Source organism: bacterium (assembly GCA_035529855.1).
GTDB lineage: Bacteria > RBG-13-66-14 > B26-G2 > WVWN01 > WVWN01 > WVWN01.
This window is the reverse complement of the sequence record DATKVX010000079.1, coordinates 1-57671: the sequence shown is the minus strand read 5'-3', so window position 1 is coordinate 57671 and position 57671 is coordinate 1. Positions and strand designations below refer to the sequence as shown.

58 protein-coding genes (1 of these 58 running past the window's edge) are annotated in these 57671 nt (G+C 62.2%); 28 read left to right on the top strand and 30 right to left on the bottom strand.

Features of this window, described 5'->3' with window-relative positions:
• From VMX79_08595 to VMX79_08540, 12 genes are all read right to left on the bottom strand, one after another.
• Positions 1-280, bottom strand: partial view of a hypothetical protein gene (locus tag VMX79_08595; GenBank protein HUV87157.1) — the start only. The gene continues 281 nt to the left of window position 1, outside the view; the window shows 280 of its 561 coding nt (coding positions 1-280); its start codon is at positions 278-280; its stop codon lies off the left edge, out of view.
• Between the two features lie 9 nt (positions 281-289).
• Entirely contained in the window at positions 290-2218 is a 1929-nt protein-coding gene (gene nuoL, locus VMX79_08590) for an NADH-quinone oxidoreductase subunit L (GenBank protein ID HUV87156.1), read from the bottom strand.
• 9 nt (positions 2219-2227) lie between these two features.
• On the bottom strand, positions 2228-2830 hold the full coding sequence (locus VMX79_08585; GenBank protein HUV87155.1) for a hypothetical protein: 603 nt from the start codon (positions 2828-2830) through the stop codon (positions 2228-2230).
• 6 nt (positions 2831-2836) lie between these two features.
• Complete coding sequence (gene nuoK / locus VMX79_08580; GenBank protein ID HUV87154.1) at positions 2837-3145, bottom strand: NADH-quinone oxidoreductase subunit NuoK; 309 nt, start codon at positions 3143-3145, stop codon at positions 2837-2839.
• Entirely contained in the window at positions 3145-3651 is a 507-nt protein-coding gene (locus VMX79_08575; protein ID HUV87153.1) for an NADH-quinone oxidoreductase subunit J, read from the bottom strand. The genes nuoK and VMX79_08575 overlap by 1 nt, the downstream gene beginning before the upstream one ends.
• A 23-nt stretch (positions 3652-3674) precedes the next feature.
• The gene (locus VMX79_08570) at positions 3675-4196 is read right to left on the bottom strand and encodes a DUF2378 family protein (protein ID HUV87152.1); all 522 of its coding nucleotides are present in this window, start codon (positions 4194-4196) and stop codon (positions 3675-3677) included.
• An 80-nt stretch (positions 4197-4276) separates the two neighbouring features.
• Positions 4277-4738, bottom strand: a complete 462-nt coding sequence (locus VMX79_08565; GenBank protein HUV87151.1) for an NADH-quinone oxidoreductase subunit I — start codon at positions 4736-4738, stop codon at positions 4277-4279.
• A gap of 3 nt (positions 4739-4741) precedes the next feature.
• On the bottom strand, positions 4742-5770 hold the full coding sequence (gene nuoH, locus VMX79_08560) for an NADH-quinone oxidoreductase subunit NuoH (protein HUV87150.1): 1029 nt from the start codon (positions 5768-5770) through the stop codon (positions 4742-4744).
• A gap of 16 nt (positions 5771-5786) precedes the next feature.
• Entirely contained in the window at positions 5787-6902 is a 1116-nt protein-coding gene (locus tag VMX79_08555) for an NADH-quinone oxidoreductase subunit D (GenBank protein HUV87149.1), read from the bottom strand.
• A 23-nt stretch (positions 6903-6925) separates the two neighbouring features.
• Entirely contained in the window at positions 6926-7420 is a 495-nt protein-coding gene (locus VMX79_08550; GenBank protein ID HUV87148.1) for an NADH-quinone oxidoreductase subunit C, read from the bottom strand.
• Positions 7421-7480: 60 nt separating this feature from the next.
• Complete coding sequence (locus VMX79_08545) at positions 7481-8050, bottom strand: NADH-quinone oxidoreductase subunit B family protein (protein ID HUV87147.1); 570 nt, start codon at positions 8048-8050, stop codon at positions 7481-7483.
• Positions 8041-8397 carry an NADH-quinone oxidoreductase subunit A gene (locus tag VMX79_08540; protein HUV87146.1) on the bottom strand — a complete coding sequence of 119 codons (357 nt, stop codon included), beginning with the start codon at positions 8395-8397 and terminating at the stop codon, positions 8041-8043. Before VMX79_08540 ends, VMX79_08545 begins: the two co-directional genes overlap by 10 nt.
• Positions 8398-8813: 416 nt before the next feature.
• Here VMX79_08540 and VMX79_08535 point away from each other — a divergent pair, with 416 nt between their 5' ends.
• Both VMX79_08535 and VMX79_08530 read left to right on the top strand, forming a co-directional pair.
• Positions 8814-10433 carry a glycosyltransferase family 39 protein gene (locus tag VMX79_08535; GenBank protein HUV87145.1) on the top strand — a complete coding sequence of 540 codons (1620 nt, stop codon included), beginning with the start codon at positions 8814-8816 and terminating at the stop codon, positions 10431-10433.
• Between the two features lie 87 nt (positions 10434-10520).
• Complete coding sequence (locus VMX79_08530; GenBank protein ID HUV87144.1) at positions 10521-12095, top strand: glycosyltransferase family 39 protein; 1575 nt, start codon at positions 10521-10523, stop codon at positions 12093-12095.
• Positions 12096-12222: 127 nt separating this feature from the next.
• Here VMX79_08530 and VMX79_08525 read toward each other — a convergent pair whose 3' ends face one another.
• Positions 12223-12969: a DUF4388 domain-containing protein gene (locus tag VMX79_08525; protein ID HUV87143.1), complete on the bottom strand. Its 747-nt coding sequence runs from the start codon at positions 12967-12969 to the stop codon at positions 12223-12225.
• A 185-nt stretch (positions 12970-13154) separates the two neighbouring features.
• Here VMX79_08525 and VMX79_08520 point away from each other — a divergent pair, with 185 nt between their 5' ends.
• Genes VMX79_08520 through argS form a run of 3 tightly spaced genes read left to right on the top strand, consistent with a single transcriptional unit; the run spans position 13155 to position 16406 of the window.
• Positions 13155-14369 carry a pyridoxal phosphate-dependent aminotransferase gene (locus VMX79_08520; GenBank protein HUV87142.1) on the top strand — a complete coding sequence of 405 codons (1215 nt, stop codon included), beginning with the start codon at positions 13155-13157 and terminating at the stop codon, positions 14367-14369.
• Positions 14370-14777 (top strand): ribosome silencing factor, encoded by a 408-nt coding sequence (gene rsfS, locus VMX79_08515; protein ID HUV87141.1) that lies wholly within the window; start codon positions 14370-14372, stop codon positions 14775-14777. It begins immediately after the preceding gene.
• Complete coding sequence (argS, locus tag VMX79_08510; GenBank protein HUV87140.1) at positions 14778-16406, top strand: arginine--tRNA ligase; 1629 nt, start codon at positions 14778-14780, stop codon at positions 16404-16406.
• A gap of 32 nt (positions 16407-16438) precedes the next feature.
• Here argS and VMX79_08505 read toward each other — a convergent pair whose 3' ends face one another.
• The gene (locus VMX79_08505) at positions 16439-18046 is read right to left on the bottom strand and encodes an NFACT RNA binding domain-containing protein (GenBank protein HUV87139.1); all 1608 of its coding nucleotides are present in this window, start codon (positions 18044-18046) and stop codon (positions 16439-16441) included.
• A 69-nt stretch (positions 18047-18115) separates the two neighbouring features.
• On the opposite strand from VMX79_08505, the gene VMX79_08500 reads away from it, so the two are divergent.
• Both VMX79_08500 and VMX79_08495 read left to right on the top strand, forming a co-directional pair.
• Entirely contained in the window at positions 18116-18478 is a 363-nt protein-coding gene (locus tag VMX79_08500; GenBank protein ID HUV87138.1) for a hypothetical protein, read from the top strand.
• A 4-nt stretch (positions 18479-18482) separates the two neighbouring features.
• Positions 18483-19385 (top strand): thioredoxin fold domain-containing protein, encoded by a 903-nt coding sequence (locus VMX79_08495; protein ID HUV87137.1) that lies wholly within the window; start codon positions 18483-18485, stop codon positions 19383-19385.
• Positions 19386-19430: 45 nt separating this feature from the next.
• Here VMX79_08495 and VMX79_08490 read toward each other — a convergent pair whose 3' ends face one another.
• The 3 genes from VMX79_08490 to VMX79_08480 form a co-directional block, all read right to left on the bottom strand.
• Complete coding sequence (locus tag VMX79_08490; protein ID HUV87136.1) at positions 19431-20300, bottom strand: M23 family metallopeptidase; 870 nt, start codon at positions 20298-20300, stop codon at positions 19431-19433.
• A 95-nt stretch (positions 20301-20395) separates the two neighbouring features.
• On the bottom strand, positions 20396-21133 hold the full coding sequence (locus VMX79_08485; protein ID HUV87135.1) for a polyprenol monophosphomannose synthase: 738 nt from the start codon (positions 21131-21133) through the stop codon (positions 20396-20398).
• A 53-nt stretch (positions 21134-21186) separates the two neighbouring features.
• Positions 21187-22413 (bottom strand): DegT/DnrJ/EryC1/StrS family aminotransferase, encoded by a 1227-nt coding sequence (locus VMX79_08480; protein ID HUV87134.1) that lies wholly within the window; start codon positions 22411-22413, stop codon positions 21187-21189.
• Positions 22414-22590: 177 nt separating this feature from the next.
• Here VMX79_08480 and folK point away from each other — a divergent pair, with 177 nt between their 5' ends.
• The 13 genes from folK (at position 22591) to VMX79_08415 (ending at position 36936) form a co-directional block, all read left to right on the top strand.
• A complete protein-coding gene (folK, locus tag VMX79_08475; protein ID HUV87133.1) occupies positions 22591-23094 on the top strand; it encodes a 2-amino-4-hydroxy-6-hydroxymethyldihydropteridine diphosphokinase in 504 nt (167 codons plus the stop codon).
• Positions 23095-23100: 6 nt separating this feature from the next.
• Entirely contained in the window at positions 23101-23958 is an 858-nt protein-coding gene (gene panB, locus VMX79_08470; GenBank protein HUV87132.1) for a 3-methyl-2-oxobutanoate hydroxymethyltransferase, read from the top strand.
• Positions 23959-23961: 3 nt separating this feature from the next.
• Positions 23962-24837 (top strand): pantoate--beta-alanine ligase, encoded by an 876-nt coding sequence (gene panC, locus VMX79_08465; protein ID HUV87131.1) that lies wholly within the window; start codon positions 23962-23964, stop codon positions 24835-24837.
• Entirely contained in the window at positions 24831-25178 is a 348-nt protein-coding gene (panD, locus tag VMX79_08460) for an aspartate 1-decarboxylase (GenBank protein HUV87130.1), read from the top strand. The genes panC and panD overlap by 7 nt, the downstream gene beginning before the upstream one ends.
• Before the next feature lie 100 nt (positions 25179-25278).
• Entirely contained in the window at positions 25279-27747 is a 2469-nt protein-coding gene (locus tag VMX79_08455; protein HUV87129.1) for a tetratricopeptide repeat protein, read from the top strand.
• Between the two features lie 35 nt (positions 27748-27782).
• Positions 27783-29333, top strand: a complete 1551-nt coding sequence (locus VMX79_08450; protein ID HUV87128.1) for a hypothetical protein — start codon at positions 27783-27785, stop codon at positions 29331-29333.
• Between the two features lie 6 nt (positions 29334-29339).
• Positions 29340-30782, top strand: a complete 1443-nt coding sequence (gene hslU / locus VMX79_08445) for an ATP-dependent protease ATPase subunit HslU (protein HUV87127.1) — start codon at positions 29340-29342, stop codon at positions 30780-30782.
• 47 nt (positions 30783-30829) lie between these two features.
• The gene (locus VMX79_08440) at positions 30830-31330 is read left to right on the top strand and encodes a hypothetical protein (GenBank protein ID HUV87126.1); all 501 of its coding nucleotides are present in this window, start codon (positions 30830-30832) and stop codon (positions 31328-31330) included.
• Positions 31327-32331 (top strand): AmmeMemoRadiSam system radical SAM enzyme, encoded by a 1005-nt coding sequence (gene amrS, locus VMX79_08435; GenBank protein ID HUV87125.1) that lies wholly within the window; start codon positions 31327-31329, stop codon positions 32329-32331. Before VMX79_08440 ends, amrS (VMX79_08435) begins: the two co-directional genes overlap by 4 nt.
• Positions 32332-32359: 28 nt before the next feature.
• On the top strand, positions 32360-32740 hold the full coding sequence (locus tag VMX79_08430) for a tetratricopeptide repeat protein (protein HUV87124.1): 381 nt from the start codon (positions 32360-32362) through the stop codon (positions 32738-32740).
• A gap of 6 nt (positions 32741-32746) precedes the next feature.
• Complete coding sequence (locus VMX79_08425) at positions 32747-34108, top strand: TldD/PmbA family protein (protein ID HUV87123.1); 1362 nt, start codon at positions 32747-32749, stop codon at positions 34106-34108.
• Positions 34109-34110: 2 nt separating this feature from the next.
• Positions 34111-35424: a TldD/PmbA family protein gene (locus tag VMX79_08420; GenBank protein HUV87122.1), complete on the top strand. Its 1314-nt coding sequence runs from the start codon at positions 34111-34113 to the stop codon at positions 35422-35424.
• 57 nt (positions 35425-35481) lie between these two features.
• A complete protein-coding gene (locus VMX79_08415) occupies positions 35482-36936 on the top strand; it encodes a flippase (protein ID HUV87121.1) in 1455 nt (484 codons plus the stop codon).
• Between the two features lie 3 nt (positions 36937-36939).
• On the opposite strand, the gene VMX79_08410 is transcribed toward VMX79_08415, so the two are convergent.
• The 10 genes from VMX79_08410 to VMX79_08365 form a co-directional block, all read right to left on the bottom strand.
• Positions 36940-37581: an HD domain-containing protein gene (locus VMX79_08410; GenBank protein ID HUV87120.1), complete on the bottom strand. Its 642-nt coding sequence runs from the start codon at positions 37579-37581 to the stop codon at positions 36940-36942.
• On the bottom strand, positions 37578-38186 hold the full coding sequence (gene nadD, locus VMX79_08405) for a nicotinate-nucleotide adenylyltransferase (protein HUV87119.1): 609 nt from the start codon (positions 38184-38186) through the stop codon (positions 37578-37580). Before nadD ends, VMX79_08410 begins: the two co-directional genes overlap by 4 nt.
• A gap of 22 nt (positions 38187-38208) precedes the next feature.
• Positions 38209-38952 (bottom strand): outer membrane protein assembly factor BamD, encoded by a 744-nt coding sequence (gene bamD, locus VMX79_08400; protein HUV87118.1) that lies wholly within the window; start codon positions 38950-38952, stop codon positions 38209-38211.
• A gap of 6 nt (positions 38953-38958) precedes the next feature.
• Positions 38959-39606, bottom strand: coding sequence for a hypothetical protein (locus VMX79_08395; protein ID HUV87117.1), 648 nt, complete (start codon positions 39604-39606; stop codon positions 38959-38961).
• Between the two features lie 51 nt (positions 39607-39657).
• Positions 39658-41049: a GWxTD domain-containing protein gene (locus tag VMX79_08390; protein HUV87116.1), complete on the bottom strand. Its 1392-nt coding sequence runs from the start codon at positions 41047-41049 to the stop codon at positions 39658-39660.
• Positions 41050-41178: 129 nt separating this feature from the next.
• Positions 41179-42138 carry a PorV/PorQ family protein gene (locus VMX79_08385; protein ID HUV87115.1) on the bottom strand — a complete coding sequence of 320 codons (960 nt, stop codon included), beginning with the start codon at positions 42136-42138 and terminating at the stop codon, positions 41179-41181.
• Between the two features lie 14 nt (positions 42139-42152).
• Positions 42153-44252: a hypothetical protein gene (locus VMX79_08380; GenBank protein ID HUV87114.1), complete on the bottom strand. Its 2100-nt coding sequence runs from the start codon at positions 44250-44252 to the stop codon at positions 42153-42155.
• Positions 44253-44419: 167 nt separating this feature from the next.
• Positions 44420-47080 carry a TonB-dependent receptor gene (locus tag VMX79_08375; GenBank protein HUV87113.1) on the bottom strand — a complete coding sequence of 887 codons (2661 nt, stop codon included), beginning with the start codon at positions 47078-47080 and terminating at the stop codon, positions 44420-44422.
• A gap of 435 nt (positions 47081-47515) precedes the next feature.
• The gene (locus VMX79_08370) at positions 47516-48340 is read right to left on the bottom strand and encodes a hypothetical protein (protein HUV87112.1); all 825 of its coding nucleotides are present in this window, start codon (positions 48338-48340) and stop codon (positions 47516-47518) included.
• 226 nt (positions 48341-48566) lie between these two features.
• Complete coding sequence (locus tag VMX79_08365) at positions 48567-49529, bottom strand: 6-bladed beta-propeller (protein HUV87111.1); 963 nt, start codon at positions 49527-49529, stop codon at positions 48567-48569.
• A 229-nt stretch (positions 49530-49758) separates the two neighbouring features.
• Between VMX79_08365 and VMX79_08360 the strand changes: the two genes are divergently transcribed.
• Genes VMX79_08360 through holA form a run of 3 tightly spaced genes read left to right on the top strand, consistent with a single transcriptional unit; the run spans position 49759 to position 51799 of the window.
• Positions 49759-50277, top strand: coding sequence for an HNH endonuclease (locus tag VMX79_08360; protein ID HUV87110.1), 519 nt, complete (start codon positions 49759-49761; stop codon positions 50275-50277).
• A gap of 13 nt (positions 50278-50290) precedes the next feature.
• Positions 50291-50800: an LptE family protein gene (locus tag VMX79_08355; protein ID HUV87109.1), complete on the top strand. Its 510-nt coding sequence runs from the start codon at positions 50291-50293 to the stop codon at positions 50798-50800.
• A gap of 6 nt (positions 50801-50806) precedes the next feature.
• Positions 50807-51799 carry a DNA polymerase III subunit delta gene (gene holA / locus VMX79_08350; protein ID HUV87108.1) on the top strand — a complete coding sequence of 331 codons (993 nt, stop codon included), beginning with the start codon at positions 50807-50809 and terminating at the stop codon, positions 51797-51799.
• Positions 51800-51850: 51 nt separating this feature from the next.
• Here the strand turns inward: holA and rpsT are convergent, their stop codons facing one another.
• The 3 genes from rpsT to VMX79_08335 form a co-directional block, all read right to left on the bottom strand.
• On the bottom strand, positions 51851-52126 hold the full coding sequence (gene rpsT / locus VMX79_08345) for a 30S ribosomal protein S20 (protein ID HUV87107.1): 276 nt from the start codon (positions 52124-52126) through the stop codon (positions 51851-51853).
• A gap of 170 nt (positions 52127-52296) precedes the next feature.
• Positions 52297-52758 carry a hypothetical protein gene (locus tag VMX79_08340; GenBank protein HUV87106.1) on the bottom strand — a complete coding sequence of 154 codons (462 nt, stop codon included), beginning with the start codon at positions 52756-52758 and terminating at the stop codon, positions 52297-52299.
• Positions 52745-53599, bottom strand: coding sequence for a hypothetical protein (locus tag VMX79_08335; GenBank protein ID HUV87105.1), 855 nt, complete (start codon positions 53597-53599; stop codon positions 52745-52747). The genes VMX79_08340 and VMX79_08335 overlap by 14 nt, the downstream gene beginning before the upstream one ends.
• A 141-nt stretch (positions 53600-53740) precedes the next feature.
• On the opposite strand from VMX79_08335, the gene VMX79_08330 reads away from it, so the two are divergent.
• From VMX79_08330 to VMX79_08310, 5 genes are all read left to right on the top strand, one after another.
• Positions 53741-54550, top strand: coding sequence for a purine-nucleoside phosphorylase (locus tag VMX79_08330; GenBank protein ID HUV87104.1), 810 nt, complete (start codon positions 53741-53743; stop codon positions 54548-54550).
• Positions 54551-54562: 12 nt separating this feature from the next.
• Positions 54563-55258: an HAD-IA family hydrolase gene (locus VMX79_08325; GenBank protein ID HUV87103.1), complete on the top strand. Its 696-nt coding sequence runs from the start codon at positions 54563-54565 to the stop codon at positions 55256-55258.
• Positions 55236-55472 carry a hypothetical protein gene (locus VMX79_08320; GenBank protein ID HUV87102.1) on the top strand — a complete coding sequence of 79 codons (237 nt, stop codon included), beginning with the start codon at positions 55236-55238 and terminating at the stop codon, positions 55470-55472. Before VMX79_08325 ends, VMX79_08320 begins: the two co-directional genes overlap by 23 nt.
• A complete protein-coding gene (gene amrS / locus VMX79_08315; GenBank protein ID HUV87101.1) occupies positions 55469-56479 on the top strand; it encodes an AmmeMemoRadiSam system radical SAM enzyme in 1011 nt (336 codons plus the stop codon). The genes VMX79_08320 and amrS (VMX79_08315) overlap by 4 nt, the downstream gene beginning before the upstream one ends.
• A 61-nt stretch (positions 56480-56540) precedes the next feature.
• Positions 56541-57545, top strand: a complete 1005-nt coding sequence (locus VMX79_08310; protein ID HUV87100.1) for a hypothetical protein — start codon at positions 56541-56543, stop codon at positions 57543-57545.
• Positions 57546-57671 lie beyond the last annotated feature (126 nt).

Genomic DNA, 57671 nt, shown 5'->3' with positions numbered 1-57671 from the left:
CGGCGCCGCCCACGAGCCGAGGCCGGAGAGAACGCCACCGCCTCCTCCGCCGCAGCCACCGCGCCGGCCCCGCCGGGTCCGTCGCGCCGCACATAACGCCCGCTACGCCCTCTTCTTCCAACGCCACCGTCCCGACGGTGAAGTCGCGGTTGGCGTACGCGTCGTAGAACGCGCGCAGCACGCTTCGGGCGGTTTTGCCCCGGTAGCACCAGGGCCGCGTCGCCCGGTGGAGCGCGACGGCCCCCTTCACGTGCGCCCGGTTCAACGGCAACGTCTTCAACCCGCCCCCCTAAAGAATAACGATTACCGCGACCAGTATCGCGACGACGCCGCACGCCAGGACGATTAAATATTCCTGGACGTAGCCCGTCTGGACGCGGCGGAAAATTTTACCGAAGGCCTGCGTAATCCAGCCCGTGAAGTTAACCGCGCCGTCGACGACGGCGAGGTCGAACCAACCCTTGAACTTCGACCACAGGACCGTGAGCCAGGCGGTGCCGTTAACGGCGCCGTCGATCACGTAATTGTCGAACAGGCCCCACAGCCGCGCGACGAACACGGTCCCCTTGACGAACAAAAAGCCGTACACGTCGTCGAAGAAGTATTTACGCTCGAGCACGAACGCTACCGGCCGGAAGGCCCGGTAGATCTTTTCGACCGGGTACACCTTCAACCTGTACAAAGCCCAAGCGAGCGCGATGCCGCCCGCCGCCAGCGCGAGCGACGCACCCGCGGCGCCGACGTTGACGCCGTGGTGCCCGCCGTACACGTGGAAGCCGGCCAACCAGGCGAAGCCCTTCGTTACCCCCGGTATCCCGACCCATCCGGCCGCCACCGAGAATATGCAGAGGAACACCATCGGCCCCAGCATATTCCAGGGCGCTTCGTGGGCGCGCTCCGCCTTTTCGCCCGCCTTGCCACCGAAGGTTATGAATATGGCGCGGAACATGTAGAACGCCGTCAGGAAGACGGTGAAGAAGGCGGCGAAGGCCAGGTACCAGCCGCCGTGGTCGACGACCGCCGCCAGGATCTCATCCTTGGAGAAGAAGCCCGAGAACGGCGGCACGCCCGCCAGCGCGAGCGCCGCCAGCACGAACGTGGCCGCGGTCCACTTCATCCGGCGGCCCAGGCCGCCCATCTCGCGCATGTCGTTGGTGTGACACGCGTGGATGACGGCGCCGGCGCCCAAAAACAGCAGCGCCTTGAAGAACGCGTGCGTGTAGAGGTGGAATATACCCGCGGCCTGGCTGCCGCACCCCAGCGCGAGCATCATATAGCCGAGTTGGCTTATGGTGGAATACGCCAGCACGCGCTTGATGTCGATCTGGACTACGGCTATGGTCGCGGCCATGAGGGCCGTGGTCGCCCCCACGTACGCCACGACCTCCGAGGCGCCCGCGGCGGCGACGAATATCGGGAACGAGCGCGCGACGAGGTAGACGCCCGCGGCCACCATCGTCGCGGCGTGGATCAGGGCGCTGACCGGCGTCGGGCCCTCCATCGCGTCCGGGAGCCAGACGTGCAGCGGAATCTGCGCCGACTTACCCACCGCGCCCGCGAAGATGAGGAGCGCGATGGCGGTTACCATCGCCGGCGCCAGCGCGCCGTACTCGAGGAGGCCGAAGACGGTCCCGAAGTGGAACGTCCCGGTCAGCGTGAAGATGAGTATAATGCCCACCAACAGGCCGACGTCTCCCAGCCTCGTCGTTATGAACGCCTTCATTCCGGCGTTGGCCGCTTCCGGCTTCTCGAACCAGAAACCGATTAAGAGGTAAGACGTAAGGCCGACCAGTTCCCAGAAGATGAACGCCTGCAGGAAGTTGTTGGCCAAAACCAACCCGAGCATCGCCGCCGAGAAGAGGTTCAGGTACGCGAAGTAGCGGCCGTAGAGCTTGTCGCCGGCCATGTAGCCGGTCGAGTAAATGTGGATCATGAACGAGACGGTCGCGACGACGAGGGCCATTACGCCGCCGAAGCGGTCGAGCTGGAAGCCGACGTGCAGCGTGAAGTCGCCCACCTGGAACCAGGTATAGGAGAAGTCGCCGCCGTGGCCCAGCAGGATGCGGACGAATAGCGCTATCGCGGCGGCGAACGAGACGCCCAGCGCCGCGACCGGCGCGATCGCGGCCTTGGGCTCGCCCATCCGCCTACCCCACAGGACGGCGATGAGGAAGCCCAGCAGAGGCGCGAAATTAATTATCGACGCTAACCAGACCATAGCTCGAGTCTACTCCGGGGGCGGCTCCATCCCGGCGTCGCGGCTGTCGCGTACCTCGGGCGGTTCGTCTTCCACCGGCGGTAATATCTCAATAGAACTTAGCATTTCCCGCGCCGCGGCCGCGAGGCGATTTTCGACGACTTCCGGGTGCGAGAGCTCTACCACGTATAAATTATTCCCCGAAGTTAAAAATAGCACCTCGAGGCGGCGCCTCCCCTCTTGCTCCCCTACTACGTAAGAGTTTCTTAAACCGTCGTCCGCGCCCGCCGCCGCGAGTTCGGCTTCTCCTAAAATCTCGCCGTCCACTTCGAACGAGCTCGACGCCCCCAGCCGGCGCTGGTAAAAGCCGGCCCAGATTACGACGTTCGCGTACGCGGCCTCGCGGCGCGTTATTAATGCCTCCAAGCCGGCGTGCGGGCCCTCGGGCCAACTCAAGCGAACCGCGGTAACCGTGGTTCCTTCGGCCGGCGCGGCCTCCTCCGCCTCGTACCCGGGCGGGACGTTAAGCGTTACGCCGAGCGCGTCGTGCGTAAACGGCTCGTACTCGCCCGCGACGGCGCTCGCCGCAAGGCAAGACGCCCCCAAGACCGCCGCTGCGATTATCCGCCCCACGTAAACTCAGCCGCGTAGCTCGTGCAGGTCGTCGACGGCGACGGTCCCGCGCGAGCGGTAGATAGCCAGGATCAACGCCAGGCCCACGACGGCCTCGGCCGCCGCGACCGTTATCACGAACAACGAAAAGAGTTGGCCGTCGAGGCGCTCGGGCCCGTAAACGCGGTCGAACGTCACCAGCGCCACGTTGACGGCGTTGAGCATGAGCTCGATGCCCATAAGGATACCGATGGCGTTGCGCCGGGTCAGGACGACGAGCAGGCCAACGCCGAAGAGGAGCACCGACACGCCGACGAAGTGGAGGGGCGTTATCATCATCGCCGCTCCTCCTTCCGCGCCAGCACGATGGCGCCGACGAGCGCCCCCAGGAGAAGCAGCGATATAACCTCGAACGGCAACAGGTACGTCGAGAGCAGCAGGTCGGCGAGCTCGTCGAGGGCGCCGGCCTCGGGTATGGGCGCCATCGGCGGCAGCTCGACCCTAACCATCACGAGCGCCGTTACCGCCGCCAAGCCGAGTATTACCAACGCCGCTGGTACGAGGGCGCGGGTATACCGCCTGACGCGCCGGGCCGTAATGCGCTGCGTCAACATAACCGCGAAGAGTATAAGCACCGCCACCGCGCCCACGTAGATGAGGACCTGCACGCCCGCCAGGAACTCCGCGCCCAAGAGGACGAACAGCGACGCCACCGCGAAGAGCGACAGAATCAAGCTCAGGCCGGCGTGGAAGAGGTTTCGGAAGAAGAGCACGCCCAGGCCGCCGAGCAACGCCACGCCGGCGACGCCGTAAAAAGCCATTATGTATATCCAATCCGTCATATTTTAACGCGGCCCCGCGGTATTTAATCCGCGTCGGGCTCGAGCCATTCCACCAGGTAGCGGTTGGCGTCGGCACCCTCTGCGCGATCGTCGATGACGGCTACCCGGACGTTATACGCGCCGACCGCCTCGAGGCTGCTCTTAATAACGCCTACGCTAAAATCCACGCTCCCGGTGATGCCCGTTTCGCGGATTACGGCCCGGCCGGCCGCGAACTCCTCGACGTGCCAGTCTCCCGTCCCTTCCCCGCGTACGAAATTACGGTACAACTCCGGTAGCTTTTCGGCCAACTCCGCAGGCGAATCGACGTCGAAATCCGGCATATACTCCCTAATGGTTTCCACCAGTTGGTTTCCTATTAAAACCATGACTTGCGGCGAAATGCGGTCGCGAAGGTACTCCACCGTCGCGAGATACGGAGCGGCTTCGTACCAACCCGCGCCGTCGATATCCTCGAAATATTTACCTAGTCCCTCCCCCACGATCTCGCCGATATGCGGGAACACTTGCTTTAAAGCCCGGTAGAATATTCCCCGTACTTCCATCGCGATACCTGTGCCGACCTCTTCCCCTAACTTTTGACCCCGTAACCTTTTACTTTTTATCTCCGGGCGAACGCCGCGACCTATTTCTTAAACTCCGGCTCGAGCTGGCGCGACAACAACTTAGTAATGTCGTATACCAACTCCGATTTATCGTAAACCGACATCTCGTACTCGGGTATCATCGCCAGCGCGCCGAAGTTGCAAGCCTCGACGCACAAGCCGCAGTATATGCACAGGCCGAGGTTTATAAAGTAACCGTCGACGACGAACCCTTTGACGCCCTCCTCTTTGTGGCGCTCGAGCGTGATGCAAGCCGCCGGGCAAACGCGAATGCACTGGGCACACGCCGTGCATTTATGACCGCCTTCGTCGTCCGGGACCATCGCGACGCGGCCCCGGAACCGCGGCCACTGCTCGAACCGCTCCTTGGGGTACTGGACCGTTATGGCGCGGCGCAGCAAGTGCTTGGTCGTCGTGGCCAAGCCGACGAGCAGCCACCACGTACCCTTTACCAACCTCGCGATAGCCCGGAAAATCACCATACTCTATATCAGAACGATTATAAGGCCGGTTATTATTATGTTCAGGAACGCGAGCGGCAGTAGGAACTTCCAAGCGAACGACATCAGCTGGTCGACGCGCAGCCGGGGATAGGTCCACCTGAAGAACATCAACAACAATACGATCGCGAAAGACTTGATGAGGAACCAGAACTCGCCCGGCAGCCAAGGGCCCCGCCAGCCGCCCAGGAAGAGCGTCGCCGCGATAGCCGAGACCAGGAACATGTTCGCGAACTCCGCCAGGAAGAACATCGCGAACTTCATACCGGAGTACTCGACGTTGAACCCCGCCACCAGCTCCTGCTCGGCCTCGGGGATGTCGAACGGCGTACGGTTCACCTCCGCCGTGGCGGCGATGACGTAGATCGCGAACGCCAGCGGTTGATACACCACGAACCAGATTCCGCTCTGCGCGTCGACGATGGCCCCCATCTTCATCGAGCCGGCGAGCATGATGACGCCCAGCGCCGAGAGCACCAGCGGAACCTCGTACGAGACGAGCTGCGCCGCGGAGCGAAACCCGCCCAACAACGAGTACTTCGAGCCCGACGCCCAGCCGCCCGAAATGACGGCGATAACGTTTATGGTCGTAATGGCGAAAAGGAACAGTACGCCGATGTTCAGGTCGCGGATGATGGCGCCGTCGCCGAACGGGATAACGACGAAGGCCACGACGGTGGGCGCGAAGGCCAGGAACGGCGCTATATTGAAGACCGGCCGGTCGCAGCTGCGCGGCGTCGTATCCTCCTTCTGCACCAGCTTCAGCGCGTCGGCGACGGTCTGGACCGCGCCGTGCCACCCCACGCGCATGGGCCCGAAGCGCTGCTGGATGTGTGCCGAAACCTTGCGCGTGAGCCAGATGAGGAACAGGACCAATACCGCGATGAAGCCGGCTATTAATATTGCGTGGACGACCATTTGGGCCGCGGGGACGAACCACGACGGCAGGCCGTAGCTCGCTACGACGCCCTTCCACCATTCATTAAGCCAAGAGAGTACGGGGTGAATTATCATACGCTTCGCGCGGTATTTACCTGTCGACGTCCGGCAAGATGACGTCCAGCGAGCCGAATATCGGCACGATGTCCGCCAGGTATACGCCCCGGAGCATCTCCCGTATCATGGAGAGGTTGTTGAACGACGGCGTCCGCAGCTTGTAGCGGTACGGCTTGTCGGCACCGTCCGAGACGAGGTATAGGCCGTAGTCGCCCCGCGGCGACTCGACGCGCGCGTAGACCTCGCCCGCCGGGACTTTGGGGAACTTGGGCACTTTCTCTTTCACGGTCGGCCCGTCGGGCAATCCCTCCAGGCACTTCTTTATCAACGCGTGCGAGGCGCGCATCTCGAGGATGCGGGCCAGGTAGCGGTCGTAGCAATCTCCCCTCGTGAGCACCACCGGCTCGTACCCCAGCTCGCCGTACGCCTCGTACGGCATGTTCCGGCGAAGGTCAAAGTCCACGCCCGAGGCGCGGAGGTTGGGGCCGCTCCAGCCGTAGTTGACGGCCCGGGCGCCTTCCACTACGCCCACGCCCTTCGTGCGCGCCAGGAAGATCTCGTTCTCGTTCAGGATGCGCTCGTAGTCGGTAATTCTGCCCGGAAAAACTTTCAGGAACTTCTCCGCCGCCGGGAAAAACGAATCCGGCAGGTCCGCGGCCACGCCGCCGAAGCGTAGGTAGTTGAACGTCATCCGCTGGCCCGTCGTCATCTCCAACAGGTCCATAGTGAGCTCGCGCTCGCGGAAGCCGTAGAGGAAGGGCGTCACCGCGCCCAGGTCGAGCGCGAAGACGCCGAAGAAGATGCAGTGCGAGGCGATGCGGTTGAGCTCCATGAACATCGTGCGGAGGTACTTGGCCCGCGGCGGCACCTCTATCTCCATCAGTTGCTCGACCGCTTCGCAGTGCGCCGCGGCGCAGAACAACGAGCTCAGGTAGTCGATGCGGTCCGCCATCGGCAGGAACTGGATGTAGAGGCGGTTCTCGGCCATCTTCTCCATCGAGCGATGGAGGAAGCCGACGTGCGGCTCGCTGTCGACGACGCGCTCGCCGTCCATCGTCAGCACCATACGGAAGACGCCGTGCGTCGACGGGTGCTGCGGCCCCATGTTGACCTGGAACTCCTGGGTATGTATCGCGGTATCGGTGGGCATAAGACCGGCTTGGCAGCCTTGGGCTATTTCCCCGGCATCTTGTCCGGGAACGGCACGTAGTCCTCGCTCGCGAAATCCTTGAGGAGCGGGTGGCCCTCGAAGCCCTCCGGCGTCAGGATGCGCGTGAGGTTGGGGTGGCCCTCGAAGGTCACGCCGAAGAGGTCGTAGACCTCGCGCTCGAGCCAATCCGCGGCGGCGTAGATGTGGGCTATCGACCGCGCCGCGCCGCCCCGGCGCGGCACGTCGGCCTTCACCATCAACGACTGCTGGTTCCGGTAGGAGAAGTAATGATATACGAGCGTGAGCTTGTCCTCGTCCGGGAAGTCGACCGCGGTTATGTACATCAAGAAATCGAAGGCCAGCTCGGCGTCGTCGCGGAGGAAGCGCGCCAGCCGGGCGACGGCGCCCGCCTCCACCCGCAGGAACGGGACCCGGTCGCCCTCGTTCACGTCGACGACGACGTCGCCTACCGCGTCCTTGACCTTGTCTGCTATCTGCTCGAGAGGTAATCCGGCCATGTGCGGTCCGAATCTCAACCAGCCGAAAGAACGGTGAGAAAGAGGATTAAGCCGACTTGGTTACTTCGCCAGAATCCACCGGCCGTCGAGGCGCTCGCGAGGCGCGTGCTCTTCGTCGAAGCTGCCGAAGGCTTGTACCAGGCTCTCGCGCTTTATCTTCTCTTGCAACTTCAGGCAGCCGTGCATAAGGGCTTCGGGCCGGGGCGGGCAGCCGGGGACGTAGACGTCCACCGGGATTATTTTGTCTATGCCTTTGAGGACGCTGTACGCGTCGTAGTAGAAGCCGCCGCCGGAGATGGCGCAGGAGCCCATCGCGACGACGTAACGCGGCTCCGCCAGCTGCTCCCACAGGCGGCGGATGCGCGGCGCCATCTTGAGCGTGATGGTCCCGGAGATGAACATCAAATCGGACTGGCGCGGCGTCGCCCGGAACATCATGCCGAAGCGGTCGAAGTCGTAGCGCGACGCGCCCGCGGCCATCATCTCGATGGCGCAACAGGCGAGGCCGAATATCATGTACCAGATGCTCGAGGCCCGCGACCAGTTGAGGAGCTTCTCGAGGTTCGTCGTGACGATGCCGCCGCCGGGCAGCTTCTCCCAGTAAACCGGCAGCCTGGCTATTACACCCACTTCAGGCCCCCCCTACGCCACGCGTACGCCAACGCCACGAGTAGGATGCCGATGAATATCATCATCTCGACGAAAGCGTACAACCCCAGCTTCTTCGCGGCGACGGCCCAGGGTAAAAGAAAAGCCGCTTCGACGTCGAAGACAACGAACGCCAAAGCGACGAGGTAAAACCGGACGTTGTATTGAACCCACGCGGTGCCGCGGGTGGTCTCGCCGCACTCGTAAATGTCGGCCTTTATGCGGCTGGGCCGCTGCGGACGGATAAACCACGCGCCGATAAGGGCCGCGGCGACGAAGAAAATACCGAAGAAAATGAAGAACGCAACGAACGCGTAATCGGTTAGCAAAACCCGTACCTCGCTGAAATTTTCCTCTCGATAACACACTTGACCGTCGAAGTCAAGCGTTTTGTGATAATTGGCACAAATTAACGTTAGCGGGGCGGCCGCCGCGCGCCACGCGGAAATACCGGTATAAACCGCCCGGCGTACGCGGCGTACGCGAAGGACCCCGCGTAAGTCGCGAGGGCCCCGCGCGCCAACCCCCTCTTGCCGAGCTCGCCTCCCGCGGCCTATACCCCGCGCCGCCGTTAAAGCGGTTTATGAAACGAACGAGCCCGGAAAGTCAGGCTTGAGTAGGAGATTACGTCGTGATAGAATCGCCGGACGTCCTTCGCCCGAGCTTCCGCGGTTTAATAAACCCAAAGAGGAGCGCGCGCCGGCGGCGCAAGGCCGCGCCGGACCGGACTCGCTAAAGCGATTAAATGGCGGTTACGAACAAAGACTATTCCGGTTACTGGGTTACGGCCCGAGTATGGCTCGAGCGGCTGGCGCCGTTCGGCTTCGCGGCGCTGAAAATCGCGGTGAGCGCCGGCTTCGTCTACTACTACGTCGAACGCTTCGTGCGTATAATGTACATCGCCGACGGCCCGGCCCGCGGCATCGAGGCCTACCGCCTGGCGTACGCCGGTTTCGAGCTCTTCCCCACGCACCAGTTCGCGCCGTTGCCGCTTTGGATCTGGGCCGGCCTGCTTAAGATTTGGCCGGATATCTACTTCACCGGAACCGCGCTTAACGTAGTCGCGGGCGCAGGCGTCGCCGCGTTCTTATATCTCTTGGGGAAAAGACTGGCCGGGCCCTCGGCGGGCGTCGTAGCCGCCCTCATCTTCACTTTCTCGCCCGTGCACCACAACGTAACCGTCTCGATGGGTATGGCGGAGAGCGTATTTTATCTCGGCCTTGTCGCCGGCGTTTTCTTCGCCGCGCGGGCCGAAACCGGCCTGCACGGCTCGCGGGCCGCGGCCTTCTGTTTCGCGGCCGCGGCGCTGTCCCGCTACGAGGGGATGCTGTTCCTACTGTTATACTCGGGTTATCGCGTCTTTAGCCACCGGCCGCGGGGCTTGGGGGGATGGCTCCTGTGGGCCGCGCCGCTGGCCGTAGCAGGCGTGTTCGTCGGCCACAAGGCGTTCCAGCCCGCGGGTGCCGGCCTTTGGCCCTTAATGCCGGCCTTGAAAGCCGACATGGCGCGCATACTTACCAACGCCCAATGGTACCGCCGCTTAGGCTACGGTTTCTACCGGATGTTGTTCGACGGCCGGGCCGCCGCGGCCTTGGGGTTGGCGGGCGCGGCGCTCGTCTTCCGCCAACGGTGGCGTACGGCCGACCGCCTCCTGATTTGGAGCAGCTGGGCGATAATTTTCGGGGCGCTAACGGTGGTCGCGGTCGCCATAGGGTTGGGGTTCTGCCCGGAGCGCTACTTCGCGACGCCGCTTCTGCTCCTCTTCCCCTTCGCCGGCCTGGCCGTGGCCGAACTCGTCGCTTTCGCGACGTCAACCGCCAGGACGGTCGTCGTCGGCGTAGTGTTGACGACGGCGGCCGTCATAACCGCCGGATGGGACGCCGTTATCTTAACGCCGGGTTACGGCTTCCACGGGCCCTGCAATACGGGGGTCGTATACGCCGCGGAAACCGCCGTGGTTTTAAGGGACCTCTGGCGGGAAGGCGAGCTCGGCCCTCAGGAACAAGTCCTCATAGAAATCGGCGGAGAGGGCTCGGAGGGCAAATGGCGCTTCGAACAATACCCGTTGCGGGCGTTTAGCGACCACCCCTTAAATTTCACGCTCGCCCCGCAGAAGAAAATCCGCAAAAAATTAAAATCCTTCGTCCCCTTTATGCGTAATAATCACGTTCGGGTCGCGATAATCCTAAGCGATGAAAACCGCGAACGGGCCCGTCGGTACTACGGCGAAATCGGTAAGGGAGCGGTAATCTACGAAAACCCCAATCAAACGGTAGTCGTACTACGCGAGGGGTGGCGAGATATCCCCGATTTCTCGTCCGAGGTGTGTCGACACTTGGCAAAAGTCTACGACCTCCGGCCTTAGAAGTCGTCGGCTCCCGGAATTCGGCGCGTACGTTTCGACGACTCAGGGAACGGCGCCCCATTTCGGGAAGGATTACTAATTGCTAAAATGAGCTCGCGACGCACAAAGACGACGTGGTTCGGCGCCTTCGCGCCCTGGGGTTTCTTCGCGCTAAAGGTACTGGTCTCGATATACGCCCTCCACGCTTACATCCCGCGCTACATAAGGCTCACGTACATCGCCGACGGCCCCGCGCGCGGTATAGAGGCCTATAACTTGGCGTTCGGCGACTTCGGCGTTTTCCAAACCTATCAATTCCTACCTCTTCAGCTTTGGCTTTGGGCCGGCCTGCTTAAAATCTATCCGGATATATACTGGACCGGGACGGCGTTGAACATAGCGGCCGCGGCCGGCACGACGGCCCTTTTGTATCTCCTCGGCCGCGAGCTAGCGGGGCCGGTAGCCGGGAGCTTTGCCGCCGTCCTCTTCATCTTTTCGCCTGTTCACCACAACGTAACGCTCTCCGAGGGGATGGCGGACAGCCTGTTCTTTTTCTGGACGGCGGCGGGCGTATACGCCGCGAGCCGGGCCGCGGCGGGCCGACGCGGCGCCGCGGCTGCGGGGTTCCTCTTCGCCGCGGCCGCCCTCACCCGTTACGAAGGCGCGCTGCCGTTAATACTCTACGCCGCGTACCGTCCATTCAGGTCGCGCCCGCGCGGCGTCGCCGGATGGCTACTATGGGGGGCGCCACCCGCTTTGGCGGGCGTCCTATTGGGCCATAAAGCATTCGCTGTGGGGGGCGGCGGCATTTGGCCGTTAATGCCGGCGTTAAAAGCGGATATGGCTAACGTACTCACCAACCTACACTGGTACCGGCGTACTTACTACGGCCTCGAGCGCCTGTGGCTTGACGGTCGGGTGGCCGCGGCCTTCGGCGTGCTCGGCGCGGTTTTGGTATGGCGCCGTCACATCCGCAACGAAAGCCGCCTCCTTATTTGGGGCGGCGCCGTAACCCTATTCGTCGGCCTTACGGTTCTCGTCGTCGCCGTCGGTTGCGGCCTATGTCCCGAACGTTACTTTTCGATCGTCCTATTACTTCTTTTCCCCTTCGCCGGGCTGGCCGCGGTAGAGATATGGCGGCGGGCGAGCGGGCGTGCGTTAAAAATAACCGTATCAATATTGTTCGCGGCCGCGGCCGCCTATACCGCATACTTCGACGCCGCCATCAAGGACTACGGTTACGGTTATCCGGGGCCGTGCTATACGTGCCACACCTTAGAAGCCGAGCTTGCGTTAAAATTGCGCGATTTGTGGCGCCGGGGCGAGTTGGGCCCGGACGACATAATCTATATGGAGGAAAATACCGATAACTACAGCAACTACTCCGTTCGGGCGTACAGCAACCACCCGCTCAATTTTTATGTGTGCCCGGCCGGGGAAATAGAGGATGACCTGTGGTACCTGAAGTACATACTACAAAGGAATAAAATCCGGGTAGCCATCTTCGTAAACGGCAAGACCCGTCGCCATATTAAACCGTTTTACCGTGCCTATAAGAAATTCGCCGTAATATACGAGAACCCCGGCCATACCATTGTCGTACGCCGCGCGCCCTGGAGCGAAGGCGTCCCGGACTTTTCGTCGGCGATAGTCCCGGAAGAATGCAGAGTCATACGTAAGTAAAGGCCGAATCGCGGGCTCGAGCCGAACCGAGGGACGGTCGAGGTTTTTCCGGCGCCGCCACGGCGAAGAGCACCGACGATGAAAAAGGGCGCTCCCCGGGAGCGCCCTGCGCGCGTCGACGTTTCCCTCAATCGAAGGCCGGCTCCGGCATCCCTAGCCGAACGAGGCCGAGGTTTAAAAAGCCGTTCACGATCTTCAATAGATGCAGCTGGTCGTCGATGTTGAGGGCCTTCGCCATTTCCCGGATGGTCAAGCCTTTGTCCGCGATCCCCAATATCTCTTTCTCGACGCCGGAAAATTCGTAGTCGCCCCGTAAAAGCTCGGCCAAGGGCCTGGTCTCCTTCCGGACGACGAGGTCCACCGACGGTATCCTCTTGCCCAACCGCTTGTAGTCGTCTATCCGTTTGGTAGATTCCATTACGATCTCGGTTACGGATATCGAGACCGTAATGTCCTCGTCCAAGCGGTAGGGCGCGAGCTCGTAGGTGAACGTCCCGTCTTCGATGAGGAACATATCGAACAGCTTTATCTTAATCTTGCGTTGAATAAACTCCACCAGCGTCTCGCGGTCGATGGCGCCCCGATACAGGAGGAACGTGCCGAACCGCGGGCGGTCGGTGCCCATAGCTTCGTACTCCGCTAACGCCGCCTCGAGTTGCCGGCGCGTAATCGCGCCGGCATTTACGAGGTCTTCGCCCAACGGCGCGTACCGTTTGTTGGAATCGGCGTAGATGACGAAGCCGTCGGCGAAGTAGGTGCGATACCAAACGCCGTGCTCGTCGTCCACCGTCAAAACGCACGTGCGCCTCCCCAATTGCACTATCTGGAAGAGGTCGACCAGCGTCAGGTCTCTTATGTTCCCTATGACCGCCATAGAATTCGGACCGCCTTAGTTGGTATAAATACGACCGTTATTTTGGATTATAGCAGCCCGCCCATCAGCGGTCAAGGACGTCGCGGCCCCGCGCCTCGCCGGTAAGGCTTGACCGGCGTGCCGATATCGGTTATATTCTCACGGTAAACGCTCCTTTCTCAAGCTCCCCGAGCGGAGGACAAGAGATGCCAAAAACAAAACCGGCTCTTTCGGCCCGGGCCGGCGCGTTGCCCGCGTCACCCATCCGTAAATTAATACCGCTGGCGGACGGCGCCAAAAAACGGGGCGTCCACGTCTACCACCTCAACATCGGCCAACCGGACCTGCCGTCGCCGGAGGCGTTCCTGAAAGCCCTCGGCGAGTATCCGGCCAAGGTCGTCGCGTACGGCCGCTCGGAGGGCGAGGTGGCGCTCCGCGAAGCCTACCGCGAATATTACGGCCGCTTCGGCCTCGGGCTGTCGCGGGACGAGATCCTGGTTACGACCGGCGGCTCCGAAGCGCTGCTTTTCGCTTTCTTCTGCGTGGCCGGCGTCGACGAAGAGATTCTGGTCCTCGAGCCGTTCTACACCAACTACAAAGGCTTCGCCGCCGTCGTCGACGTCACGCTCAAGCCGCTGGCGACGGAACCGCTCGCCGGTTACCGCCTGCCGCCGCGCGAGGTCGTCGAGGCCGCCGTCGGCCCGAAGACCCGCGCCATAGCCATCTGCAACCCCAACAACCCCACCGGGACCGTTTACGGCGAAGACGAGCTAAGCATGGTCGCCGAGCTGGCCGAAAAACACGACCTCTTTATAATCGCCGACGAGGTCTACCGCGAGTTCGTCTACGACGGCCTGACCCATACGTCGATGTTGAGCATGCCCGCCGTCGCCGACAGGGTAATAGTTACGGACAGCCTCTCCAAGCGGTTCAACGTATGCGGCGCGCGCATCGGCTGCCTGGTTTCGCGCAACGCCGACGTCGTCGCGGCCGCGCTCAAGCTGGGCCAGGCGCGGCTGTCGCCGCCGGTGGTGGAAGAATTCGCCGCCGTCGCCGCGCTCAAACTAGCACCCGAGGATTACGTCCAACCCATGATAGAGCACTTCAGGCGACGGCGCGACATCGTCCACGACGCGGTGACGAAGATGCCGGGAGTAGTGGGTTACAAACCCGCGGGGGCTTTCTACATGGCGCCTGAGTTCCCGGTGGACGACGCCGAGAAGTTCGTCTCGTGGATGTTGACCGATTTCGACCTCGACGGCGCGACGACGATGTTGGCCCCGGCCGCCGGCTTCTACTCGACGCCGGGGCTGGGCCTGCGCGAGGCCCGCATCGCGTACGTCCTCAACGAGGACGAGCTGGCCCTCGCTATGGTTTGCCTGGCCGAAGGGTTGAACCAGTACCCCGGGCGGATTTCGTAAGTGGCCCAACGTAGACAACGCACGATGGAGGGGACTACTTTCGGCGGCGAAAAACTAAACTCCCGTCAAAAAGCCGTTCTGGCCGCTCGGGAAGCGTACGGATTGAAAGCCCGCGACGTCGTAATATTGGACGTTCGGGCTTTTCCGGCGTTGGCGGAATATTTCGTAATATGCACCGGCGAAACGAAACGGCATCTCCGGGGCATCGCGGACCGCTTGGAGGAAGCGGCCGGCGAACACGGCTGCGGCGTACACCACGCCGAAGGGTACGCGCTGGGGCGGTGGGTCCTGATGGACCTCAATAACATCGTCGTCCACATCTTCGACCCTGAGACGCGCGAATTCTACGAACTGGAGCGCCTGTGGGGCGACGCGCCTCAAGTGCCGTACGAGCCGGAAGCGCCGTAGATGGAAGAAGAACTCCGAACACACCTACGTAAGGCCCTCGCCAAGCTCGGCGCCCAGGCCGCCGACGAGGCGGCCGACTTCACGGTCCCCCCCGACCCGAAGCACGGCGACTTGACGACGAACGCCGCATTGGCGCTCGCCAAAGAGCTGGGCGGCGACCCGCGTACGTTGGCCCAGGACTTGGCCGAAGAGCTGCGTAAAGCGCCCGGGGCGGCCGTCGTAGACGTCGCCGGGCCGGGTTTCGTCAACGTCCGCCTGGCCGACGCCGTGATATTCGATTCGCTGCGCGAGGCGCTGGCGCGGGGGGACGATTACGGCCGCGGCGACGAAGGCCGCGGCGCCCGGGTACAAGTCGAGTTCGTCTCCGCTAATCCCACCGGCCCGCTGAACGCCGTTAACGCGCGCGCCGCCGCTTACGGCGACGCCCTCGCCCGCCTCCTGGAGTTTACGGGGTACGACGTCAAACGCGAGTTCTACGTCTGCAACGTCGGTACCCAAATGGACCTGCTGGGGCAATCGGTGCGCGCCCGCCTCGCCGAACTACGCGGCGAAGAAGCGGAAATCCCGGAAGGCGGGTATCGCGGCGAATACGTCGTCGACCTCGCCCGGCGGCTGCACGAAGAAACTGGAATATCGGACGGCGACGACGCGGGTAAAATCGCCGCCGCCGCGGCCGACGAAATCGTCGCCCGGCAGAAGGCGGACCTGGCCGACTTCGGCGTTTCCTTCGACCGCTGGTTCCGCGAGGATTCGCTGTACCCCGCCGACGTCGACGCCGCGCGGCGCCTGCTCGAGGAACGCGGGGCGGTATACGAGAAAGACGGCGCACTGTGGCTCAAGACCACGGCCGCGGGCGACGACGAAGACCGCGTTATCGTCCGCGCCGGCGGCCGGCCTACGTACTTCATGGCCGACATAGCCTATCACCTCAATAAACACGAACGCGGTTTCACGAAGGCGATAGACGTGCTGGGCCCGGACCACCACGGCCACGTTAAAAAGTTATACGCCATGGCGGAATTGCTGGGGATGCCCGCCGGCTGGCTCGAGGTCATCATATCGCAACAGGTCAACCTGCTCGAGCGCGGCGAAAAGGTCAAGATGTCCAAGCGCGCCGGCAGCCTCGTCACGATGCGCGAAGTCATGGATAACATCGGCGTCGACGCGGCCCGGTTCTTCTTTTTGATGAGGACGCCGGCCGCCCACCTCGACTTCGACCTCGAGCTGGCGCGTACCCAGACGCCGGAGAACCCCGTATACTACGCGCAGTATTGCCACGCCCGCGTCGAGAGTATCAAGCGGGAGGCCGGCGCCGAAGCGGCGGCGGCCCCGCCCCAGGAGGCCGACCTGGCGGCGCTGGACCAGGCCGAAGAGAGGTTGCTGGCCCGGGCGATATGGGAATTTCCCAAAGTCGTCGCGGCCGCGGCGGCGCGGCGTGAGCCCCACCGCCTTACGGCCTACGCCACCGCCCTTGCTGCCTTGTTTCATAATTATTATCAACACCACCGCATTCTACAGGCGCCGAGCGAGGCCGCCGTACGCGCCCGCCTCGTCCTCACGCGCGCCGTAGGCCGGACGACGAAAAACGCGCTCCGCCTGTTGGGCGTGAGCGCGCCGTCGCAGATGTAGCCGCGGAATTCGATTAGCGCCCCCGACCCGCGTTAAGACGCGGGTTTTAAATTCGCCCGCGGCTCGGCGAAGACGACGTCGCCGCCGCGGTGGGTAACGCGGCCCGCCGGCCCTTTGGCGCGCCGCACGTGGCGTCGCTCCACGACGACCACCGGGACCACGCCGGCGTGCTTGTCCGACGAGTAAAACGCCGCGAGCGCCGCGGCCTCCTCGAGCGTGCGCCGCGGTACCGCCTTATTCTTATCCGGCCGGCGTACTATAACGTGAGAGCCGTGGGCCTGCTGGGCGTGGAGCCAGAGGTCGTGCGGCCGGGCGTACTCGAACGTCAGCTCGTCGTTTTCGGCCGCGCTCCTGCCGACCAAAATCAGCAGGCCTTCGGAAGATAAAAACCGGCGGCCCGGGCCGGCCTTGGCTGCGGGTTCGCGCTTCGACTTATCCCCCTCATTCGTCGCACCCAACCACGGCTCGAGCTCGACCATACCCATTGCGACCCGCACCCTTTCCAGGTCGTCTCGTACGCGGGCGAGTTCCTCGTCGACGGCCTTTAGGCGCCTAGCCACCGCCGTGACGCCCCGTTTGGCCTTTTTATAACGGGTAAAGAGCCGTTCCGCGTTAACCGCCGGCGAAAGCTCCGGCCTCAACTCGATTTCGATATCCCCTTCGCCGTACGGGTCCGGCAGCGTCGCCGTCGTCGCGCCCTTTCGCACCGCGGCCAGGTTGTACTTGAGCGCTTCCCCCATACGCCGGTACTCGTCGTATTCGGCGTATTCGTCGCGGTTGCGCTCGAGCGCTTTCCGCTGTCGCTCGAGCCTCTTGGCGCCGGCGAGCAAACGGCGCTCCAACCCGTTACGCGCGGCGACGAGTTCCCCGGCGCGTTCGTTCTCGGCGTACGCGAACGCCGCCGCGGCGTTCGTGCTCTCGAAAGGCCGCACGTCGTCGACGCCGACGCCGTCGAAGATATCACAGGTAAAAGGGCGCCATACGCCGTCCGCCAACGCGGCCACCGGCCGAACGTCGTCGCCCGCCGCGGCTCGGGCAAACACGCCCAGCCGCCGCGCCGCGGCCTCGGCGTCGCCGTCGCCTACTATCGCCCGCGCCGCCCACGGCGACATGAACGCGACTTCCCGCGTGAGCGCCCGGGCGTCGCGAGCCGCGGCGTACCGCGATATATCGTCGGCCGAAAGGCTCCCGGACGGCGCCCGCTGCCTACCCTCCGGCCAGGGGTATTTCTCGGCGGTCGCGAGGGGTCGGCCGGATAAAACGGCGGCCACGGCGTCGCCCTCCAAGACGAACAGGCCGCCGGCCCGCCCGAAGAACTCGGCCACTAACCGCCGCCGGCCGCCGCCCCCGGCGAAGTCGAAGACGACGAGGCGGTCGTTCTGCCACTGCTCCGCGGCGACCAGCTCCGCGTCCTCGAAGCCCGTACGGGCCCGCTCGCCGCGGCGCTTGCCCGGGGCGGCGTCGAAAAACATAGCGCCCCCGTCCCGCGGGATTAACGTGAGCACGCCCCGCCGGCCGTCCCGGGTTAAGAGTTCCAACGCGAAGACGCCGGGCGCGGGCCGGTACGCGGACAACGCCCTCGCACCGGCGAGAACGGGCCCCAACTCGGCCAACAGTACTTTCAGCGTTAACTCGTCCACCGTAAATTCGAAACCGGCGCGCCGTTTAGCCTTGACTTTCGCGGGCGGCGTGCCGATAATTATGCGGCTATGGAGGCGTTATTCCAGGCTTTGGACGTCTTCACGTACGGCGCGGCCATAGTGGGCGGCCTGCTGGCCGTACTGTGGATTTATAATAGCACGATTAAGGAACGCCGGGGGATATTGCGGCGCGCCCGCAAGATACGCGACCCGGCGCTGGAACGTCTCGTTAACCAGGGCGCTTTCTTACAACGACTCGGCTTCAGCGCCGCGGCCGTGGCCACCGGGATAGCGATCCTCTGGTTCGCGCGCGGGTACCATAATAAGTACCACGTCAACATCTCCTCCGCGTACTTAATTTTAGCGGGAGTGCTAATAACGTTAGGAACGATCGGCGCTCTGGTCTCTTATATATTCCGACGTAAGGAGTGATAGTATGAAACGGGTTCGAACGTTCGCTGTCGCGTCGCTCGTCTGCGCCGTGGCCCTGTTTGCGGCCTGCGGTAAAAAAGGCGGCGAGGGCGTAAAGTGGTTAACCTCAATGGACGAGGGCAAGGAACGAGCGGTGGACGAAGGCAAAAACCTCGTCGTGTACTATAGCGCGGACTGGAGTAAGATGTCGGAGCAGTTCGAGTACGACGTATTGGAGAACGCCGAAGTCCAGCAGAAGCTCGCCGATTTCGTCGCGGTCCATATTGACTCCGACGTAGACGAGGATACCCCCAAAACGTACGCTGTGGGCGCGTACCCGACGACGATATTCTACACGCCCCAGGGCGAGGAGATAACGCGCGTCGTCGGCGCCGTCACGGCGGAAGAATTTTCGAAACTGGTAGCCGACGTCGTCGCGGGCCGCGTCGAGACGGTACGCGAACTACTGGCGCGGGAAGAGGCGAACCCCGACGACTCGAAGTTGGCGTACGAGGTCGGTACGATGTACGTGGAGACGGGTCGGTACGAAAAGGCGCGGCCGCGCTTCGATAAAATCGTCGCCCAAGACCCCGAAAACGAGACCGGCCTCGCCCCGGGCGCGCTGACCCAAATGGGCTTTATTGACCTGACGGCGCAGCGGGCGGACGACGCCGTGGCCATCTTCGCGGAGGTCGCCGAGAAATACCCCGACGCGCCGGAAACCCCTAAATGCTACGTGTATATGGGAGACGCCTACCAACTGCTGGACGACGGCGAAAACGCCGCCGCAGCGTACCGTAAAGTCGTGGCCGATTACGTCGGCACCCCCGAGGCCGACGAAGCCCAGAAGAAACTCGGCAAGCTGACGATGTTTGAGGACACGGTGGAGGCCTTTACCCAGGGCCCGGAAGCCCGCGAGACGGAATAACCCTTCTACGCCCCCGACTTAAAAGCCGACCTGACGGTCGGCTTTTTATATTTTTGTTTCGAAAACTTTATCGGGCCACGGTGAGGACGGCTCGCGGAGTACAAAATAACGCGGGTTCAGCGGCACGCCGTTTTTCAACACTTCGTAATGGAGATGCGTGCAGCTCGAGCGGCCGGTACTGCCCACGTACGCGACAATCTGGCCGCGTTTGACGCGCGTGCCGGCGCGGATCGCGTTCCTCATATTGTGCCCGTAGCGGGTAACGTAGCCGTTGCCGTGGTCGATCTCGACCGTTAGGCCGTAGTATTCCTCCAGGCCGGCGGCGGTCACCACGCCCCCGGCCGCGGCGACTATAGGCGTCCCGCGCGGCGCGGCCAGGTCCAACCCCCGGTGCATCTCGACGCGGCCCGTAAACGGCGAAACGGTGTTGCCGAAATCGCGATACAACCAACCCTTGCACGGAAGGATAGAGGGGACGCCGGCGAGCGAACCCGGGTCCTCGTCGAAGCGCAGCCGCACGAGCGCCAGGTTCTTTTCCAACCGCGCGACGCGCCGCTCTATACCCTCGAGCGAGGTCCGGCTTTCGGGCGCCCGTTCGGGAAGTAACGCCTCCGGCGGGCTAACTTCCTTTAAACGGTGGCCGTTTACCAAAGTATCGTACTGCCCGGAGACGTCGTCGACTTTGGAATTCAGCTCGCGTATGCCCTTCTCCATTACCTTGAGCTTATAACTCTCTTCGCGATCTCGACGTTCGTACGCCACCAGCTGCGACAGCTTGATGATGTTCTTCCAGTAATCCGAAACCATCAGACCCGCGAACACCAACACCGCGCCGCTCGCAACCAGCAGCGAGACCAGCACGAAGCCGTGGACGAATAAGTTCCGGCTCCGGCCGCCGCCGTGCGGCACTACCATAACGTTTACGCGCCGTCGAGGCGCTTTGCTCGGTTTGGGTTTTTTTTCTTTACGTGCCACAGCGTCGAGTATGTTACCGAAAAATCGCCGTCCCGTCAAGGCCTATCGGCGCGGGGGGTAAAGCGGCCGCCCTTGGCGCGAAGGCGTAATACGCCCACGAAGGCCGAGAGTATCTCGCCCGGCGACAAGTTGGATTCGCCCCGCCGCCGGTTTACGAATTCGGTGGGTACGTCCGCGAAACGGAACCCCCTCCGGTAGAGTTGGTACGCGACCTCGCTCAACACGACGTACCCCGACGCGTCGACGGCGCCCGCGTCGAGCGCCTCCACCGCGGCCCGGCTATAGCACCGGTAGCCGTTGGTGTAGTCGGTTATGGGTATCCGCAAGAAGAACCGCGCGTAGCTGTTGGCGAGCTTACTGAAGAACCGCCTGGCGCGCGGCCAGTTGACGATCCGCGAGGCCGGCAGGTACCTCGAGCCGACGACGACGTCCGCCCCGCGCGCCGCCTCCAAAAAGCGCGGGAGCTCGCCCGGGCGATGCGAATAATCGGCGTCCATCTCGAAAAAAAACTCGTACCCGCCACCCAGACCCCACGCGAGACCGTCGAGGACCGCACCCCCCCGGCCGCCCTTTCCCTTCCGGCGTAAGACGTGCAACCTCCCGGGATAGCGCCGCGCTACCTCCTCCGCTTCCGCGGCGGTGCCGTCGGGCGAGTTGTCGTCAACTACCAGCACGTCCGGGCGCTCCGGCCGGGAGAGCAGCTCGTCGCACAGCGCGCCGATATTATCGCGCTCGTTGTACGTGGGAATAACGACTAATATTTCCGGTGGCATAATGCGGCGCGCGCCGGACACCCCGGGTGGAGCGTACGGCCGCTAAGCGCCATTTAAAACCGTTTCATGAAGTCGTCGAATACGCCGACGACGTACGCCGCGTCGTCGTCGGTGATATTCTGGTGGCAGCCGATGTAAAACCCGCGCGAACCCACGTACTCCGCGGCCGGGAAGTCGCCTTCCCGATACCCCATCCACGCGTACGCCGGTTGTTGGGTGGGTATGCAGCCGAAAGCCGGCCTGGTCTCGACGCCGTGTTGCTCCAGGGACTTCGTAAGTTCGAACCGTTTGAAGGGAGCTTCCGGGCGGACCACGATCGGGTAACAGAGGGGGCTTATCTCTTCGCCCGGGCCCGCGCGGAAGAGCGCGAGGATATCTTCGTACCGGGCCAAATGTTCGTTGAAGTATTCAAGGCGAGCCCGCCGCGCGCGGACGATGTCGTCCATCCTCGCGACTTGCTCGAGGCCGAGCGCCGCCTCCATCTCGTTCATCTTGCTCGAGAACCCCACCCGCTCGAAGTGGAAGCGGATGTCGGTATCTTCGCCGTACTTGTAGCGGAGGGGACAGTAGCTCGAGTCAACGTTCAAAACGCAGACCTTGCAGTCGCAAGCGCGGCCGTGGGCCCGTAGGCTGCGACAAAGCCGCGCCAGCTCGCCGTCGTCGGTTATCACCATCCCCCCCTCGCCGGTGGTCAATATGTGCGCGACGTAGAAAGAGTACGTCGCCATAGCGCCAAAGGTCCCGACGAGGCGGCCGCGGTACCGCGCGCCGTGGGCCTCCGCGGCGTCTTCGAGCAGCGTCAAATCGTGGCGGACGGCCAGCTCCTCGAGCTCGGCTAACGGCGCCGGCCGGCCGAAGTTATGCACCGCGAATATCGCCCGCGTCCGCGGCGTAACCGCGGCCTCGACCGCGGCCGGGTCCAGATTGTAACTGACGCGGTCGACGTCGGCGAATCGGGGCACGAGGCCGGCGTGCAAGACGGCGTTCGCCACCGATATGAACGTCACCGCGGGCACTATGACCTCGTCGCCGCGGTTCGCCCCGCGCTCGAGAAGCGCCGCAACCGCGACGGCGTCGGCGTCGGTCCCGGTCGAAACCGCGACGCCGTATTTCAGGCCGTGGTATGCCGCGAACGCCTCCTCGAATTCCTGGACGAATTTGCCGCCCGATATCCGGCCTCGCTCGAGCGCTTCCATAACGCGCTTTTTGCCGTCTTCGCCCACGGCCACCGTGCCGACCGTAATACGGCGTTCCGGCGTCGGCTTTTTTTCTTCAACCATAGCTGGTAACCCACGCGTCGAAAGTTAGGCCCCGGGCCATTCCGGGATACGCCGGGCCGACGGTTGCCGATATTATAAGGCGGGCCGGCGTTTTCCTCGAACGCGATACGGCCCGGGGAACCGTTTTAATTGACGCTCCGTTTACCCGGTGTTATAATAATACCACAAAAAATCTTTATGTTGCGAGACAAAATCAGAGCCTTCCTCGCCCTCGGCTCGAACGTGGGCGACCGCTTCGCCAACCTCGACGCCGGCGAGGCCGCGGCGGCAAGCGCCCGGGGTATATACCTCGACCGCGCGTCCCCCACGTACGAATCCCCGGCCGCCGGGCCGGGGAAACAACCCGATTTCCTCAACCGCGTCCTCGTCGTCGAAATCTGGCTCGGGCCGCGCGAACTGCTCGAGACGTGCCTACGAATCGAACGGGATCTGGGCCGCAAGCTTAAGGACCGGGAAGGCCCCCGCGTCATCGACGTCGACATCCTGTTATACGACGACTTGGTAATCGACGAACCGGACCTGAAAATCCCGCACGAAGCTTTAAAGGTCAGGCCTTTTTTCTTAAAGCCGTTGATGGACGTCGCCGGCGACGTTATGATACCGGGCGAAGGGGTTTTCACGAGCAACTTATTGGCCGCGCTCGCGCCCTACGAACTCACGTCGTACGAAAAAAAATACTGACGTCTCATGGCCAAAATTACCGCCAACGACATCGTCAAACTGAAGCACGAAGGCAAGCCCATCGTCTGCCTTACGGCGTACGACTTCCCCACCGCGGCGACGGTGGAGGAGGCCGGCGTGGACCTCATCCTCGTCGGCGATACGCTGGGGATGGTGGTCCAGGGCCACGATACAACGCTAACGGTCACCGTCGACGACTTAGTCTACCACCTCTCGATGGTCCGCCGCGCTATTAAGCAGGCTTTGTTGGTTGGGGACATGCCGTTCATGTCTTTTCAGGAGAGCGACGAAAAGACGATGGCCCACGTGGGGAGAATGGTCAAAGACGGCGGCGCCGAAGCCGTCAAGCTCGAGGGCGCCCAACCCGAGACTTTGGCCCGAATCCGAAAAATAATCGGCGCCGGCATCCCGGTAATGGGCCACCTCGGCTATACGCCGCAGAGCGTGCATTACTTCGGCCGCCGCATCGTCCGGGGCAAAACGGCGGCGCAAGCGAGGGTCCTGTTGGAGAATGCCCTCGCGCTCCAAGAGGCCGGATGCTTCGCTATCGTATTGGAGATGGTCCCCTGGCAACTCGCCGGCCTGATATCCCGGGCGTCGCACATCCCCACCATCGGCATAGGTTCCGGCGTCGAATGCGACGGCCAAATCCTGGTCCTCCACGACCTCGTCGGCTTCTACCGCGGCTACAGCCCGAAGTTCGTGCGGAAGCTGGCGGACGTAACGGCCTCCATGCGCGCCGCGGTCCAGGAATACGGCGAGCTGGTCCGCGGGCGTCGATATCCGGCCCAGGAAGAATCCGTGGCCTTGGCCGAAGACGTCTGGGAAGAAATATCCCGGCTCGAAAAGCCCACCGAGGATTAAAACGTGGAAATCTTAAAATCGCCCCGCGAAATGCGGACCGCGGCGGAGGGATTTCGCCGTAGGAATTTCAGCCTCGGCCTGGTACCGACTATGGGGTACTTCCACGAAGGCCACCTCTCGCTTATGCGGCGGGCGCGCGCCGATTGCCGACGGGTCGTCGTGAGCCTCTTCGTAAACCCGACGCAGTTCGGCCCGAGCGAAGACCTCGAGCGCTACCCGCGCGACTTCGAGCGGGACCGCGAGCTCGCCGCGGCGGAGGGCGTGGACATAATATTCGCCCCGGCGACGGAAGATATGTACCCCGAAGGTTACGCCACCTACGTCGACGTCGAACGGCTCACGGACGGGTTGTGCGGCGCGCTAAGGCCGGGCCACTTCCGCGGCGTCGCGACCGTCGTCGCGAAGCTCTTCAACATCTGCCGACCTACGGCGGCCTATTTCGGCCAAAAGGATTACCAACAGGCGCAGGTCATCAAAAAGCTGGCCGCCGACCTGGACTTCGACGTCGAGGTCGAGGTGCTGGCCACCGTCCGGGAGGCCGACGGCCTGGCGATGTCGTCGCGCAACGAATACCTTACGCCGGAAGAACGGCGCCAGGCGACGTGCCTTTTTCGGGCGTTGGCCCGGGCGCAAGAGCTCTTCGCCGCGGGGGAAACGAGGCCGGCGAAAATCGTGGACGAATTGACGGTTACCATAACGGCGCAACCGGCGGCCCGCGTCGACTACGCCGAGGTAATCCACCCCCAAGAGCTGACGCCGGTAACGACGGTGGAAAAGGGAGCCGTGGCCGCCGTCGCCGCTTTCGTTAACGAAACCCGGCTCATCGACAATACCATACTCGGCGAAGAAGACCTCCGAGCTGAGGTAAGCACATGTTGAGACGGTTCCTGGTAGCGAAAATACACCGCGCGACGGTTACCGCGACCGAGCTATCGTACGAGGGTAGCCTGGGGATAGACGAGGACCTTATGGACGCCGTCGGCCTACTGGCGGGCGAGATAGTGCACGTCTTCAACGTCAATAACGGCCATCGCCTGGAGACATACACCATACCGTTACCGCGCGGTTCGAAAGATATAACGCTGTACGGCGCCGCGGCACGTTTGGGCCAGGTGGGCGACCGCCTCATCGTCCTGGCCTACGGTCTGGCGGAAGAGCCCCCGACGCCCCGTAAAATCGAGCTCGACGAAAATAACGATGTCGTATCGCCGCGTGAATAAATCAGGGGGCCGGAGGACTACGGGCGTACAAATAAAAACGACAGTCCGAAGCGCGGTCGTAATTGCGGGCGCCGCGTTCGCCGCCGGCGCGGCTTACGCCGTGGTGGAAGACGAGGCATTCGCGCTCGGCCGTAAAATGTTCGACCGGGGCCTGTACAAAGCCGCATATCGCGACTTTGACGATTACTTAGACCGAAACCCCGGGGGGGAATGGGCCGACGAAGCCCAATTCTATCTGGGCCGGTCGCTCCAGGAAATGGATAGCTATAACGAAGCTATCGCCGAATACCGAAGGGTCATAAACAACTACCCTACTTCTCCCTTCGTAGCACCGGCTCTCATCGATAAAGGAGAATGTTACGCCGCCCTCGGCCTATACGATAAAGCGATAGCGACTTACAAACGGGCCCTCGGCACCACGAAGAACCCCGCCAATCTGGTCAGGGTTTACCTAAAACTGGGCGAAACGTATTACGTCGTCGGCGACGCCGCCCGGGCCGAGGAAACGTATGAAACTTCCCTGCGAGAATTCCCAGCCCAGCGAACCGCCGGGACGGTGCACTTCCGCTTGGCGTTGCTCTACTTCCTGGACGGCGACTTCGAGCGAAGCACCGCCCATTTCGTCGCGGCAGGGGAGGCGGAAGACGTCGACGTCGTCGCGGTAGAAGACGCGTACGGTCGTGCGCTACTGGCCGCGGGCGACGCGGACGGCGCCGCCGCGGCTTTCGGGCGGTGCCTCGCCGAGGCGCGGGAGGATACGCTCCGGTACGACCTGGCGCGCGCGGTGAGCTACGTCGCCGCGGGCGACGCAGGCCGGGGAGCGGAATTACTCGAAGAAACGCTGACCGTTAAACGCCCCGACCGGCTCGACGCCGCGACCGAGGCGGAGGTCCTGTACGTACTGGCGTTGGCCCGGCTCGAGAACGGCGACCGCCCCGGCGCCCGCAGTACTTTCTTAAAACTAATCGAAATCTGCCCGACCAGCCCTTACGCTACGCCGGCCAAGCTCTGGGCCGGCCGGCTGTTGCTCGAGGAAGGCGACGTCGACGAAGCCACTACGCTCTTCGGAGAACTCGCCGCCCGCGAGCGCCCCGCGGCCCGGGCCGAATATTGGCTCGGGTGGTGTCACTTCGTATCGGGGCGCTACGCCGAAGCGCAGGCGACGTTCGAGAACTTGGCGGCCAATACGACCGACGCGGAATTGGTTCCCTACGCGCGATACTGGGGAGCCGAAGCGGCCGCCCGGGTGGGTAATACCGCGGAGGCGCGCAACGCCCTGGCGGCGTTCGCCGCCGACTTCCCGGACCATTCCTTAGCCGACAACGCGTTATTCCGGCTCGGCAAATTACAGCTCGCCACCGGTACGGGTACCGCCGGGCGCGAGACGTTGGCCCTACTAGCCGGTCGTTACGCCGACCGCGACCTGGCCGACGACGCGGCGTACCTCTACGCCGTCAGCTTACTCGATGAAAAGAACCGCGGAGCCGCGTCGGCCGCATTCTGGGACCTGGTCCGGGAATTCCCGGCAAGCCCGTACGCGCCGCACGGTTTATATAATCTGGCCCAAGCGGAATTTACGGAACACGAATTCGCGGCCGCGGCTGAAACGTTGACGGCGCTACTGAGCCATTACCCGCGCGCGAGTATCGCCGACGACGCGCTCTTCACGTTGGGCGAGTGCTTCCTCAACCAGAGGCGTTACGAACGGGCCAAAGAGAAATACGCCGAACTAGTCGAAAAATACGCCAACTCGCCCCGGTTGGACGAGGCCCGCTACGAGATTGAACTATGTAATTTCAAACAGGGTAAATACGAGTCGCAGATCGAGCTCGCCAAATCCTACATCGCGATGTATCCCCAAAGCCGCCTCAACGGCGAACTTTTAATCCTATTGGGTGAGTACTACTACCATCGACGCGATTACGACCAGGCCCGGAAATACCTCGCCGCGGTCGCGGAGGTCAAGGCCGACGAAAAAACCTTAGACGCCGCTCGGATTAAACTGGCCGAAGTATACTTGGCGCGGGGCGATACGTCGAAAGCGATTGCGGAATACCTCGCCGTCGCCGCGACTACCCAGGACGACGACGTCGCGCTCTCCTCCCTATACAAGGCCGGGGACGCTTACGACCGCGCCGGCGACAGGAGCGCCGCTATAGAGACGTACGGCGAAATCGTTAGCCGCTTCGGCCAAACTCGGGCCACGGCCAAAGCCCAATTCAAGGTCGGCGAAAACCTCCGCGCGGCGAAGCTGTACAAGGAATCCAACACCGCCCTGACGAAGCTGGCGCGCGAATGGCCGGCTAATGAATACGGGCCCCGGGCCGCGCTCTATACCGGCCTTAACTTCCTGGAAGCGGGCGCCCCGGGGGAGGCGCTCGAGTACTTCGACGCCGCGAGCGCCGCGGGGGACCGCGCCGTCGCCGCCCAGGCGTATTACTACCTCGGCGTATGCCAACGCGACTTGGGCAACGACGCCGCGAGCCGAAACAATTTCACGAAAGTATTAACCAACTATCGCGACTTCCCGGAATGGGTTCGCAAAGCGAAAGCGGAGCTCGGACGCTGACGCGTACCGCGCGGGCGTACGCGGTGTCTATCTCGTTGGCCGCTTCTGCCGCCGCGGCCGCGACGACGCCGTTCTCGTTCGCGGACGCCGACTTAAGGTTGGCCTGGGAAGAAAGCACGCCGAGCTTCGTGACGCCGTCGTTCGACGATTACGTCGCGGCGCGGAACGAAGCGTTTAGAGAAGCCGTGCCGCAACTTTTCGAAGGGGGAGCGACCCCCGCCCCCCAGGACCACAAAGGCGGACGTACCGGCTCGAGGTCTCTCACCGAAATCGAGGTTAGCGGCGGGACCGCCCGTCGCCTGGAGCTCGCGGCCTTCCAGGGATGGGAAATAAAGTTCGTCGACGCCGCGGCGTCGTTCGACGAAAAACGTGTAACCAGCGGCGAAGGCGCGTACGATAAGGACGACACACGCGCCGACGCCGAAGTAGCTTTCTCGGACCAGGCCGGCACGACCGTCGGCTTCACCGCCAATTACGAAGGCAACGCCGAAAAATTACGCCAAAACGACGCTGGCTTCGCCGGCTACGCGGGCGATAACGTGACCCGCAGCGGCGAGGGCTCGGCCGGTTTCCGGAGCAATCTGTGGGGTAAGGCCAAATTCGCGACCAAGGTCTCGGGCACCTTCACGGACGGCGAATACGGCGCGCGGAACGCCGTCGACCAGGTAATAAAGGCGGACTCGAGCTACGACTTCTTCTGGCTGGGCGAAAACCTGTCGCGCGGCTTCTTCACGATAAGCCAAGAGAATTACGAGGTCGAAGGACGCGAACAAGGATTCCTTACGGGCAAGCTGAGTTTGGAAAACGATTTCCCCATCGCCGACCGGCTTTATTTACAGGGCGGTTTCGGCGGGTATCTATTCCGCGGCGACCAACCCGAATTCCGCTTCTACCCGCGGGGCCGCCTGCTGTTGCGCCTTACGTCGCGTTGGGGCTGCTTCGTCAACTACCGGCCGCAGCTGAACGTACCGGGTTTCCGCGCTCTTTACGTACACCGCGATTACGCCGTACCTACCGACTTCCGCCCGGTGGAGGACAAATACTTCGCCGTACGGGCAGGCCTGAGCTATCATTTCCGAAACCTGGTCCGCCTGACGGCCGCGGCGTACGAGGACCGTTTCCGTCGGGCGTACGCCGCCGCAGACTCGCACTTCGGCGGTATAACGTACTACGACCCCGGCCGGGGCCTTATCCGCGGCGCCGACGCGTCGTACCGTATAACGCTGGCGCGCGTCGAGCACTACGCCGGCGCCGAATACAAAACCGCACGCCTCCGCGGCGAGGCGGGAAGCCACTTCCCGTACTTGCCGGCGTACGAAGGGACGGCCGGCTTGACGTTTAAATTCGGCCCGGGCCACGCCGCTTCGGTGGAGGGGACGTTCCTGGGCGAACGTTACGCCGCGCCGAGCGCGGCCGCGCCGCTCGCCGCGGCGTGGGTCCCCAACGCGCGTATGGTCTTGCGGCTCAACCCGGGCATATCGGTCACGGCCGCGGCCTACAATGTCACGGACGTAAAGTATTACGACGCCGCCGGCGTATTGGCGCCGGGAAGGTCTTTCAACGCCGGCTTAAACCTGGTCTTCTAAAAAGAAATGACGACACACGACGGAAAAAAAAGGGAACTTACCCCGCGTCAAATCGTCGAAGAACTCGACAAGTACGTCGTAGGCCAGGATGCCGCCAAGAAAGCGGTAGCCATAGCGTTGCGCAACCGGTGGCGGCGGCGCCAACTCCCCCCCGAAATCGCCGAAGACATCGCGCCGAAAAATATCATTATGATAGGCCCCACCGGCGTAGGCAAGACCGAGATCGCACGCCGGCTGGCGCGCCTCGCCAACGCGCCCTTCGTCAAGATCGAGGCGTCGAAGTTCACGGAAGTGGGCTACGTGGGACGCGACGTGGACGCCATCATCCGCGACCTGGCGGACGTCGCCGTGTCCGCCGTCCGCGAAGAACTCATGGCCGAGGTGGAAGAACGGGCGGCGGACGTCTCCGAGGAGCACCTACTCGATATATTGTTGCCGCCGCCGCCCGCGCCCCCGGGCGAACCCGGCCCCGCTATGAAAACGCGCGGCACGTTCGGGGGGACGGCCGCCATCCCGGTAGGGCCCCCGCCCGAGCTCGAGCAGAAGAAAGAGGCCGAACGGCGCAAGTACGAACGCGCGCGCGAGGTCCTTAGGCAGAAGCTGCACAGCGGCGAACTGGACGAGCGGACCGTCGAAATCGAAGTCGAAGCCAAAATATCGCCCACCGTCGAAGTCTTCACCGGCCAGGGTTTCGAAGAGATGGACATGAACCTCGGCGAGATATTCAACCAATTCCTGCCCAAAAAAACCGCTACCCGTAAAGTGACCGCGGCCGAAGCCCTGGATATCCTAACCGAGGAAGAGGCGGCGAAACTGGTAGACATGGATAAGGCCGTTAACCTCGGCCTGGAGCGTATGGAGCAATCGGGGATCGTCTTCGTCGACGAGCTCGATAAAATCGTAGGGCCCAAAACCACCACCGGCCCGGACGTCTCGCGCGAGGGCGTCCAGCGCGACCTCCTGCCCATCGTCGAGGGTTGCTCCGTAAACACCAAGTACGGGATGGTGCGTACCGACCACATCCTCTTCATCGCCGCCGGCGCTTTCCACGTGGCCAAACCGTCGGACCTCGTGCCGGAGCTGCAGGGGCGTTTCCCCATACGCGTCGAGCTGAAGAATTTAACGGCCGACGACTTCTATAAGATCCTAACGCAACCCAAGACCGCCCTCGTAAAACAATACCGGGCGCTGCTGTCGACGGAGGGCGTCGACCTGCACTTCGAGGACGCCGCACTACGTAAAATAGCCGAGATATCACAAACGCTCAACGAGAAGTTAGAGAATATCGGGGCGCGCCGGCTCCACACCGTGATGGAGACGCTCTTGGAGGACCTCTCCTTCGACGCGCCCGAAAAGAAAGTTTTACGCGCCACCGTCGACGAGGAGTACGTCGACCGGAAGCTGGCGGCGCTGGCGGGCGACGAAGACCTCGCGAAATATATCCTCTGAGCCGGCGAAAAGTAACCCCGGTAATTAAACTATTCGGGAGTCGTGGAATGAGAAGGTGTATTATGGCCGTACTCGCGTTCAGCGTCCTCGCGGCGACGTGGGCCGGGGCAAAAAACTGGGCCAAAGAGCTCGACAGCCGAGACGCCGAGAAGAGGGCGCGGGCGGCCCAAGAGCTATTGACGAAAGCCTTGGCCCAAGGGTTGTCGGGCGACGATATCGAAGCGCTGGCGGCCGCGGTAGACGACGCGTCGGAAGACGTACAAGCCCGGGTCGTAGAGGCGCTGGCCGCCAATACCGACATCGGTACGTCGCAGCAGTACGCTCCTTACTTCGCCGGGCGCGGCGATAACCTCGTAGCTTTTCTGTTGTGGTACTCCGTCTACCAAACGTACTCCCGCGTCATATACCTGTCCGGCCGCGAAGGGGGAGGCGACATGCGAGACGAAATGGCGTACGCCCGAAAAGAGGCGGAACGAGCTTTCGCGAACATGCTCGACCCGGAACGCAAAAGGTGGGCCCAACCGTACTACGAGACGCTGACGAAATGAAACCGAACCGGCAAGCAGTCGAGGCGTCGTTCTGGCACGCCGTAAGCGACGGTCGCGTAAAATGCGACCTCTGCCCCCAACGTTGCGTGATAAGCGACGGCGACCGCGGAGAATGTAACTTGCGGCAAAACCGGGGAGGGGTCCTCTACGCCGCGGCCTACGGCGAGCTCGCCTCGACCGCTATCGACCCCATCGAGAAAAAACCCATCTATCACTTCCACCCCGGCGATTACGTGTTGTCGATCGGCCCCAACGGCTGCAACCTGCGCTGCCGCGGGTGCCAGAACTACCAGATATCCCAGGATAAAACGGCGGTCCACTACCTCTCCGCGGAAGCCGTAGCCCAACTGGCCGCGGCTCACGATTCGCCCGGAATCGCGTATACCTACACCGAACCGCTCGTCTGGTGGGAATACGTCCGCGACGCCTGCCAAGCGGCACGCGACCGCGGCCTATACAACGTCGCCGTGACCAACGGCTTCCTGGAAGAAGCACCTGCCCGCGAGATAGCAACTTTTCTCGACGCCGCGAACGTCGACGTCAAATCGCTGTCGGACGAATTCTACCGCGACTACTGCGGCGGGAGATTGGAACCCGTTCTACGCACCGCCGTCGTCTTCAAAGAACGGCTTCATTTGGAAATCACCCACCTCCTGGTAACGGGCCTAAACGACGGCGAGGACGACGTCGCCGCCTTCGTCAAGTGGGTTGCCGATAACCTGGGGCGCGATACGCCGGTGCATTTATCCCGGTACTTCCCTCACTACAAAATGGACGTGCCGCCCACGCCGACCCACGTTCTCCTCCGCGCCAAGGAAATAGCCGACCGCGACCTTTACTACGTGTACCTGGGCAACGTCGCCGGGATAGGCGGGACCGATACGAACTGCCCCCGTTGTGGAAACCTCCTCGTGAACCGCGAAGGCTACCGCGTAAAGGTCGTCGGCCTGAAAGACGGGAATTGTAATAATTGCGGCCGACCCAGCGAGATCGTATTATAGCTGCGACGTTCGGCCGCGCAGGGATGATATGAGAATATATTTTTTGACGTTGGCGGCAACGCTTGTCATCGCCGGGGCGAGCTGTAAATCTCCGTGGCGCGTAACGACCCGCGACTACAACCGCTTCGCGATTAAAGCCCAGGAAGTAGGGCTCTGGCGCGAGGCGGAGTACCGGCTGCGCCAAGCGCTGGCCGAAGACCCGGAAGACGCTCGCCTTCATAACAACCTCGCCGTAGCATTAGAAGCGCAGAGTAAGCTTGAAGAGGCGTACGACGAATACCGCAAAGCGGCGGAACTAGACCCGGGTAACGATACCTACCGCCGGAACCTCCGCGAGTTCACCGACGCGCACCTGTGGGAATATAAACCCCCCGGCGGCGAAGAGGCTACCCCGGACGAGGAGAACTGACGGCGTATGAAATCCTATTTGCAAAGCGTACTCGCGAACGCACCGTGCGACTACGCCGAATTCCGCTACCAGGAATTCACGTCCACGCTGCTCGTCTTCGACGGCGACGGCTTGAAGGACGTAGCGCTGAACAACGGCCGCGGCGGCTTCGTACGGGTGCTGGTGAAAGGCCAATTCGGCGTCGCGTCGTTCGAAGACCTCGAGCGCGCGGCCGAGTATCTCGAGAAAGCCGTAACCTTGGCGAAAGTCAAAGCCGGGACCTTCGGCGGGTTCGCGCCGGCGGAAGTCAACGTTGACGACGTCGACGTCGACGTGCCCCGGCCCGCGCACCGCGTCGACCTCGACGAAAAGGTCGCCGTCGTCTCCAAGTATAACGACATCCTGCTGAGCCACGACCGCATCCCGTCCACCGATACGCGGTACCGCGACTTCTACGACCACCGCGTTTTCGCCAATACCGAGGGTGCGGCGGTATCCGTAAAAACGCCGCGCCTCGGCCTTGCGCTCAGGCCCATAGCCAGCGAAGGCGGCGTAGTCCAAATGGCCATCCACAACTACGGCGGCGTAGTCGGCTTCGACCACGTACTGGGGCGCGAAGCGGAAGTGGAAGAGCTGGCGGCGCACGCCGCGACGTTGCTCGACGCGGAACCGGTAACGGGAGGTACGTACGACGTCATTACCGACCCGGTCCTCACCGGCGTCTTCGCGCACGAGGCGTTCGGCCACGCCGCGGAGGCCGACGACGTGGCCCAAGACGAAAAGCTGCGCGAGATAATGACGCCGGGGCGCCGCTTCGGCTCGGAGGTCCTCTCCATCGTCGACGACGCAAACTACGAGGGCCATTACGGCTACGTCCCGTACGACGACGAGGGGGTCCGCGGCCGAAAAAAATACCTCATCCGGGACGGCGTTTTGACGGGCTTGCTGCACGACCGCGAGACGGCGACGCGCATGGACGTTCAACCCACCGGCAACGCCCGGGCGCTCGACTATCGCTTCGCGCCGCTGGTTCGGATGACCTCCACTTATATCGAACCCGGCGAGATAAGCTTCGACGAAATGCTGGCGTCGGTGCCGCGAGGGATATACGCCCGCCGGGCGAAGGGCGGCACCGGCGGCGAGACCTTCACTTTCACCGCCGAAGACGGCTACTTAATAGAAAACGGGAAGTTGACGAAACACCTCCGCGACCTCAAGCTCCAGGGCAACCTCTTTCGCACGCTGGAGAACATCGTCGCGGTGGCGAACGACTTCACCGTGCCGGAAGAAGGCATGGGCGGCTGCGGCAAGGGGGGGCAATCGCCGCTGCCCGTCTCCAGCGGCGGCCCGCATATGCTGGTCAAAGACGTCCAGATAGGAGGGCGATAAGGGTGGTCGTAGAAGAAATACTGGAACGCGTCGGCCGCAAAGCCGATAGGGCGGAAGTAATCTTCAGCGAGCACGAGACCACCCGCGTGGAATTCAAGGCCGGCGAGCTGCACCAGGCGGCGATAGTAAACGGCCGGGGCGTCGGTTTGCGCGCTTTCGTCGGCGGCCGCGTCGGCTACGCCAGCACCACCGACTTAGGCGACGTTGACGCCGTCGTAGAAAACGCGCTGGCCGCGGCGAGGTTCGGCCGACAAGCGCCGTACGACCTCCCCGACGGAACCGCCGCGTACGGCGACGTTAAGACTTTCGACGACGCCGCGGCGAAGGTTACGCCCGAGGTAATGGTCGCGCTGGGCGAACAAGCGGTAGATATGTTAAAGAGCGCCGACCGCCGTTACGTCGTGGACGTCGAGGTAGACCGCGTCGTAGGCCGGACGCGCATCGCCAATACCGCCGGCCTGGACCTCTCGCAGGATAGAACCGGCTACGACTTCGCCGTTATAGTACAGCGCACCGCCGAGGACGACCTGTTCTACCATTACGATTACGACGCCTCGACGTCACGAGATTTCGACGAGATGGCGATCGCGCGGCGGCTGCTGGAAACGCTGAAATGGGCGGACAACGTCGTCGACGCGCAGACCGGGAAGATGGATTTGATATTCGACCCGGGCGAAGTGCCGACGCTGCTCTACCCGGTCCTCACCTGCGTCAACGGCGCGCACGTCGTCGACAACTCGTCGGCGCTCGCCGGGCGGCTGGGCGAAGAGGTAGCCGACCCGCGTTTCACTATGGTCGACGACGCCACCGACCCGTTCGGCTATATGGCGGGCGCCTTCGACGGCGAGGGTACGCCGGCCCGGCGCACGGCCGTTATCGAACGCGGCGTACTCGCGTCGTACCTGACGGACCTCGCGACGGCGTGGCGGCTCGGCACCCCTCCCACCGGCCACGCCCGCCGCGCGTTAACGCAGCCGCCAAGCCCGGGCGCTTCGAACGTTATCGTAGAGGCCGGCGAAAAAACCGCCGCCGAGCTCGTAGCCGACGTTAAAAACGGAATACGGTTGATCCATTCCGCGGGCGGCGGTATGGGCAACCTCCGCAGCGGCGAGCTAAGCGCGACCGCGGCGTACGCGCTCAAGATCGAGAACGGCGAAGTGGTAGGGCGCGTCAAAGACTGCATCTTCAGCGGCAACGTATTCGAAATGCTGAAACAAAGGTTGCGTGCGGTCTCTAGCGACGCCCGCCGCGCCGGCGGCCGCTACCTCGCGCCCACGGTCGTCGTGGCCGACCAAACGATAACGGCGAAAGGCTAACGCGCCCCGCCTTCGCCGCATGCCACCCTTCCGGGTGGCGCTTTTGTACCGCCGATAATGGAAGAACCCGACGAAAACGGAACCGGCCGAAGAAGGGTCGCCGCGAACGCCGCGTACCTTCTGGCGACGAACGCCTACCGCATCCTCCTCAACATGGCGATATTCTTCGTCATCGCGCGCGTCCTCGGCGCGCAGGAGCTGGGGCGGTACGCCTTCGCGCTCTCGTACGCGACCCTCTTCTCGGTAGCCGTACACCTCGGCCTTAACGACCTCATCATCCGCCAGGTAGCCGTCAATAAGGACGACGGCCCGCTCTACTTCACCGTGGCCGTCGCCGTCAAGTTGGTCATGGGCGTACTGATTACGGCCGCGACGGCGATCACCATCGGCGTAAGCGGTAAGCCCACCGCGGTGCAGGAGCTCGTCCTGGCCGCGGCGCTTACGACGAGCTTCGTCGCCGGCGTGGAAACCGTCGTGGTAGCCTTCTTCTACGCGTACGAGCGGATGTCGTACGTGCTGGTGCTGGGCGTCCTCAAGGTTACGTTAAACGCCGTCGTCGGCATCGGCGCCGCGCTCGCCGGCTTCGGCGCCCGCGGCATACTGTGGGGGTTCCTGGCGGTCGAGACGCTGGTCGCGGCGTTCGCCTTATATTGGGTGCGGCGGCGCGTGGGCATACGCTTCACGCGGCCGCCAGCCCGCGCCTTTTCTTCCCTCCTCTGGCGAAGCTTACCCTTCGGCCTTAACGGCATCTTCATCACCGTCTACATGCAGCTCCACTACTCGCTTCTATCCTTCTTCGAGGGAGACGCCGCCACCGGCGTTTACGCCGCGGCGGCCAAGCTCGTCACGTTCTTGTGCTTTATCCCGTCGGCGCTGACGCAGGCCCTCTACCCGTACCTATCGCGGCTCGCGGCCAACGCAAACGCCGATCCCGGCAAGGTCGCGGCCCGGTCAATTCGCTACCTCGCGCTGTTATCGTTCCCGACGGCGATATACATATTCCTGCGCGCCGGCGCCATCGTCGACCTGGCCTACGGCGCCGGGTACGGCGAGGCCGCGCATCTCCTCGCGGTCCTGGCGCTGACGCTGCCGTTCGTCTTCGCCTCCTACCCCGCGGCGGTGGCCCTCAACGCCGTACGCAAGGAACGCGCCAATACCGCGGTGGCGGCCGGCGGCGCGGCCGTCAACGTCGCCGTCAATCTTATCCTGGTCCCTTTGTTGGGGGCCCTCGGGGCGGCGGTGACCTTCCTCGCGACGGAATCAACCCAAGGCGTCGCGCGGCTGGCGTTGCTGCGCCTTTGGTTCGGCCGCCTCGGCCTCCTAACCAGCCTCGCGCGTATCGTTCCCGCCGCGGCCGCTATGGGGCTCGCGACGTACCTCACCCGGGCGCTGCCGCTCTACGCCGAGATACCGGTCCTCGCCGTCATTTACGCCGGCTGCGCGTTCTTAACGGGCGCGATTCGCCGCGACGACGTCGCCGTCCTGCTGCGCCGGCGCCCACGACACCAATAGAGGCTATAGAAAGGGAGTAACGAGCCGCCGCGCTTCGGCTGCCGTCTCCGAGCCGAGGGCGGCGAGCGTTTGGCTCGAGCGCGGATGGAGCACGCCGCCGACCGCGCGAACCTGCTCCGCTTTGAGCGTTATCCAAAAGGCGACCGCGAGCTCGAGCGAAACTTCCAACGCCCGCCGCGCCGCCGCCGCCCACGGGTACTGCCGCGTTTCCTCCGCGGCGTCCGCGGCCATTATTATTTTATCTAACAACGTAAGGTCCGCTCGACCGGTGACGTGGTAGCGGATAGCCGCGGCGCCTTCCGCAGCCAGGCCCGACGCCGCGGCGACCGCCGCCCCCGCCGGCCCGTGCGTCAAATCCGGCCCCGCGGCCCGTTCCTCGTCGTCCGGGGGCCACGCCCGCCAATCGACGACCGCCGCCCAAGCCGAGGGCGTCAAAATACGGCCTACGTCGTGGAGGAGCGCCGCCCGCCGGGCCGCGTCTACCGCCGGATAACGGTACCGCGCCGCCAACTCCGCGGCGAGACGCGCCGCGGCCTCGCTGTGCCCCCGCCTCTCGGCCGGCATAACCTCGCGCAAAGCCAAGGACAAGCCCTCGGCGCCGCGCAACGTCGCCACCAGGCCGTCAAAATCACAGCGGCCCGTCATCGATAAAGCCGGGACGATAAAATGAAATCGAAGACCGCGGGCGGCACGAGGTAGCGGAAGGGTTCGCCGGCGCGGGCGCGGGCGCGCACCATCGTCGACGAAACGGGTATGGGCGTAACCTCCAGCGCCTCGAACCGGCCGTTGAGTTCGGCCGGGGCATCCGTCAGGTCGTAGCCCGGGCGCGTCAACGCGACCAGGCGCACCTCCTCGAGCAATTGCCGCCAATCCTTCCAGGTCGGTACCTCGACGAGGTTATCGGCTCCTACCGCTACCGCGATCCGGGAAAAACCGGCGTCGCGCAATGCCGCTACCGTATCCACGGTGTACGAAACGCCGCCGCGCTCCACTTCCAACGACGACGCGACGAAGCGGCGGTCGCCGGCCACGGCCAGCCGCACCATGTGGAGCCGCGTCTCGGCCGGCGTGTGGCGTTCGCCCTGTTTATGGGGAGGCGTCGCCGCGGGGACGAATAAAACCGCGCCCGGCCTTAGCCGATAATAAACGTCGTCGGCCACGACGAGGTGGCCGAGGTGAGGCGGGTCGAACGTACCGCCGAATATAACGACCGTCTTTTCGCGGTCGAGTCTGGCTAGATGGTTCTGCACGCAGACGGTTTTCCCGTTTTCGCTAACCCTCCAGCGACGCAAGGCGGGAGGCCGCGGCCGCAGCGAAACGGCTCTCCGGGAAGCGGCTCAAAAGCGCGCGGTAATTCCGCGAGGCGGCCTCGGTTTCCCCCAATCCGCGGTAACATTCGGCCGCCAGGAACGTGGCCTTGTCCAAACGGTCGTATTCCGGATACTCGGCCGCGAGGTTCTCGAAGTAGACAACCGCCGCCCGCCGTTCGCCCGTCTTCTTATAAAATTCCCCGATGGCCAACATCTTCGCGGCTTTTAAACGGCGCGCTTCGGCAATCCCCTCCTGCGCTTTCGGCACGAGCGGCGAGTTCTCGTACTCCTCGATGAGCGTCACGAACTCGTCGAGAGCTTCGTCCACCGCGGTCTGGTCTCGGTCGAGGGGTAACGCGGAGGCCAACCGCGACTCAGCCTTCATATACTGCGCGTCGTCGCACCACTCGCTAGCGGGGTACCGGTCGATGAGCTGTTCGAAACGAACGAACGCTTCCTCGTACAATCCCTGCCGGTAGTACGACAGGGCGATATAGTACAACGCTTCCGCCGCGGCGGCGCTCGAGCGCGTTATCATGTCCTCGAAAAACTCCCGCGCCCCGGGTTCGTCGCCCGCTTCCAGTTTGGCCAACCCCGCGGCCCGCAGCTGTTCCACGCTCAACTCCGGGCCGACCTTCTTGGAAGCGCAGGCGGCCAAGACCAACACCGCGCCCAACATACCTAATGTAGCGGACCTGCGCATCATATCGGTTTACTCGGCGGAGGCCGAAATCGCGAAGAGGTAAATCAGCGCGCCCGTAATACCGGTTACCAGTAGGGGCTCCACGAACGGATTCTGGCCGGCCTCCGGACGTTGGGGCCCGATCTGCTCTATCCGCTCGTCCGCGAGTTTGCTGATTACTTTCTTCGGCACGACGTTTTCGAATTCGCCCTCGTACTCGCCGGCCCAAAACAGTTCGCCGTCTACGCCGTATATGCGGATATGGGCGACGGTGCGGCCTATGCGTTTAACGTTACCCCGCCCCGCTTTGGCGTTGACGATGCGCGACTCGATAAGGCGGTATTTGATAACGGTCTCTCCACCGCCCGCTTCGGGCAAAACATCCAAACCCCGGCTCGATAATTCGTGGGCAACTTCGTCCTCGAACCGGTTATACAGCCAGTCGTACTCGCCGCCCTCTTCGTCGAGTCTCTCCAGTACGAAGGGGCCGTTCTCGGCCAGCAGCATCCGATTCTCGCCCAACCGGGCGGCGGCGGCTTTCATCGAACCGGCCAGCAATTCGCCGTCGCCCAGGTACTCGTCGGGGACCTTATAGGCGACTTCCCCGCAAGCGGCCGCCAGGAAGGCCAGCCCTACCAGCGTCGATATCGGAGCCAGATCGCGCCTTAACTTCTGCATTACGTATTACCTCCGGGTTGGTTCCGTACCGCGTTAAGCCGCCCGAAGCTTTTAGTTCGAGCGTATCAACCGGCCGTAGCCGGGGACGGTCGAGGCGTCGAGCTCGAAAGAACCGTCGCCGTCGTAATCTATGAATACGAACATTATGTATTGATTACCAACGCCGCCCGTGGTGAAATACTCCCAGGCCTCGAAAGGTTTCGACTGCCACGTCGACGTGTTAATGTCTACCTCGGACCTCATGCCCATCGGCGAACGCATAACTTCGTCCGGCTCGCCGTACTTCAAATATATACGCCCCATATCGGTGTCAACGCCCTCCCGAAAGGGCGTCGTATAACGCTCCTGAACGTAATAGTAACGGTGGTAAAAAGCGTTCTTAAATTCGTTGACGGACGTATTCGGGTCGGGGTCCCGCCGGGCCCAGAAGTTGTCTACGAATATAGGTTTTTCTTCCGCGGGCAGGGCGTCGAAGGCGGCCAGTTCGGCGTCGCTCGCGATCAGCGACAGTTCCCGACGTTTCTGTTTCTCCTCCTCGAGAGAATAAGGCATGAACTTCCCTTTGATCTCGACCAATTCCCTGTCCGTCACTTGGTGCAAAACCATAAATTCTTTTCGCGCCCGCAGTATCTCCCCGCCGTCGCGGTTCTCGAGCCGTAACGATAACTCGTAACTACCGGGCGGTACGCCCTTCAAGTCCAACGTCTCGGCGCGCACCACGTCCGGCGCCGCGGTCTCCAACGCCCGCTCCACTTTGGCGAAACGACGGCCGTTGAGTTGCGACACTTCGTACACTATCACGAAACTCGTTTTACCCTCCTCCCCTACCGGGAGCCGGTAAAGCTCGTAATATATTGGTAATAACCCGTCCCCGTCGCTTACAAGTTTTGTGGGGTTGGGGACGACGGTTAGGCCGCCCTTAACGAATTCGCCGACGACGTCCGCATCCGCCGGCGCTATCGAACTGGCCAACTCGATGCCGGAGGCAAAGGGCCCGTCCGGGGCCGCGGGTACGTTGACGTCGAGCGTACTCACGCGCGAGCTGCCGCCGTCCAAGTCCCCGACGCCCACCTCGAAGCGGTAGTCGCCGGGAGGGACGGCGACGTCCAATTGGCTTACCGATAGCGGCGAACGAACCTCTTCGGCCGGGGGTATGCAAGCTTTCTTGTTCTTCAAGCGGTTCGCGACCACGACGCCGTCCGAAGGGCGGGTTACCTGGACGCCGACGTTAAAATCGTACGTAGTCCCTTCGGCGGTCTCGACGCCCTCCAGCCGCTCGAGCGGAACGGCTACGTAAAAATCGATGACGACCTTCTCGCCCGCGCGCGGGTAGAAGAAGGCATAATCGAAATAGAAGGCATCGTCCGCCGTGGCGGCCGCGGCAAGCACACCTACCCAAGCGGCGGCCCACCGCCCCGCTTTCCCAAACGTCTTGCCCAACATAATCCTATATATATTATAAAATATCGCCGCCCCCGACGCAACCCGTAAGTGGCGCCGCCGGCTCCCAACGGGGGCCATAAAAAACCCCGGGCCGCGAGGGCCCGGGGTTTGCTTGCGTACCGCGGCTCTTTAGAAGTCGTAGTTGAGGGTGGCCTTGAGCGAGTAACCCAACCGACCTATGTTGCTGTATGCCAGGTCGGGGCGGAAGCCGCTAAATTTGAAGCCTACGCCGCCCGTGTACTTGGCCTCGTCGTAGTTGAGCTTATAGCCGCCCCGGATGGCGACCATCTTCAGCGGCCACCACTCGCCGCCGAAATCCAACGTCTCGTCGCCGTCGTTGGGGTGCGCGGCGTTCACGCATAACGTCATGCTCTCTACCGGGTCGTAAGCCACGCCTAAGCGGACGACGACGGGCAAGCTGAAGGATTCGAATTCTTCCTCTTCGTAACTCTCGCGGGTCCGCTGAAGCTCGCGATAAGTTCCGCCGTATTGCATTTCCGGCCCTAGGTTCTGCAGCGTGATCGCCATGCGGAGGGTACGAAAGCCGGTCATATACTGCGTCCCCACGTCGAAGGCGACGCCCATCGCCGGGTCGACACCCTCTACGTCGCTGAACGACAGACGAACCATCTTGACCGTTCCCCCGACGGAGAAGCGGTCGGTCAGTCGCCGTCCCAGAGCGACGCCGGCGGCCATATCCATCGCGCCGAAGGTATTGCCGGTGCCGTCGGGATGTTGGACGGTGGTCTCATCCATCGAGCCGTACATCAAGGATTCAACCATAAAACCGACCGTGCCGAAGCCGAACCTGCGAGCGTACGCGCCGGCGACCATACGGGTATCGACTACCCACTCGTTGTCGCTGACCGTAATGCCCTGGTTCTCAACGTTGACCAGGCCGGCGGCGTTCCAGAATATGGCTTCCGGCCCTGACGCTATCGGGTCGTATGCATCGGCCATCGCCGCGGCGCGAGCGCCAACCCCGACGTTTAAGAACTTGGCGCCGGAGGTGCCCTCTTTGCCGGCGGCGAAAGCGCACGACGCACAAACCATCGCCAAAGCCGCATACGCCATTAGGATCTTACGCATCTGTCTTACCTCCCTTATTGGCTTTGGCGACCGACTAAGATGGCGAACTTCCCAAGCTTCTCGCCGTAATCGGGCGCATCAACGTGATAGATGTAGATACCGCTCGCCACCTGGACGCCCGCTTCGCCGGTGAGGTCCCAGCCTAAGGCGCCGAAGGTGACGTCGTTGTGTTCCAACATACGGACGAGATCTCCCGCGATGGTGTAGATCCGGACGGTGCACTTTTCCGGCAAGTTCATGAAGTAGATCTTGCCGAGGCGTACGCCGGAACCGGTCCACTCCTCCCAATCCGCGCTGCCCTTGTACGGGTTGGGAACTACACGGATATCGTCCATTACGTCGCGCGCCATCGGTAAGGGAATAACCTCTAGCGCGTTGACGTTCCTACCGCCCGCGGTCGGGCGGTCGCCGCCCTTTTCGGTTTTTCTACCGAAATCGTACCCCACGACGGCGTAGTAGTAGCGGGTACCGTTATTCAGGTCACCCGTGACGACGCCGGTCGCGTCCACGCCGTCCACCAACTCGTAATAGCCGGAAACCTTGCGCAACCGCACCGCGCCGCCCCCGCGGGTATTCGTCGGGAACGACCCACCGATATCCTCGAGAGCTACGGCCGTCTTTCCTTGTAAATCGGGTTCGTTACCCTGACCGGTGGGGACAACCTCGTTAAGAAAAAGCTTAGGCCGGTTCTTTACGCGCCAGCCCCAAGCGTAGAACCTCTTGTCGGCGTCCGGGTTATCGGGGCCTTTCTGGCTTAGCTTGTCTACCCACAGGACCGGTGTCCAGCCGGAGTCGAAGCCGACGTCGGAGCGCCACACGATGTAGCCGTCGAAATCCCGTAAGTCGGAACGGGGGTCTCTGTCGGTCTCGGTATTTTTACCCGCCTTGTAACGCGGGTTCCAGCGAATCGTTACCTGGTTGTCGCCGCGCACCCCCACCAAACGGGGCGACGTCGGCGGCGATACCACTTCCCAGTCGTCGCCGGTTCCCGGTAGGCCGTCGGGGCCCAGGAAGTCGGCGTACAGCGCATCCGAGTTCTTGCGCAGGCCGTTGAGGTCGGGGCCCATAATTACGCCGGTCCACCAGTGGAGGACCTCGTCGGGTTCCATCTCGAAGGGCCCGAAAGCCGGGTCGATGCGCCAGTCGTAGGCGGTGTTGATCTCCTCGAAGGTGCCGACGTCGATCATGTAGCCGTACTTGTAGGCGTCGGTATCGGGGTCGTTCATGATGTCCCAGGAGTGCTGGCTCGAGATCTCGATCAGGCTGTCGACCTTTTCGGCGTCGTCCATCCAGCCCATGACGCGGACGCCGCAATAGCCCGGCGTGTCGCGGGCTTCGCCGCCCTCGTCGTACATGTAGGCCATCATGCGGGGCCAGCCGTTCATTTCCTTGTCGATGGGCTTAGTGGCGGAAGTGGAGGTGAAGTTAACCGCGTCGTATTCGTCCGGTATGCCGTCGGGGAATTCCTCCGTCCAGTCGGCGCCCGCCCTGGTCGGGTTCGTCCAGAGGTCGTAGACCTCGTTGCCCTCGTAACCGACGAGGTCGTCGATGTAGTCGAGCGAGCCGCCGATGTCGATGTCGTACGCCAGCGAGATGTAGCAATCATCGAGAGTGCTCGAGTTCTTGTTGGTGAGCCAGCACTCGAGGACGATCCAGTCGTCGTGGCCGGGCGCGGACCAACAGATGCCGTGGTACTCGAGCTGGCACGGGATGGGGCCTCTTTCGCCCGCATGGGAGTCGTCGCATATGGCGTAGGAGTCAAGGTCGCCGGTGGTCTTGACGTACGACGGCTTCTTCTCCTCCCAGTTGCCCTTGTCGCTCATCAGCAGCTCGTTCTCCGTGGGTGGGAGCTCGTGCCACTCGGGGTCTGAGCCGCTGCCGATGGCCATAGCGCCGCTGACGTAAATCTCGCCGCTTATCAAGGTGCCGAACCACGTGTAACCGGCGTAGACGTAATGGACGCCGGAACCGCCGGGCCACTCGCCGTTGGTATCGCTCGTGCTGTCGCCGATCATCTGCTGGTTCCAGATCTTCATCCAGAAGTTATTGACGTCCAGGTAGTCAAACACCCGTACGTCCAATCCGCCGGGCCCGGCGCGAACGCCGTTCTTCATAGCCGCGGTCAAGAGTACAACCGCGCCCGCGGCCACTACACCCGTCAAGATTAGACGTGGTATCGGCCCTATTCGTCTTATTATCCTCAACTCTCCCCTCTCCTTTCTCGGAAGAGATTCGGGGGGGGAGGGGTCGCCGGCCTGGGCGACCCCCAACGTATTCGTTATTAGAGGAACCCTATGTCCAACCCGACGCGCAAGCGCAACGGGTCGCCAAAGCATTCCATATCGTCGTACGGGCCGTTCGGGTCGCCGTAGCGGTAGTACCACGGCAGCCAGTCGGAGCCCGCGCCGTCTCCTTCGTCCTCGCCGAAGTTGAAAACGTTTTCGCGGTTGAGGAGGTTGATAACCTCGCAGAAGGCGGTGTAGGTCAAGCCCCAATAAGTTACCGAGTACTCGCCCTTCACGTTCCAGTTCAACGTCCAGGGCATACGCTCGGAATTAATCTCGGGCTGGCCGGCTCCCGACGGCGGTTTGGAGTAAGGCATACCGGACCCGTAGGAGACGGTGGTATTGGCGCCGAAGTTGTGGATGCTGAAATTAGTCCGGTAGTCCAAGGTCAGGTCGAGCTTGTGGGTTTGGTCCCAGTTGAGCAGGTTCTCTTGGTTAGGAACGTTCCAGCCGCGGTACGCGTAGTTATAGCCCTGATAGTAGTTAGACGCGAGGCCCTTGGCCACGGAGAAGGTATATCCGAGATTACCGGAGAAGTGCCTCGTCATCCGTTTATCGATGGTGAGCTCCATGCCGCGCACCGAACCGAAATCGGCGTTCACGATCTTGGTGTAGTTCCAACCCTGCGCGTAGTTGATACGGTCGGTGTCGATGAGGTCCCGGATGTCCTTGAAGTACGCCGAGACCTTGGCTTTGAGGTCGTCGGTGAAGAGGTGCTCGACGCCGATCTCGTATTGCACCGTCTTCTGGGGCGCGAGGTCCGGGTTACCCATAATGGGGTACGCGCCGGTCAACTGCGTCTGCGTACTCTGGTAGAGGTAGATCAACGGCGGTACTTGGAAGAAGTGGCCGTACGAGAAGTGGAGTTTATCGCGGTCCGAGATCGGGTAGGAGACGCCCACGCGCGGGCTCACCTGATAGGAATTCTTCGCCTCGAGCCGCGGCATATCCCAATAGAAGCGGTACGGCGATGCGGAGTTGACTCCTACCAATTCCTCGCCGGAGGTCGGGCTGTGAGCGAAACCCCACCGGTAGTTGAAGGGGTCGTCGGGGTACGACGCGTTGGGGGCAAAGACGTCGAAACGCAACCCGATGTTAATTACCATACCCGAGTATTCCAGCTTATCCTGGAGGTAGGCGTGGCTTTCGAAGGGATAGACGTGGAAGATGTTGGTGTAGACGTTGGCCGGATAGGTCTGAACCTGGTAGAAGTTGACGTCTTGGTTCTTGAACCCCACGCCGCCCTTGATGACGTTCAAGGACAACGCGCGGTTGTCGCCGACACGGGCTATTTCGTACTGGAAGTCGGCCTTGCCGTCGAAGTAGACCTGGTCCCGCGTCTCGTAGATGGGAAAGTCGCCGGAGGTTACGAACCACCCGGTGGGGTCGGTTTTAACACGGTTGAGGTCGTAATCGGTCCAGTGCTTCCCGCCCGTTATGAGCGAACGGTTGTTCTTGAAGGTCGCGCCGGTAACGCTGTAATAGAAGCGGTCCGATACGTTATGCGTAACGTTCGCGCTCAACCGGCTGGACCCTTCCTTGCGGTAGTAGTAACCGTCGAGATTGTACTGGTACTCGTTCTTGAAGAGCTGGCGTTCTTCCCACGCCCGGCCGCCGCTCACGACCATACGCACCCGGCCGGTAGGCCTGATGGAGAGCTTGCCGTTGGCGTTCCACTGAATAGCGGGCTCCGGTAGCGGGTATACGCTCCAGTCGCGGGTGTAGTCACCGGCGGCGAAGTAGCCGAGTTCGTCGACGCCCGGCCAAATGGGGCCGCCGAACGAGCCGCGGTACTTGGAGTACTTGGTCTCGCGGGTCGCGGTGTGCCAAGATATGAGCGGGCTGGCAGGGTCCTCCAGGCCGGTCGACTCCAGCGCCTTGTGCGAATCCCACTCCCGCTTGGCGGTGTAAATCTCCTGGGTTACGCCTACCTCGCCGGTGTACTTGTCGCGGCCCTCTTTAGTTTGGATGTTGATAATCCCGGACTGCGCTTCGCCGAATTCGGCGTCCCAACCCGCGGTGATGACGTTCATCTGCTCTATGGCGTCGACCGGGATCTGCATGCCGGCGCCGCCGACGATGGGGTTGGTAATGTTCACGCCGTCTACGATGTACGCGATTTCGCTTCCGCGGCCGCCGCGGATGTGGAGGTTCAACGTAGACGCGTCGCTGGTCTCGTAAACGATGCCGGGCGTCCGAACAAGCACGTCGGCGAATTCATCGACTACCTGGGTATCGAGCTGCTCTCTGCCGATAATGACCTCGGTATAGGTCTCGGTCCACTTGATGAGAGGTTCTTCCGATTGGATGTAGACCGTACCCGTCGCCCCGCCGGACTGCAGTTGGAACGAAGCATTGGTCCTCAAGCCGGCGATGACCTTAACGCCCGTCCTAACCTGTTCGGTATAGCCTATACGCGACGCTTTAACTTCGAATATACCTACCGGGACCGGCGTGATGACGTAATACCCGTCAGCGTTCGACGTGGCAAATCGCTGCGCACCCTTTACGACGATAAAAACCCCGGATAAGGGCTCGCCGTTCTGGCCCGTTACCAAACCGGAAATCGTCCCGGTGTCGGCAGCGCCCGCTACGTTCGCCGCGAGCAATATCAACGCTGCCCCGGCGAGATTTCTCTTTAAATATTTTACGCGCACGCTAAGAGGACACCCCCTTTCGGATGTTTAGGGAACGTTGGCGTCCAGCGCCGTTGTTGTCGTACGTTGTTTAGAAAACCGTATATCTTATTCCTTAAAACCCTCGTTCACCTCCTAGCGCCGATTCGCAATATACCTTCGGGGCGCCCAGCCGGCCTTACCGCCCCGGCCGCACGCCTAATCTACCCAATCTAGTTACTTCCTTCGCTCAAAAACCTAACATACGCCTCGGAAGCGTGTCAAGCGAAAAAAACCGCCCGGCGCCCCTTCGCGGCGCCGAGCTAATTAGCCAAACAAAATGCACAACTACCCGTACAGTAACGCCCCTACGCGGACGCACTCACCTCCGCTTACCGGGCGCCCTTCCAAACACGGCGACTTAACGGCCCGCCGCGCCTGGGCGGCGTTCGCCGACCGGCCCCCCGGCGACCTAACTTATTCGAACAAGGCCTTGACCCGGCCCAGGGAAGCCGGCTCGACGCGGGCCGTAGACACCGGGCAATCGTAAACCCAGATGTATTCGTCCGGAGAGCCGCCGGAAGTACTCACGTACAAGCGGTGGGCGTAATAGGCGATGCCGTACGCGTACCGAACGCCGCTTTTCAAAGGCCAAGACTCCCGGATGGACCCGGCGGTCGTCATACCGAAGACCCAATTCGTGCTGGAGTTGGCGTACCAGATAAAGTTGTTGCGGTAATCCCAGGCGAGGTCGTACGCGTAATTCGTCACCGGCGACCGCCACGACGATATCAAGCTGCCCTTTTTATCGGAGTGCCACCAGACGCCGCTCAAGTAGCTCTGGTAGAAACCCTTAAGGGTCCCGATCCGGGTCTTGTCGTTCTCGGCGCATAAGCCGTACCTGTTGTCGCCGCCGCTCCATTGCCACGAGCCGACCAGCTTCCCGTTGGCCACCCGGACCTTCGCGACGTACCGGTACCCGTAGTTATTCAGGTGGAGGTAGCCCTGCCCCAACGTCCCGTCGCCCTCGTAACCAACCCCCCGGACGTACGGTTTCTCCAACGGCGGGAACGGGACCTCTATCGACCGTACAAAGAACCCGTCGGACCGCCGGAGGACGTTTATGGGGTAATCCCGGACGATGTCGTTATGGAACGAATATAGGTATTCGAGGTCCGCGGCCATGCCGTAATGGGTACTTTTACCGGCGTTGGGGAACGACGCTATCAACGACCCCATTCCGGCGAACGCCACGCTTGCCGTGCAAACCACCGCGGCTATTATCGCACGTTTAATGATCACGAATCACCCCCTAGGTTTTGGTAAAGGGCCAGTTAGTCCGTAACTTCAAAACATCCCGGAGCCCTTCCTCTACCCGCAAACGTTCCCGCGCACTAAGAACGTCTTCCCGTAGATACGCGCGGTCGAAACGCGGAATCCCCCTCCTCTAATACCGATTATAACCAAATAATTCCTATTGTCAAGACAAAAATAGCGGCCGCTGTTTTCCCGACCGCCCCGCGAACATCTAATCGAACAAAGCTTTAACGCGGCCCAACGACGTCGGCAAGACGGCGGGTTCGGACTCCCGGAAATACTGTATCCGGTGGTTACGCATTTCGGCCGTATAGACGCGAACCGCGCCCGGCGCAACGGCGACGCCGTACGCATAATTGAACTCGCCGGGGCCGCTCCCTCTCTTCCCCCACGTCCCAAGGAACGAGCCGGTAGGCGTGAAATATTGTATGCGGAAGTTGGCCAGGTCCGCCACGAAGACGGTGCCGTCGGGCGCCACGGCGACACCCGTAGGAACTTGGAATTTCCCGGGTGCGGCGCCGAGGCTGCCCCATTTCCCGAGAAAAGAACCGGCGGGAGTGAAGTACTGGAGCCGGTGGTTCTGAGTATCCGCCACGTAAACGTCGCCGTTGGGGGCGACGGCTATGGCACGCGGCAGGTTGAATTGGCCGTCGCCTTTACCCTCGGAGCCCCATTTACCCAGGAACGAGCCCGAAGAGGTAAAGTACTGAACGCGGAAGTTGTCGGTATCGGCTATATAAACTTTTCCGTCGGACGCCAGCGCCAACCCGCGCGGGATATCGAACTCGCCGTCGCCGGTACCGCTCGAGCCCCAAGCGCCGAGAAAAGAACCGTTCGCCGTAAAATATTGCACGCGGCTGTTGCCGCCGTCGGCCACGTAGACGCGACCGCCCGACGTTACGGCGAGGTGGCGCGGGTTTTTGAACTGGCCTTCGAGGGACCCGACCTTACCCCACTTACCCAAGAACGAACCGTCGGCGGTGAAATATTGTATCCGGTTATTGCTGGTATCGGCCACGTAGACGTTCCCGCCCGGGGCGCAAGCCACGCTGCGCGGGAAGTAGAATTGGCCGTCGCCGCGCCCTTCGCTACCCCAACCGCCTTCGTATACCCAGATGCCCCACGCGGCCGCGGCCGTAAACGCCGACGCCGTATAAGCTATTATTTTTTTCACGCCGTACTCATCCTCTCTCGGTTTTTCCCATTAATAAACCCTTTGGGAAAGCCGGTCTCACGCCGCAAGGCGACGACGCTTACACCTTATTTATAACGAACGCCGGCGCCTACCGTCCACCTATATCGTAACCGGTTCCAACCACGATGTCAAGGCCGGGGTAAACCGCGTCCAGCGAAAAAAGCCTTGATTTTCCGGCGGTCAGGTATTATATTGTGTATTATAAATTATGGCCGACTTGAACGCCAACGTCCTGTTACTCAACGCCAGCTACGAGCCTATGGCCATAGTAGGGCTCCGGCGTGCCGTGGGGTTGTTGTACCTGGAGAAGGCCGAGACGATCGAGACCAACGGCGTCGTGCTGCGGTCGCCCAGCGCCGAGTTCCCCGCGCCGTCGGTCTTGCGCCTCATGCAATACATAAATCCGGCCCGGCGCCGGATTAAGTTTAACCGTAAAAACGTACTCCGCCGCGACGGCTTCAGTTGCCAGTACTGCGGCCGCCAAAAGTCGGACCTCACCATCGACCACGTGATACCCGTCGCGGTCGGCGGCAAGCACGCCTGGGAAAACGTCGTCGCGTGCTGCCAGCGCTGCAACAACCTCAAGGCGGACCGCACGCCGGAGGAGGCGAGGATGAAGCTGCTCAGCCGGCCCAAGGAGCCCGCCTTCCTCCCCTACCTTCAAAAAATCTACGCCGCGGACCTCGCCGGCAACGTTCACTGGCGAAAATACCTTTTCCTCGATTAAGGGGGATGCCGAGATGCGTAAAGCCAACGCCACGGCACTCGTGCTCGCCATTATGGCCGCGGCCTTCCTAAGTTGCGGCCCGTATACCTTCAACCCCAACGTCCCGGGCTACATCAAATCGGTAGCCATACCGCTGTTTAAAAACCCCCGGACCTTCAAGTACGGCGCCGAGCGCGTATTGACCGACGCCGTCATCGACGAGTTCGTCGCCGACGGCACCCTCGACGTCGCCGGCGAGGACGTCGCCGACTCGAAGCTCCAGGTAGAAATCGTAAATTACAAGAAAGAGGCCCTGAGCTACGACGTCCAGGAGGTCGTCAAAGAGTACAACCTCGCCGTCGTCGTCTCGGTCACCTTCACGGACCTGATAAACAACCAGGTCCTGTGGCAGGAACCCTCGATGTACGAATCGGTATCGTACTACGCCATAGCGACCAAAGCCGAGACCGAAGACGAAGCCCTGGACCGCCTGGCCGAGGAGCTGGCCCGTAAGATCGTCAACCGAACGCTCCAAGGCTGGTAACCCGCCATGTCGGAAGAACGACTGAAGGCCTTAGCGCGCGACATCAAGGAAGGCCGGCTCGAGCCGGCCTATGTCTTCGAGGGCGACGACGAGTATCGAAAGTTCCGCGCGCTCGAGGCGTTGAAGAAAATCGTCGTGGGCGAATCGCCGGCCGAGATGGCGTTCGAGCGGCTCGAGAACGCCGCCGCGGCCGAACTGTGCGAACGCGCCCGCACCGCGCCGTTCTTCGTCGAACGGCGGCTGCTCGTCGGCACCGGCGTCGAGAAGTACGGCGACGCCGACCTGGCCGCGTTGGCCGAGTACGCCGCGGAACCGTCTCCCTCCGCGGTCGTCGTCTTCTGGGCCGAGGGGAAGCTGGACCGGCGCAAAAAACTGTTCAAGCTCTTCGACAAACTCGGCTCCGTCTACACGTTCGAGCACCTGACAGGTAACGCTCGCCGCGCCCGCATCGCCGCGGAGGCGAAACGGCTGGGCGTCAAGTTGTCGGACGAGGCCGCCGCGTACCTCGACTACGCGCTGGCGCCGGACCTCTTCACCGTCGTCCGCGAGCTGGAGAAGCTGGGCGCGTACGCCGGCGGCGAGGAGCTCTCGGCCGACGCCGTGGCCGACGTCGTCGCGGCGAGCCGCGTCGAAAAAGCCTACGACATGGTCCGCTACGTCGGCGAGGGCAGGTTGGGGCCGGCGCTGGAGGCGCTGCGCCGCCTGATGCTGGCCGGCGAGCGGCCCGAGTCGTTAATCGGCCTGTTCGCGCGCCAAATCCGATTCATCTGGCTCGCCAAGGAACTCTACGCCGCCGGCCTCGGCTCCTCCGAAATCGCGGCGCGGCTTAAGGTCCCGCCGCTGTACGTCAGCGAGTACGTCGACGCCGCCCGACGGCTCGACGCCGAGCGCCTGGCCGAGCTGCACCACCTCCTGGCCGAGCTCGACCGCGGCGTCAAGACGGGCCGCGTGCCCGCGGCCCTCGCGCTCGAGCTCTTCGCCGCCCGCGCCGCCGCATAATAAAAAAGCCCCCCGCGGGGGCTTTTCTCGTTTCACCGAAATAGTTATTTTTTATTCCTTGGGCGCGGCCGCTTTTTGCACCCGCCGCGCCAGGCGGGACTTCTTCCGCGCGGCGGCGCGTTTGTGAATTACGCCCTTGCGCGCGGCGACGTCGATGGCGCGTTGCGCGCGGCGGTACGCCTCGCTCGCTTCTTCCGGCGGGCCGGCCTCGACGGCGACCACGGCTCTCTTTACCGCCGTACGCGTCGCGCTGCGGACGGCGCGGTTGCGGTCGCGGCGCCGCTCGGATTGCCGATGTCTCTTCTTCGCGTGTCTCTTCGTTCCCAAGTCGTGCCTCCGCGTCCGGGGACCGTTGAACTAACAAAATAGCGGCGCCGTTAAGAGCCTAGCTGGGGGATTATATACTTTATTTAAGAACGCTTCCGACGCCCGGTTTTCGTAATCAACTTATACTTCGAATGGGTAAGTATAATTTACTCGATTTCGTTCGAAACGGCTTAGCCCCCGCCTGGATTATCAACGCGTGCCGGGACGAATCTATCTAGGGTAGATACGTCTTCAGTTTCTCGTTTCCAGAAATATATGCCCAAAAAGAATATTAGAACCGTATTCGTTAATAACAAAAAAACTACTACGGAGTCGTAAAAGTAAAAAAACTTTTCCATAAGGGCGGTAGACTTAATTAAAAACACCCTTATCAACTCGACCAAGAAACCGCCGAAAACCAAAACCTTCAAGTATTTATATATAAGCTCCGTATTTATCCTTGGGCGCCAAGCTGCTTCCTTGTCAACGCGAATAAGGAATACCTCGTTAATTTTCCTCTTCACCCGAGGCGACTTAGAGCCAAACTTCTCTAACACTGTGAAAATTAAACTAATAAACCCCGCATATACCGCAATAATTATAAAGGGGGGCGCTTCCCCGCAAATAAAACCGTAGGAATTACCGTCTTTCACAAGCCGACTCTCTTCGTTTATCCAAAGATTGCAAATTCATTTCCTGGAAAAACCTTGGGAAACCGTCGTACCAACCGCTATTAACCAACTCTTCCGTGTAGGCCAAAAGCCCTTTTTCGTCCCTGAAGTACGGTTTTATATCGTCAACCCTTTTCACGATCTTGATTCTATTATCATTAAACAAAATGCCGAGGTATTTTCTTAGCCTGAAGCTCCAAAGGACGCTGTCTCTAATAGGGACTACTTCCAGGGAACCCCAACCGGCGTTCGGCAGGTGCGGCTTCTCGATTATAACGTTATCCCCGCATAAGCAAAAGTGGAACGGAGGCGTGGCCTCGAGGTCTTCTATATACAAAATGTGGAGACTACTTTCCGTCCCGTATTTTCCTATTAAATCGATTATACGGTTACTACCGCCGTTTTCGCCGGATTTGTCGGAAATCATTATCCGGGGGCCGCAAAAAATCCAGACGTTCTTCCCTCGTCCAATGGCGCGTTCTAGAGATTCGAAAAACTCCTTACCGGCCAAAGCTAGGCTCAACTCGCCGGCGATTATGTATAGGTCATACTTATCGCGCTCTTCGCCGAGCTCGCGTTCCAACCACGCAATCGCCGGGCCGCTGGTCCCGGCGAGGTCGCTCTCGACTACGGGTTGTTCCATCACTGTCCCGTAGAGGAGTTTCAAAAAATTAGTGAAGGGATTTAAGTGCACGACAGCCCTCCCTCCCACCGACTTTTTTAAGTCGGTAATTTTAAAACTCGTAAGGAGCCGAATAGTAATTATTAAAGCTTTATTCCAGCACGGCAGTTTTACCCGAACGGCCTGATAATAATATAACATATCGTTACCATCGTGTCAACGATGAACCTAAAAATACTCATTCCCTAGTTTATTTTCCCGTCTACCGTAGCATCGGACGCGTAAACGATATTTGCCAAAACCCCGAATTTATTTTATATTAGTTACGGAAGGGACGCCCTAATGCTAACCCCCAAAGACGTAGACGTATCGTACCGCTACCTCCGCCGCAAGTGTGAACTCGAGCCGGAGGTCGCCGTCGTCCTCGGCTCCGGCCTGCCGCGCCCCGCGTTCGACGTCGTGTGCGAGGTCCCGTTCGCCGAAGTCCCGCACTTGGCGAAACCGAGCGTTGAAGGCCACCGCGGCCTATTCGCCTTCGGCCGTGCCGGCGACGTCGACGTCGTCGTCGCCGAAGGCCGCCTCCACCTCTACGAGGGGATTCCCGCCGACGTCGCGACGCTGCCGATACGCCTCTTCGCCCGGCTGGGCTGCCGGACCGTCATCCTCACGGGCGCCGTGGGCTCGCTGCGCGAGGAGTTTGGCCCGGGCAACGTCGCCGTCGTTCGCGACCACTTAAACTTCGCCGCGGCGTCGCCCTTCGCCGGCCGCCACGACGACGAGTTCGGGCCCCGCTTCGTCGCCGCCGCCGACGCGTACGACGCGGACATTCGCGAACGGGCCGAAGAGGTCGCCGAACCGTTGGGTTTCATGCTCAAAGAGGCCGTGTACGTCGGCGTCCCCGGGCCGCAATACGAGACCGCCGCCGAAGCGCACGCCCTCGCGAGCCTGGGCGGCGACGTCGTCGGCATGTCCATTCCCAACGAGGCGCTGGTCGCTCGCCAGGCGGGCCTGCGCGTTCTCGCGCTGTGCGCGGTCGCCAACGTCGCCGGCGGCGCCGCGAGCCACGACGACGTCCTGCTCGGCGCCGAGGAACCCGGCCGGCAAATCAAAACCTTGCTCGAGGCTCTACTTCCTACCCTCGGCGAGAAGTGATATAATATATACATGATACGCGCAGTCATATTTGACCTCGATAACACGCTCAACGACTTCATGAAGATGAAGGAGCGGGCGATAGAGGCCGCGGCGGAGGCGATGATCGACGCCGGCCTGCCCCGCCCCAAAGACGAAATTATCGCCGGCATAAAAGAGGTCTACGACGCCGAGGGGATCGAGTACCAGCGCGTCTTCGACCGCTACCTCATCGCGGCGTACGGGAAGCTCGAGCCGCGCATACACGCCGCCGCGGTGGTCGCGTACCGGCGCGCCCGGGAGGGGGCGCTGACGCTCTACCCCCACGTCAACGTAACGCTGCTCGAGCTGCTCCGCCGCGGAATCAAGCTGGGGGTCCTCTCCGACGCGCCGCGGCTCCAGGCCTGGCTCCGGCTCGCCTATCTGCAGCTGCACAACATCTTCAACGCCGTCGTCACGTTCGAAGATACGGGCGTGCGGAAGCCGGCCCCCCAGCCCTTCCGCCTCATCCTGGACGAGCTGGGCGTCGCGGCCGAGGAAGCGCTGATGGTGGGCGACTGGCCGGCCCGCGACGTCGAGGGGGCGCGGGCGCTGGGCATCAGAACCGTCTACGCCCGCTATGGCGATACCAGCGGCGAACGCTGCGCCGAGACGGACTACGCCGTCGACGACATAGCCGACGTCGTCCGCATCGTCGACGAGTTAAATGAAGAAGCCGAGGAAAGCTAACGTCGCGGTGACGATAATCGTCGCGGCCTGCCTCGCCGTCGCGACCTATATCGGCATCCAGGGTATTATATCCGCGCGCGCGCCCGGCGCCGCGGACGAGGCCGCGCGCAAGAAGGCGTTCGAGAAAGCCCAGGCCGAGGGCAACCTCTCCTTCGAGGAGGCCAAGTACTGGCACCGCCTCGAGCCCCCGGCCGACGAGGGAACGCCGCCGTGACGGCGCCGGCGGTAGAGTGCGAGCTGTGCCCGCGGCGCTGCGTCCTCGCCAACTACCAGCGCGGCGACTGCCGCGTCCGCGTGAACGTCGACGGGACCCTCTACACGCTGGTCTACGGCAAGCCCTGCACTACCCACGTCGACCCCATCGAGAAGAAGCCGCTGTTCCACTTTCTCCCCGGGACGGCGATTTACTCCATCGCCACCGCCGGCTGCAACCTCCACTGCAAGTACTGCCAGAACTGGGAGATAAGCCAAACGGACCCCGAGGACGCGCGCAACGTCGACCTCGAGCCGGCGCGCGTCGTCGCCGAGGCCGAGCGCACCGGCTGCATCTCCGTCGCCTACACCTACTCCGACCCGATTATATTCTACGAGTATACGCTGGAGGCGTCGCGGCTCGGCCGGCGGCGGGGCCTGAAGAACGTCCTCGTCACCGCCGGGTATATCGAACCGGCGCCGCTGCGCGAACTATGTAAGGTGTCCGACGCGGCCAACGTCGATTTGAAGTCGATGTCGGACGACTTCTACCGCGACGTCTGCGGCGGCCGGCTCGAGCCGGTCCTCCGCTCGCTCAAGATAATGCGCGAGGAGGGCCTCTGGCTCGAGGTGACCAACCTTCTTGTGCCGGGCCTCAACGACGGGCCGGCGGCCGTCGCGGCGCTCGTGCGATGGGTCCGCGATAACTTAGGCGCCGAGACGCCGCTGCACTTCTCGCGCTTCTACCCGATGTACAAGCTGGCTAACCTCCCGCCGACGCCGGTGGCGACGCTGACGATGGCCCGCAACGTTGCTCTCGAGGAAGGGTTGAAATATCCGTACGTGGGGAACGTTGCCGGCCACCCGGGCAACAATACGTATTGCCCGGGCTGCGGCCAGCCGGTCGTCGAGCGCCACGGCTACCAGATTTTGGCGTACCGCCTCGACGGCGACAAGTGCGCCAAATGCGGCGCAACGGTCGCCGGCGTCTGGGCCCCGCCGCCGGGGGACGTGCGGTGGGTGCTATGACATCGCACGCCGCAACTTAGAAGCCTATACACTTATTGAGAAATACCGGAAGGAGGATAACATGGCGCAAACGAACTTGAAAAAAAGTATAGCGGTCTTCGCCGTACTACTCTCTTTACCAATACTTAACTGCGGAGACGGTGAAGACGATAGCGAAAAGCCCTCGCGTGAAGACGGGGCTACGTTGGTCTACTCGCCGCCGGATGGGGCGAGCGCGCAAAACCCCGCTATCTCGCCGGACGGTGAATACATACTTTTCACTCTGTTCCACCACGGTTACCAAAAAGGCCCAGCGGGTCTGTACCTCTACTCGAATACATACCGGTCGGCAACCGCCCTATTAGACGACGAAGACTTCAACGCCATAAATAGGTCGGGGATATGTTGGACCGCGGACTCCGACAAGGTTGTCTTTTCGTCGAATTTCACCCCGGGGTACGGCATTTGGACGATTCGGCGCAACGGAAAGGAATTGGAGCACGTAATAACTCACGCCGAGAAAACGGTCTCCTTCGTAAGCCCCGGTTTTAGCCCTATGGGCCAATCGGTTGTTTTCGAGTATTACTCCGGGGAAGGGAAATACGCTAATCGCGTCGTTTGCCGCGTAAGCGTTACGGGAGAGGGTTTTGATATAATTTCGAAAAACACCATAGGACAATGGCAGGACGCGTCGCCGAATTGGTCCCCTACGGGGAACCTTATCGTATTCCAACGCCGGGAGTACGGAGAAGATGAAGCGGATTGGGACATATATACGATGGACCTTTTCGGATCCGATGTTAAGGCTCTAACCGACAACGAGGGACAAGATATAGACGGTAGTTGGTCGCCGGACGGTTCCCGTATCGTCTACGCAAGCGGTGAAGGAGGCTTAACGGTAAAAAGGATCTTTACCATCTCTGCCGGAGGGGGAACCCCGGTGCGCATTACGAACGACCCGGATTACGATGACCGCTCGCCTTCCTGGTCCCCCGACGGTAAATGGATAGTATTCGAATCGCGGCCTACGAACCAAGAAAATACCCCGGCGTCACTCTGGCGGATAGCCGCTCCCGAAGCCGATTAGTACTCCCGAGTTAGTTCGAAGGCTGGGCCCCGCCGCCGGGGGACGTGCGGTGGGTGTTTTGAGTTCAAACGAAAACCGGCCTCCCGGCCGGTTTTTTATTCCCCCTCCCCCGTTGACCTCCGCGCC

Excerpts from the sequence above, each read along its gene's own strand:
- panB (HUV87132.1), top strand. The coding sequence starts at position 23,101 with ATGGCCAAAATTACCGCCAACGACATCGTCAAACTGAAGCACGAAGGC.
- amrS (HUV87125.1), top strand. The coding sequence starts at position 31,327 with ATGAAACCGAACCGGCAAGCAGTCGAGGCGTCGTTCTGGCACGCCGTA.
- VMX79_08535 (HUV87145.1), top strand. The coding sequence starts at position 8,814 with ATGGCGGTTACGAACAAAGACTATTCCGGTTACTGGGTTACGGCCCGA.
- hslU (HUV87127.1), top strand. The coding sequence starts at position 29,340 with ATGACGACACACGACGGAAAAAAAAGGGAACTTACCCCGCGTCAAATC.
- VMX79_08310 (HUV87100.1), top strand. The coding sequence starts at position 56,541 with ATGGCGCAAACGAACTTGAAAAAAAGTATAGCGGTCTTCGCCGTACTA.
- VMX79_08320 (HUV87102.1), top strand. The coding sequence starts at position 55,236 with ATGAAGAAGCCGAGGAAAGCTAACGTCGCGGTGACGATAATCGTCGCG.
- argS (HUV87140.1), top strand. The coding sequence starts at position 14,778 with ATGGAAGAAGAACTCCGAACACACCTACGTAAGGCCCTCGCCAAGCTC.
- VMX79_08425 (HUV87123.1), top strand. The coding sequence starts at position 32,747 with ATGAAATCCTATTTGCAAAGCGTACTCGCGAACGCACCGTGCGACTAC.
- bamD (HUV87118.1), bottom strand. The coding sequence starts at position 38,952 with ATGATGCGCAGGTCCGCTACATTAGGTATGTTGGGCGCGGTGTTGGTC.
- VMX79_08525 (HUV87143.1), bottom strand. The coding sequence starts at position 12,969 with ATGGCGGTCATAGGGAACATAAGAGACCTGACGCTGGTCGACCTCTTC.
- VMX79_08570 (HUV87152.1), bottom strand. The coding sequence starts at position 4,196 with ATGGAAGTACGGGGAATATTCTACCGGGCTTTAAAGCAAGTGTTCCCG.
- folK (HUV87133.1), top strand. The coding sequence starts at position 22,591 with ATGTTGCGAGACAAAATCAGAGCCTTCCTCGCCCTCGGCTCGAACGTG.
- VMX79_08410 (HUV87120.1), bottom strand. The coding sequence starts at position 37,581 with ATGACGGGCCGCTGTGATTTTGACGGCCTGGTGGCGACGTTGCGCGGC.
- VMX79_08480 (HUV87134.1), bottom strand. The coding sequence starts at position 22,413 with ATGGTTGAAGAAAAAAAGCCGACGCCGGAACGCCGTATTACGGTCGGC.
- nuoK (HUV87154.1), bottom strand. The coding sequence starts at position 3,145 with ATGATAACGCCCCTCCACTTCGTCGGCGTGTCGGTGCTCCTCTTCGGC.
- VMX79_08360 (HUV87110.1), top strand. The coding sequence starts at position 49,759 with ATGGCCGACTTGAACGCCAACGTCCTGTTACTCAACGCCAGCTACGAG.
- VMX79_08430 (HUV87124.1), top strand. The coding sequence starts at position 32,360 with ATGAGAATATATTTTTTGACGTTGGCGGCAACGCTTGTCATCGCCGGG.
- VMX79_08390 (HUV87116.1), bottom strand. The coding sequence starts at position 41,049 with ATGTTGGGCAAGACGTTTGGGAAAGCGGGGCGGTGGGCCGCCGCTTGG.
- VMX79_08395 (HUV87117.1), bottom strand. The coding sequence starts at position 39,606 with ATGCAGAAGTTAAGGCGCGATCTGGCTCCGATATCGACGCTGGTAGGG.
- VMX79_08325 (HUV87103.1), top strand. The coding sequence starts at position 54,563 with ATGATACGCGCAGTCATATTTGACCTCGATAACACGCTCAACGACTTC.
- VMX79_08500 (HUV87138.1), top strand. The coding sequence starts at position 18,116 with ATGGAGGCGTTATTCCAGGCTTTGGACGTCTTCACGTACGGCGCGGCC.
- VMX79_08555 (HUV87149.1), bottom strand. The coding sequence starts at position 6,902 with ATGCCCACCGATACCGCGATACATACCCAGGAGTTCCAGGTCAACATG.
- VMX79_08490 (HUV87136.1), bottom strand. The coding sequence starts at position 20,300 with ATGGTAGTGCCGCACGGCGGCGGCCGGAGCCGGAACTTATTCGTCCAC.
- VMX79_08550 (HUV87148.1), bottom strand. The coding sequence starts at position 7,420 with ATGGCCGGATTACCTCTCGAGCAGATAGCAGACAAGGTCAAGGACGCG.
- VMX79_08335 (HUV87105.1), bottom strand. The coding sequence starts at position 53,599 with ATGTTATATTATTATCAGGCCGTTCGGGTAAAACTGCCGTGCTGGAAT.
- VMX79_08330 (HUV87104.1), top strand. The coding sequence starts at position 53,741 with ATGCTAACCCCCAAAGACGTAGACGTATCGTACCGCTACCTCCGCCGC.
- panD (HUV87130.1), top strand. The coding sequence starts at position 24,831 with ATGTTGAGACGGTTCCTGGTAGCGAAAATACACCGCGCGACGGTTACC.
- VMX79_08565 (HUV87151.1), bottom strand. The coding sequence starts at position 4,738 with ATGGTGATTTTCCGGGCTATCGCGAGGTTGGTAAAGGGTACGTGGTGG.
- VMX79_08355 (HUV87109.1), top strand. The coding sequence starts at position 50,291 with ATGCGTAAAGCCAACGCCACGGCACTCGTGCTCGCCATTATGGCCGCG.
- nuoH (HUV87150.1), bottom strand. The coding sequence starts at position 5,770 with ATGATAATTCACCCCGTACTCTCTTGGCTTAATGAATGGTGGAAGGGC.
- VMX79_08415 (HUV87121.1), top strand. The coding sequence starts at position 35,482 with ATGGAAGAACCCGACGAAAACGGAACCGGCCGAAGAAGGGTCGCCGCG.
- holA (HUV87108.1), top strand. The coding sequence starts at position 50,807 with ATGTCGGAAGAACGACTGAAGGCCTTAGCGCGCGACATCAAGGAAGGC.
- VMX79_08485 (HUV87135.1), bottom strand. The coding sequence starts at position 21,133 with ATGCCACCGGAAATATTAGTCGTTATTCCCACGTACAACGAGCGCGAT.
- VMX79_08520 (HUV87142.1), top strand. The coding sequence starts at position 13,155 with ATGCCAAAAACAAAACCGGCTCTTTCGGCCCGGGCCGGCGCGTTGCCC.
- VMX79_08575 (HUV87153.1), bottom strand. The coding sequence starts at position 3,651 with ATGACGGATTGGATATACATAATGGCTTTTTACGGCGTCGCCGGCGTG.
- VMX79_08380 (HUV87114.1), bottom strand. The coding sequence starts at position 44,252 with ATGAAGAACGGCGTTCGCGCCGGGCCCGGCGGATTGGACGTACGGGTG.
- nuoL (HUV87156.1), bottom strand. The coding sequence starts at position 2,218 with ATGGTCTGGTTAGCGTCGATAATTAATTTCGCGCCTCTGCTGGGCTTC.
- VMX79_08440 (HUV87126.1), top strand. The coding sequence starts at position 30,830 with ATGAGAAGGTGTATTATGGCCGTACTCGCGTTCAGCGTCCTCGCGGCG.
- VMX79_08495 (HUV87137.1), top strand. The coding sequence starts at position 18,483 with ATGAAACGGGTTCGAACGTTCGCTGTCGCGTCGCTCGTCTGCGCCGTG.
- VMX79_08530 (HUV87144.1), top strand. The coding sequence starts at position 10,521 with ATGAGCTCGCGACGCACAAAGACGACGTGGTTCGGCGCCTTCGCGCCC.
- VMX79_08385 (HUV87115.1), bottom strand. The coding sequence starts at position 42,138 with ATGCGTAAGATCCTAATGGCGTATGCGGCTTTGGCGATGGTTTGTGCG.